The 56,831-nt window shown below is 39.2% G+C and carries 54 protein-coding genes, 5 tRNA genes and 1 riboswitch (1 of these 60 cut by a window edge); of the genes, 25 read left to right on the plus strand and 34 right to left on the minus strand.

Annotation, left to right across the window (positions count from 1 at the left end; genetic code table 11):
- From HMPREF9389_RS08690 to mnmA, 16 genes are all read right to left on the minus strand, one after another.
- Window positions 1–173: the start of a 3-oxoacyl-[acyl-carrier-protein] synthase III C-terminal domain-containing protein gene (locus tag HMPREF9389_RS08690; protein WP_002928525.1), read on the minus strand. The gene continues 772 nt to the left of window position 1, outside the view; only the first 173 of its 945 coding nucleotides appear in the window; its start codon is at window positions 171–173; the stop codon falls past the left edge of the window.
- Window positions 174–273: 100 nt separating this feature from the next.
- Window positions 274–1,533 (minus strand): F390 synthetase-related protein, encoded by a 1,260-nt coding sequence (locus tag HMPREF9389_RS08685; RefSeq protein ID WP_002928527.1) that lies wholly within the window; start codon window positions 1,531–1,533, stop codon window positions 274–276.
- Entirely contained in the window at window positions 1,502–2,329 is an 828-nt protein-coding gene (locus tag HMPREF9389_RS08680; protein WP_002928530.1) for an MBL fold metallo-hydrolase, read from the minus strand. Before HMPREF9389_RS08680 ends, HMPREF9389_RS08685 begins: the two co-directional genes overlap by 32 nt.
- The gene (locus HMPREF9389_RS08675) at window positions 2,304–3,335 is read right to left on the minus strand and encodes an NAD-dependent epimerase/dehydratase family protein (RefSeq protein ID WP_002928537.1); all 1,032 of its coding nucleotides are present in this window, start codon (window positions 3,333–3,335) and stop codon (window positions 2,304–2,306) included. The genes HMPREF9389_RS08680 and HMPREF9389_RS08675 overlap by 26 nt, the downstream gene beginning before the upstream one ends.
- A gap of 200 nt (window positions 3,336–3,535) precedes the next feature.
- Window positions 3,536–4,147, minus strand: coding sequence for a 30S ribosomal protein S4 (gene rpsD / locus HMPREF9389_RS08670; RefSeq protein ID WP_002899562.1), 612 nt, complete (start codon window positions 4,145–4,147; stop codon window positions 3,536–3,538).
- Between the two features lie 262 nt (window positions 4,148–4,409).
- Window positions 4,410–5,132, minus strand: coding sequence for an ABC transporter ATP-binding protein (locus HMPREF9389_RS08665; protein ID WP_002928542.1), 723 nt, complete (start codon window positions 5,130–5,132; stop codon window positions 4,410–4,412).
- Window positions 5,132–6,184, minus strand: coding sequence for an ABC transporter substrate-binding protein (locus HMPREF9389_RS08660; RefSeq protein ID WP_002928545.1), 1,053 nt, complete (start codon window positions 6,182–6,184; stop codon window positions 5,132–5,134). The genes HMPREF9389_RS08665 and HMPREF9389_RS08660 overlap by 1 nt, the downstream gene beginning before the upstream one ends.
- Window positions 6,175–6,927 (minus strand): ABC transporter permease, encoded by a 753-nt coding sequence (locus HMPREF9389_RS08655; protein WP_002928546.1) that lies wholly within the window; start codon window positions 6,925–6,927, stop codon window positions 6,175–6,177. Before HMPREF9389_RS08655 ends, HMPREF9389_RS08660 begins: the two co-directional genes overlap by 10 nt.
- Window positions 6,928–7,043: 116 nt before the next feature.
- Window positions 7,044–7,145, minus strand: a riboswitch (TPP riboswitch).
- Between the two features lie 84 nt (window positions 7,146–7,229).
- A complete protein-coding gene (locus HMPREF9389_RS08650) occupies window positions 7,230–7,853 on the minus strand; it encodes an HAD family hydrolase (protein ID WP_002928547.1) in 624 nt (207 codons plus the stop codon).
- A gap of 96 nt (window positions 7,854–7,949) precedes the next feature.
- Window positions 7,950–8,225: a Veg family protein gene (locus HMPREF9389_RS08645; protein WP_002894239.1), complete on the minus strand. Its 276-nt coding sequence runs from the start codon at window positions 8,223–8,225 to the stop codon at window positions 7,950–7,952.
- 2 nt (window positions 8,226–8,227) lie between these two features.
- Window positions 8,228–9,583 (minus strand): replicative DNA helicase, encoded by a 1,356-nt coding sequence (dnaB, locus tag HMPREF9389_RS08640; protein ID WP_002928548.1) that lies wholly within the window; start codon window positions 9,581–9,583, stop codon window positions 8,228–8,230.
- Between the two features lie 26 nt (window positions 9,584–9,609).
- Complete coding sequence (gene rplI / locus HMPREF9389_RS08635) at window positions 9,610–10,062, minus strand: 50S ribosomal protein L9 (protein WP_002928551.1); 453 nt, start codon at window positions 10,060–10,062, stop codon at window positions 9,610–9,612.
- Window positions 10,059–12,080 (minus strand): DHH family phosphoesterase, encoded by a 2,022-nt coding sequence (locus HMPREF9389_RS08630; protein WP_032906259.1) that lies wholly within the window; start codon window positions 12,078–12,080, stop codon window positions 10,059–10,061. The genes rplI and HMPREF9389_RS08630 overlap by 4 nt, the downstream gene beginning before the upstream one ends.
- A gap of 157 nt (window positions 12,081–12,237) precedes the next feature.
- Window positions 12,238–14,145: a tRNA uridine-5-carboxymethylaminomethyl(34) synthesis enzyme MnmG gene (mnmG, locus tag HMPREF9389_RS08625; protein WP_002928555.1), complete on the minus strand. Its 1,908-nt coding sequence runs from the start codon at window positions 14,143–14,145 to the stop codon at window positions 12,238–12,240.
- A gap of 144 nt (window positions 14,146–14,289) precedes the next feature.
- Window positions 14,290–14,904, minus strand: a complete 615-nt coding sequence (locus HMPREF9389_RS08620) for a MarC family protein (protein ID WP_002894248.1) — start codon at window positions 14,902–14,904, stop codon at window positions 14,290–14,292.
- Window positions 14,905–14,923: 19 nt separating this feature from the next.
- A complete protein-coding gene (gene mnmA / locus HMPREF9389_RS08615; protein WP_002894250.1) occupies window positions 14,924–16,045 on the minus strand; it encodes a tRNA 2-thiouridine(34) synthase MnmA in 1,122 nt (373 codons plus the stop codon).
- Between the two features lie 296 nt (window positions 16,046–16,341).
- On the opposite strand from mnmA, the gene sdaAB reads away from it, so the two are divergent.
- The 3 genes from sdaAB to HMPREF9389_RS08600 are packed head-to-tail and all read left to right on the plus strand — an operon-like array spanning window position 16,342 to window position 18,593.
- A complete protein-coding gene (gene sdaAB / locus HMPREF9389_RS08610) occupies window positions 16,342–17,013 on the plus strand; it encodes an L-serine ammonia-lyase, iron-sulfur-dependent subunit beta (RefSeq protein ID WP_002928563.1) in 672 nt (223 codons plus the stop codon).
- 8 nt (window positions 17,014–17,021) lie between these two features.
- A complete protein-coding gene (sdaAA, locus tag HMPREF9389_RS08605) occupies window positions 17,022–17,894 on the plus strand; it encodes an L-serine ammonia-lyase, iron-sulfur-dependent, subunit alpha (protein ID WP_002928565.1) in 873 nt (290 codons plus the stop codon).
- 51 nt (window positions 17,895–17,945) lie between these two features.
- On the plus strand, window positions 17,946–18,593 hold the full coding sequence (locus HMPREF9389_RS08600; RefSeq protein ID WP_002928574.1) for an HAD family hydrolase: 648 nt from the start codon (window positions 17,946–17,948) through the stop codon (window positions 18,591–18,593).
- Between the two features lie 134 nt (window positions 18,594–18,727).
- On the opposite strand, the gene HMPREF9389_RS08595 is transcribed toward HMPREF9389_RS08600, so the two are convergent.
- From HMPREF9389_RS08595 to yfmF, 8 genes are all read right to left on the minus strand, one after another.
- Window positions 18,728–19,318 carry a LysM peptidoglycan-binding domain-containing protein gene (locus tag HMPREF9389_RS08595; RefSeq protein ID WP_002894257.1) on the minus strand — a complete coding sequence of 197 codons (591 nt, stop codon included), beginning with the start codon at window positions 19,316–19,318 and terminating at the stop codon, window positions 18,728–18,730.
- 211 nt (window positions 19,319–19,529) lie between these two features.
- The gene (locus HMPREF9389_RS08590; protein WP_002928576.1) at window positions 19,530–20,324 is read right to left on the minus strand and encodes an energy-coupling factor transporter transmembrane component T family protein; all 795 of its coding nucleotides are present in this window, start codon (window positions 20,322–20,324) and stop codon (window positions 19,530–19,532) included.
- Complete coding sequence (locus HMPREF9389_RS08585) at window positions 20,317–21,156, minus strand: energy-coupling factor transporter ATPase (RefSeq protein ID WP_002928577.1); 840 nt, start codon at window positions 21,154–21,156, stop codon at window positions 20,317–20,319. Before HMPREF9389_RS08585 ends, HMPREF9389_RS08590 begins: the two co-directional genes overlap by 8 nt.
- Window positions 21,132–21,968: an energy-coupling factor ABC transporter ATP-binding protein gene (locus HMPREF9389_RS08580; RefSeq protein WP_002928578.1), complete on the minus strand. Its 837-nt coding sequence runs from the start codon at window positions 21,966–21,968 to the stop codon at window positions 21,132–21,134. The genes HMPREF9389_RS08585 and HMPREF9389_RS08580 overlap by 25 nt, the downstream gene beginning before the upstream one ends.
- Before the next feature lies 1 nt (window position 21,969).
- On the minus strand, window positions 21,970–22,509 hold the full coding sequence (pgsA, locus tag HMPREF9389_RS08575) for a CDP-diacylglycerol--glycerol-3-phosphate 3-phosphatidyltransferase (protein WP_002899412.1): 540 nt from the start codon (window positions 22,507–22,509) through the stop codon (window positions 21,970–21,972).
- Between the two features lie 16 nt (window positions 22,510–22,525).
- Window positions 22,526–23,380, minus strand: coding sequence for a cytoskeleton protein RodZ (rodZ, locus tag HMPREF9389_RS08570; RefSeq protein WP_002928580.1), 855 nt, complete (start codon window positions 23,378–23,380; stop codon window positions 22,526–22,528).
- Window positions 23,381–23,413: 33 nt separating this feature from the next.
- Window positions 23,414–24,709 (minus strand): EF-P 5-aminopentanol modification-associated protein YfmH, encoded by a 1,296-nt coding sequence (yfmH, locus tag HMPREF9389_RS08565; protein WP_002928581.1) that lies wholly within the window; start codon window positions 24,707–24,709, stop codon window positions 23,414–23,416.
- A complete protein-coding gene (yfmF, locus tag HMPREF9389_RS08560) occupies window positions 24,709–25,956 on the minus strand; it encodes an EF-P 5-aminopentanol modification-associated protein YfmF (RefSeq protein WP_328261977.1) in 1,248 nt (415 codons plus the stop codon). The genes yfmH and yfmF overlap by 1 nt, the downstream gene beginning before the upstream one ends.
- Before the next feature lie 187 nt (window positions 25,957–26,143).
- On the opposite strand from yfmF, the gene yaaA reads away from it, so the two are divergent.
- Window positions 26,144–26,542: a S4 domain-containing protein YaaA gene (yaaA, locus tag HMPREF9389_RS08555; RefSeq protein WP_002928584.1), complete on the plus strand. Its 399-nt coding sequence runs from the start codon at window positions 26,144–26,146 to the stop codon at window positions 26,540–26,542.
- A 2-nt stretch (window positions 26,543–26,544) separates the two neighbouring features.
- Entirely contained in the window at window positions 26,545–27,639 is a 1,095-nt protein-coding gene (gene recF, locus HMPREF9389_RS08550) for a DNA replication/repair protein RecF (RefSeq protein ID WP_002928585.1), read from the plus strand.
- A gap of 180 nt (window positions 27,640–27,819) precedes the next feature.
- On the opposite strand, the gene guaB is transcribed toward recF, so the two are convergent.
- A complete protein-coding gene (gene guaB / locus HMPREF9389_RS08545) occupies window positions 27,820–29,301 on the minus strand; it encodes an IMP dehydrogenase (RefSeq protein ID WP_002928590.1) in 1,482 nt (493 codons plus the stop codon).
- Between the two features lie 204 nt (window positions 29,302–29,505).
- A complete protein-coding gene (trpS, locus tag HMPREF9389_RS08540; protein ID WP_002928591.1) occupies window positions 29,506–30,531 on the minus strand; it encodes a tryptophan--tRNA ligase in 1,026 nt (341 codons plus the stop codon).
- A 290-nt stretch (window positions 30,532–30,821) separates the two neighbouring features.
- Here trpS and HMPREF9389_RS08535 point away from each other — a divergent pair, with 290 nt between their 5' ends.
- Together HMPREF9389_RS08535 and HMPREF9389_RS08530 are read left to right on the plus strand one after the other, a co-directional pair.
- Window positions 30,822–32,444 carry an ATP-binding cassette domain-containing protein gene (locus tag HMPREF9389_RS08535; RefSeq protein ID WP_002928592.1) on the plus strand — a complete coding sequence of 541 codons (1,623 nt, stop codon included), beginning with the start codon at window positions 30,822–30,824 and terminating at the stop codon, window positions 32,442–32,444.
- A gap of 75 nt (window positions 32,445–32,519) precedes the next feature.
- Window positions 32,520–35,105: a YfhO family protein gene (locus HMPREF9389_RS08530; protein ID WP_002928593.1), complete on the plus strand. Its 2,586-nt coding sequence runs from the start codon at window positions 32,520–32,522 to the stop codon at window positions 35,103–35,105.
- Between the two features lie 111 nt (window positions 35,106–35,216).
- Here the strand turns inward: HMPREF9389_RS08530 and HMPREF9389_RS08525 are convergent.
- From HMPREF9389_RS08525 to rlmH, 7 genes are all read right to left on the minus strand, one after another.
- A tRNA-Asn gene (locus tag HMPREF9389_RS08525) sits at window positions 35,217–35,290 on the minus strand.
- Between the two features lie 5 nt (window positions 35,291–35,295).
- Window positions 35,296–35,367: transfer RNA gene (locus tag HMPREF9389_RS08520), tRNA-Glu, on the minus strand.
- A gap of 45 nt (window positions 35,368–35,412) precedes the next feature.
- A complete protein-coding gene (gene comE / locus HMPREF9389_RS08515; protein WP_002928594.1) occupies window positions 35,413–36,177 on the minus strand; it encodes a competence system response regulator transcription factor ComE in 765 nt (254 codons plus the stop codon).
- A gap of 5 nt (window positions 36,178–36,182) precedes the next feature.
- Window positions 36,183–37,517, minus strand: coding sequence for a competence system sensor histidine kinase ComD (gene comD / locus HMPREF9389_RS08510; RefSeq protein WP_002928595.1), 1,335 nt, complete (start codon window positions 37,515–37,517; stop codon window positions 36,183–36,185).
- 27 nt (window positions 37,518–37,544) lie between these two features.
- Window positions 37,545–37,652, minus strand: coding sequence for a hypothetical protein (locus HMPREF9389_RS0111235; RefSeq protein ID WP_002894290.1), 108 nt, complete (start codon window positions 37,650–37,652; stop codon window positions 37,545–37,547).
- 180 nt (window positions 37,653–37,832) lie between these two features.
- Window positions 37,833–37,906, minus strand: a tRNA-Arg gene (locus tag HMPREF9389_RS08505).
- 42 nt (window positions 37,907–37,948) lie between these two features.
- Window positions 37,949–38,428, minus strand: coding sequence for a 23S rRNA (pseudouridine(1915)-N(3))-methyltransferase RlmH (rlmH, locus tag HMPREF9389_RS08500; protein WP_002928597.1), 480 nt, complete (start codon window positions 38,426–38,428; stop codon window positions 37,949–37,951).
- Between the two features lie 203 nt (window positions 38,429–38,631).
- Between rlmH and HMPREF9389_RS08495 the strand changes: the two genes are divergently transcribed.
- From HMPREF9389_RS08495 to HMPREF9389_RS08475, 5 genes are all read left to right on the plus strand, one after another.
- Entirely contained in the window at window positions 38,632–39,804 is a 1,173-nt protein-coding gene (locus tag HMPREF9389_RS08495; protein ID WP_002928599.1) for a S1C family serine protease, read from the plus strand.
- Window positions 39,805–39,867: 63 nt separating this feature from the next.
- Window positions 39,868–40,629 carry a ParB/RepB/Spo0J family partition protein gene (locus HMPREF9389_RS08490; RefSeq protein ID WP_002928601.1) on the plus strand — a complete coding sequence of 254 codons (762 nt, stop codon included), beginning with the start codon at window positions 39,868–39,870 and terminating at the stop codon, window positions 40,627–40,629.
- 213 nt (window positions 40,630–40,842) lie between these two features.
- Window positions 40,843–42,195 carry a chromosomal replication initiator protein DnaA gene (gene dnaA / locus HMPREF9389_RS08485; protein ID WP_002928606.1) on the plus strand — a complete coding sequence of 451 codons (1,353 nt, stop codon included), beginning with the start codon at window positions 40,843–40,845 and terminating at the stop codon, window positions 42,193–42,195.
- Window positions 42,196–42,353: 158 nt separating this feature from the next.
- Window positions 42,354–43,490, plus strand: a complete 1,137-nt coding sequence (gene dnaN, locus HMPREF9389_RS08480) for a DNA polymerase III subunit beta (protein ID WP_002928609.1) — start codon at window positions 42,354–42,356, stop codon at window positions 43,488–43,490.
- 126 nt (window positions 43,491–43,616) lie between these two features.
- Window positions 43,617–43,811, plus strand: a complete 195-nt coding sequence (locus HMPREF9389_RS08475) for a DUF951 domain-containing protein (protein ID WP_002928611.1) — start codon at window positions 43,617–43,619, stop codon at window positions 43,809–43,811.
- A 124-nt stretch (window positions 43,812–43,935) separates the two neighbouring features.
- On the opposite strand, the gene HMPREF9389_RS08470 is transcribed toward HMPREF9389_RS08475, so the two are convergent.
- The gene (locus HMPREF9389_RS08470) at window positions 43,936–44,427 is read right to left on the minus strand and encodes a DUF1307 domain-containing protein (RefSeq protein WP_002928614.1); all 492 of its coding nucleotides are present in this window, start codon (window positions 44,425–44,427) and stop codon (window positions 43,936–43,938) included.
- 165 nt (window positions 44,428–44,592) lie between these two features.
- Here HMPREF9389_RS08470 and ychF point away from each other — a divergent pair, with 165 nt between their 5' ends.
- The 13 genes from ychF to HMPREF9389_RS08410 all read left to right on the plus strand — a co-directional run bounded on the left by ychF (window position 44,593) and on the right by HMPREF9389_RS08410 (window position 56,744).
- Window positions 44,593–45,708 carry a redox-regulated ATPase YchF gene (gene ychF / locus HMPREF9389_RS08465; protein WP_032906267.1) on the plus strand — a complete coding sequence of 372 codons (1,116 nt, stop codon included), beginning with the start codon at window positions 44,593–44,595 and terminating at the stop codon, window positions 45,706–45,708.
- 73 nt (window positions 45,709–45,781) lie between these two features.
- Window positions 45,782–46,351 carry an aminoacyl-tRNA hydrolase gene (gene pth / locus HMPREF9389_RS08460; protein ID WP_002928618.1) on the plus strand — a complete coding sequence of 190 codons (570 nt, stop codon included), beginning with the start codon at window positions 45,782–45,784 and terminating at the stop codon, window positions 46,349–46,351.
- Window positions 46,344–49,847 (plus strand): transcription-repair coupling factor, encoded by a 3,504-nt coding sequence (gene mfd / locus HMPREF9389_RS08455; protein ID WP_002928620.1) that lies wholly within the window; start codon window positions 46,344–46,346, stop codon window positions 49,845–49,847. The genes pth and mfd overlap by 8 nt, the downstream gene beginning before the upstream one ends.
- A gap of 90 nt (window positions 49,848–49,937) precedes the next feature.
- Window positions 49,938–50,204 carry an RNA-binding S4 domain-containing protein gene (locus tag HMPREF9389_RS08450; protein WP_002894302.1) on the plus strand — a complete coding sequence of 89 codons (267 nt, stop codon included), beginning with the start codon at window positions 49,938–49,940 and terminating at the stop codon, window positions 50,202–50,204.
- On the plus strand, window positions 50,197–50,565 hold the full coding sequence (locus HMPREF9389_RS08445) for a septum formation initiator family protein (protein ID WP_002928622.1): 369 nt from the start codon (window positions 50,197–50,199) through the stop codon (window positions 50,563–50,565). The genes HMPREF9389_RS08450 and HMPREF9389_RS08445 overlap by 8 nt, the downstream gene beginning before the upstream one ends.
- 2 nt (window positions 50,566–50,567) lie before the next feature.
- Window positions 50,568–50,696, plus strand: a complete 129-nt coding sequence (locus tag HMPREF9389_RS12300) for an SP_0009 family protein (RefSeq protein WP_002928624.1) — start codon at window positions 50,568–50,570, stop codon at window positions 50,694–50,696.
- Window positions 50,689–51,972 carry a serine hydrolase gene (locus tag HMPREF9389_RS08440; protein ID WP_002928625.1) on the plus strand — a complete coding sequence of 428 codons (1,284 nt, stop codon included), beginning with the start codon at window positions 50,689–50,691 and terminating at the stop codon, window positions 51,970–51,972. Before HMPREF9389_RS12300 ends, HMPREF9389_RS08440 begins: the two co-directional genes overlap by 8 nt.
- The gene (tilS, locus tag HMPREF9389_RS08435; protein WP_002928626.1) at window positions 51,969–53,246 is read left to right on the plus strand and encodes a tRNA lysidine(34) synthetase TilS; all 1,278 of its coding nucleotides are present in this window, start codon (window positions 51,969–51,971) and stop codon (window positions 53,244–53,246) included. Before HMPREF9389_RS08440 ends, tilS begins: the two co-directional genes overlap by 4 nt.
- A 4-nt stretch (window positions 53,247–53,250) precedes the next feature.
- A complete protein-coding gene (hpt, locus tag HMPREF9389_RS08430; protein ID WP_032906688.1) occupies window positions 53,251–53,793 on the plus strand; it encodes a hypoxanthine phosphoribosyltransferase in 543 nt (180 codons plus the stop codon).
- 17 nt (window positions 53,794–53,810) lie between these two features.
- Complete coding sequence (gene ftsH / locus HMPREF9389_RS08425; RefSeq protein WP_002928631.1) at window positions 53,811–55,790, plus strand: ATP-dependent zinc metalloprotease FtsH; 1,980 nt, start codon at window positions 53,811–53,813, stop codon at window positions 55,788–55,790.
- A 105-nt stretch (window positions 55,791–55,895) separates the two neighbouring features.
- A tRNA-Glu gene (locus HMPREF9389_RS08420) sits at window positions 55,896–55,967 on the plus strand.
- 5 nt (window positions 55,968–55,972) lie between these two features.
- A tRNA-Asn gene (locus HMPREF9389_RS08415) sits at window positions 55,973–56,046 on the plus strand.
- A gap of 212 nt (window positions 56,047–56,258) precedes the next feature.
- Window positions 56,259–56,744 carry a sigma-70 family RNA polymerase sigma factor gene (locus HMPREF9389_RS08410; protein ID WP_002928633.1) on the plus strand — a complete coding sequence of 162 codons (486 nt, stop codon included), beginning with the start codon at window positions 56,259–56,261 and terminating at the stop codon, window positions 56,742–56,744.
- Window positions 56,745–56,831: the final 87 nt, after the last annotated feature.

Raw genomic sequence — 56,831 nt, forward strand, 5'->3', positions numbered from 1 at the left:
ATTGTCAAGCCCGCTTGCTGCAGGGCTTTTTCAATCGCCTTAACCGCCATGGAAAGCTGGGTTTCTTCATTTTCCACCACTCGATAACGGGTCTGATCCTTAAAAGTCACGGTATTTCTAGGTAGATGCGTACCATAACCAACAATCTTTATATGATTCTTTACTGCAGTCATATTAAACTCCTTCTTGTCAGACTTGGGGCTGCTCGGCAGTTGGGTAAACTGCCAAAGCGCTTCAGCCTCTGATTCATATATTTTTCCACTTGGGGCATTCTTAAGTCCGATAGATACGTTTCAACTTACGACTTCTGTCCCGCTGATAATCTTCAAAAGAAATAGCCGGCATAAGAAAGCTTTTATCAGTCGCTAAGTTTTGAAACTGCTGGATAATCTCGTCTTCTCGCTGCTGACTACGATGTTCGATAGCAATGGTCAGCGAATGGTCCTGTTTCTGAGCGACTTGGTATTCTCCAATCCCATCAACTAAGAGCAGACAACGGCGGATAAAGTCTGGAAAGACCTCCACCGACTGACCTGCAGCATTTTCAAACACGAAAATATCATCCGAGCGCCCCTCAATCCTATCAATCCGTGTAAAGACCGAACCGCAGGGGCAAGGTTCAGGATTTTCCACCAAGATATCATTCAGCTCATATTGAAAAATTGGCTGAGAAGTCCGCTTGAAATCCGTAATTATTGGATAAAAGCGTCTATCATCCAAGTAGCACTTTTTTACATGGACAATATCTTCATTTAGATGAAGATTCCCGTGGATACAAGTGCAGGCTAGAAAGCCCTCGGTCGCTTGGTAGACCTGATCCACCTTTTTTAGACCAAATCCTTCTTGAATCCTCTGCCGATCTGGCTCTTCTAAAATCTCTGCCACCGATACGACTTTGCTAGGGGCAATTTTCAAATTTCCTGCCTGGACTTGTTTAGCCAGCTCCAAGAGCATTGATGCTGGCGCTACCAAAATCGTTGGCTGGTAAGCATTCAAACGCTCTACATGCTCTTCGGCTCCCTGAAAAGTATCAAAATACTCCAGAGAAATCAAGCCTGAATTGACAGTCTGATAGAGCTGGTTATCTGCCCGAAGAAAAAAGGCTATTTTGTGCCCAAAGAGTTTACCTTTAGGCAGCATCTTGGCCAAGATGGCTGCCGCCCACATGCTGCGCTCCTTTTCAGTGGTGACAAACAAGCCTCGGTGACCAGATGTCCCTGAAGACAAGCCGACAGCAATCTCTCCTATCATGGGACTAAAATCACGTGTCCGCTCGCTCTCCAGGGCAAAGGCTAGCAACTCATCTCGATTCAGTCCCTGAGTATTGAGCTCATTGAAATGCTCCATCATAAAGGCTTTATTCATCTTAAAATCTGCTGGAATACCTGATTTGAAATAAGGCGATTCCTGCTGCAGAAATTCCCGATAGATTGCTAAATCCTTGACTTGATAGCGTTCCAGAGCCTGTCGATCTTTAAATCGATGCCCCCAGCGCATGACGCTAAAGGTTTTTAGAAATGTTCCTAGTTTCATACAAAATCTGTTCCACTCTCTCAGCCGGATCATGACTGACTAGCACCTGATAACCGACAGCAAGCAACTGCCGCAGCAAGGCCACACCAGCCATGTATTCTTCCTTGTTATCCTGGATTAGTGACGGCAAGAAACGCATCTGCTCGGTATAAGGCAACAGATCCACGCCCCAGCACAAATCAGCTCCGATAAACAGATGATAATCTGGCAAAAAGAGACACGCTTGACCAGCGGCATGCCCATCAACTGAGGCCAGATATATACTGCCATCCCCAAACAAATCAACTGTCTTGCGATAGAGGAATTCTGCTTGGACCTGCTGAGGTTCCACCACTTCCAACCGACTCTCAAAATCCTGCGGAAGAAATTCCTTGAAAATCAAATCCTTAAGCTTGGCATGCTGATAAGTTTTGAAAACGGTCTTGGTCAGAATGAAGCGGGCCTTGGGAAAGAAAGCGGCTCCGCCAATGTGATCTGGATGCAAGTGCGACAAGATGACATAAGAAATATCTTCTGGCGCAATTCCTTTTTGCTCAAGCAGCCGATCTACACGCTCCTCTTCTGACATATCAACAGGCGTTCCCAGACCATAAAGCCAGTATTTGAGCTTGGGCTTCAGAATAGCTGGAGAATAGCCAGTGTCATAGAGAATATAGCCTTTCTCACGATGCTTCAAAAGGAAAACACCAGCCGGAAAAATCATTTTTTTCTTGGCAACTCCCTTAAACATCTGTTGCAAGTGACTGCTGCAGCGCCCAGGCTGAAGATACTCAATTTTCTCGATAATGTTGGACATATTTTGCAATCCCTTCACTGATTGTCAACTTGGGTTGATAGCCCAAATCTCTTACTGCTGCTGATATATCCAGCGTTTGGCTGTAACGCATTAAGTAATAGGTGTAAAGAGTCAGAGGTGGCTCTTTTTCAATGTTAAAAAAGCGATAAAAGCTTTCAAATCCTTGTGCCAGAAGACCTAGAAAAGCAGCAGGCAACTTAACATAACGTTTACGAACCTGTAAACCATCCAAAGCTTCATCCAGCATATCCCTGAAACTACGGGATTCTCCGTTGGTAATGTTGTAAACTTGTCCTTGCGCTTCTGGAATCTCTAAAGCCAGACGAACAGCCAAGGCTACATTTTCCACACAGGTCATATCCATCATTTGCTGGCCATTTCTGATAAGTGGAATCGCCAGTTTTTGACTTAAGCGCAGAATCCTAGGAAAGATACTGGTATCTCCAATACCAAAAAGCCCTCTAGGGCGCAAGATAACCGATGGAACTTGAGGGTAGCTTCGAACAATCCGCTCAGCCATGAGCTTGCTTTTTATATAGAAATTCAGCTCATTTTCCTGAGGAGCAGCCTCTTCTTTGATAGCCAATTGGTCACGCGCCGCAGCATAAACACTCGGAGAGGAAATATAGACCAGTCTTTGCACTCCAAAATGTCGGCAGGCTTCCATAACCAGCTTGGTCCCTACTACATTGGTTTGATAAAACTGCTCCCAGGGTCCCCAAATCGTTGAGAGAGCACCAGCATGTACCACTGCATCCACTCCTTCGCAGGCTGCAAAAATCTCCTCTTCTCTAGTAAAATCACCAGCAAAAAACTCTACTAAAGGACCCTCTAACTGCCGACCAGCCTTCAGATTACGGCCAAAAGCCCGCACCTGATAGCCTTGTTCAGCTAGCTCTTCAACAACATACTTTCCTAGAAAGCCAGTCGCTCCTGTCACTAGAACCTTCATTGCTACTCCTTTCATACAATTTTCTGTTTCTGTCTTGTCCCCATTATACACCATTTCAGCAAATCTTCCGTAAAAAAGCTGGAAAAAATCTTTACAGAGTGTCTCAGCTGATTGGATAGGAGCAGAAAAAATAAGATAATTCCCAAAACAGCTGTCTCAATCCATTGACATTTTTTAAGTTGGAAATAGCTCTAATTAATTCATTGAGAGTATTAAAAAAGAAGCCGGGAAACCGGCTTCTGAACAAATACAAATTAAAGCATTTTGTTGTAGAATTCAACGATAAGAGCTTCGTTGATTTCTGGGTTGATTTCATCGCGCTCTGGAAGGCGAGTCAATGAACCTTCTAATTTTTCAGCATCAAATGATACGAATGCTGGACGTCCAAGAGTTGCTTCAACAGCTTCAAGGATTGCTGGAACTTTCAATGATTTCTCACGAACTGAGATCACTTGACCTGGAGTTACGCGGTATGATGGGATATCAACGCGTTTGCCGTCAACAAGGATGTGACCGTGGTTTACGAATTGACGAGCTTGACGACGAGTAGTCGCAAGACCAAGACGGTAAACAACGTTATCCAAGCGACGCTCCAAGAGAAGCATGAAGTTGAAACCAAGGATTCCTTCTTTGATTTTTGAAGCTTGAACGAACAAGTTACGGAATTGTTTTTCACCTACACCGTAAGTGAAACGAAGTTTTTGCTTTTCAGCCAATTGCAAACCATATTCAGACAATTTGCTGCGGTTGTTTGGTCCATGTTGACCAGGTACATAGTTGCGGCGAGCCAATTCTTTCCCTGTACCAGTAAGAGAAAGACCCAAACGACGAGCTTGTTTCCAAGATGGTCCTGTATAACGTGACATAAAAATGTCCTCCCGTAAAATTTTTTTGAGGAAATAGTCACTTAGAAAGCCCTGATTCGTGCAGAACATTTTCGCCCAAACAGCTAAGGCTACTTTTATAGCTGATGTTCTGTTGACGAGCTCCATGCTTTCCTGCTGCTATTTCACACAAGGGCTATTGTACCATGAATAAAGTCAAAAGTAAAGGGACTTATGCAAAAAATCAAGCCAAAAGGCTTGATTAAAGTTATTTCTAGAAAGTAAAGGAATTCAGGCAGTTGCTTCACACTCCCAAAATCTTCAAAATCTCCTGCTTGTATCGTAGCTTCTGCAATTCCTTATCCTCGTTGTCTAACCAGACCAGCTGGAGATCTGCAACAATTTGCCCAGGCCGATTTTTCAGAATATAGATACGGTCACTGAGAGCCAGAGCTTCCTCGATGCTATGAGTGATAAGGAGAGTTGTCAGACCCAGCCTACGATGAATATCCAGATACCAAGCGTGTAGCTCCATCTTGGTCAGCTCATCCAAAGCACTAAAGGCCTCGTCTAGAAGAAATAGCTTGTGACCGAACATATAGGTTCGTAGCAGAGCCACGCGCTGCCGCATCCCCCCGCTCAGTTCATGTGGATACTTGTCTGCCACATCAAAAAGCCCGAACTCCTTCAAAATCTGACTTGCCTGCTCCGTCGCTTCCTTTTTGGATACCTTTCGGATTAAGAGAGGCAAGATGACATTCCCCAGCACCGTCTTGTGCTCCAGCAGCAAGTCCTTCTGTAGCATGTAGCTCACGCGACCCTTGGGATTTTCCTGTCCGTCTAGGACAATCCTACCCGTCTGGACCTCCAAAATCCCCGCAATCAGATTAAAGAGGGTCGTTTTCCCGACTCCACTAGGCCCCAAAATCGCTACAACCTGGCCTGCTTCTACCTCTAGGCTGATGTCTTTCAAAATCTGCTGCTCATCGTAAGCATAGCTTACATTTTCAAGTTTAATTTCTGTCATTATTTTATATAATCGTTGCTGAATCCCTTGTCCCTCAAGTCATTGTCCACGATACCTTTATCCTTGGCCCATTTGTAAAAGGCATTCCAGCGGCTAGCCTCAAACTGACCCCACTTGTCCTTATCCGATGCATATTGCTCGGACAAATATTTTTGGGAATCCAAGACAAAGTCACGCTTGCTTTTCAACTCTGGCGCATGCTTGATTAAAATATCCGCTGCTTCTTCAGGGTGCTCCATAGCATATTGATAGCCCTTCTTGATAGCCTGCAGGACTTTTTTCGCCTCTTCCGGATTCTTCTTCAGGTAGTCATTATTGGCAATGATGACTGGAGAATAGTAGTCAAACTCCTTTACATAGTCCTTCATATAAAAGAAATTTGTATCCATGCCCTGAGTTTGAGCCATGATGCCGTCCCAGCCATGATAAATCCACGCTGCATCAAACAAGCCATTTTCAATCGGCGTAATTGAGTTGGAATCGTTGTTGGGAACTTTTTCCACTTCATCAAACTGACCTCCTTGGCTTTCAACCAAGGTTTTGAGCATGCCCAGCTCCACCGGATCATTCCAGGTGCCATATTTCTTGCCAGCCAGATCCTTAGGACTTGTAATCCCTGCAGATTTTTTGGAAATAATGCCCGAAGTATTATGCTCTACAATAGCCGCGACAGCTGTGATTTCTGCGCCCTTATCCAGTTTTTTAGCCATAGAGTCCTGGAAATAAATACCAAAAGGTGCCTTGCCATTGATAATCAGATCCGAACTGCTATCTTCAGGCGGCAACTTGATATCCACATCCACGCCTGCTTCCTTGAAGTAGCCCTTTTCCTGAGCCACATAAAGGCCGGTATGGTTGGTGTTAGGTGACCAGTCTAGGATAAAATCAATCTTTTTATCCTTCTTAGCTGACTTCGAGCCTGACTGACTGCAGGCCGCTAGACTAAAGATAGATACGGCAGCCAAACCTGCCAGCAGCATTTTGTAACTTTTTTTCATTATTATCCTCTTTTCTTTCTTCGGAAAATAGCAGAGCTGAGCTCCTATTTCCACTTAATGACATATTTTTCACTGACAGCCACCAGCTTCATCCCCAGAAGACTGATAACCGAAACCAATATGATAATGGCAAACATGGTATCGTACTGGAAAAGTTTCTTAGACTGAATCATATAAACACCCAAGCCTTCAAAACCGCCCAGCCATTCGGAAACCACGGTCGTGATAAAGGCATAAGATACACTGACGCGCAAGCCCGCATAGAAATAAGGCAAGCTAGCTGGAATCTTAAAATGCCAGAGAATCTGCCAGCGATTGGCCTGCATAAGCTCAAAGAGAGTCAAGGTGTCTCTGTCACAATGCCGAAAACCATCCAGAATACTGACGATAATCGGAAAAGTCGTCGTCAGAATAATGAGCACAATCTTGGGCAAAATCCCATAACCCAGCCAGAGAACCAGAATTGGCGCCAAAGCAATGGTCGGAATAGTCTGCACCACGACCATCATGGGGTAGATCAGATCATTGAGCCAGCTCATGCTGTCCATGAGTATAGCTAGTATACAAGCCAAGATGACGCCCAAGACTAAACCCAGCAAGGCTACTTTTAAGGTCGCCCAGCTATGACTTGCTAGAAATCCGGCATCTCTGATAAAAGCCTGACCGATTTCCAGAGGTGTCGGCAGGATAAACTTGGGCAAGAGCTTGAGCCAGCCCATGACCTGCCAGATGACAAGTACACCCAGCATCCCTAAGAGACCGATTTGCTGCCGCATCAGCCTTTGTAGTGCTTTCATTGATTAGTTTTCCTCCCTTCCTGCATTTTAGCACTGCAATTCTTCAAGATATCACCATTCGATAAAGATGATAAAAGAAAAGGCCTTTTCCATATATGGAAAAGGCGCACAAATACCACATTTTTCGGTATGTTTCCTACGCTGGCATTACCCAGATCAGGTGCGGTCGAAGCTTACACTTCCTCTCAGACTGTACACAGACTCCCATATATAGGACTATGATAGCGCAATCATCAGCAAATGTCAAGGTTGGAGCTTGGGCTCACTCCTTTTCAACTATAAGCGAAGCGAACTATCATCAATCAGTCAAACTTACCTTTCGTAGCCAGCAAAGTCTCCAAAGCTTTGATATTCTCTGTCTCGCTTGTGGATAAGATGGTTTCAAAGCCCAGTTCAGCTGCCGTATCTAAGTTAGCCTGAATATCATCAATAAAGACGGACTCCACTGGATCCAAACCATACTTTTTCAAGAGCTTTTGGTAAATCTCTGCTTCCGGCTTGACGACCCCGACCTCTGAGGAAAGGATATACCCCGACAGCAGTGGGTAAATGGGCAACAAACCAGCTTTTTCAATATGATAAAAAATCTCACAAGTGGTTGACAAGATATAGATTCGATAGCCCTGGTCAGCCCATAGCCAAATTCTTTCCTGTAAATCACTGTAAACATGCACAACCTCATACCAATGATAAAAGATATTCTTAACGGCAGAATGATAGGAAACGTCCAGCTGAGCCAAGACTTCCTCACAAGCTTCTTTCAAACTCAGCTCTCCCTTGTCCGTCTGATGCCAGACACCCGACCCAAAAATGGCCTGTTTAAGGACCTGCCGCCGCTCTTTCTCAGGTTCAAAATAGGTCAAGATTTTCTCAGAATTCCATTCAATCAGAACATTGCCCAAATCAAAAACCAAATTTTTAATCATGATGACCACCTGTTTTCTTTGCTTATCATCCTCTATATAAGTCGATTTGACTGAAGAATTGCTTCAAATATAAGTAAAAAGGCCCACTGGACCTTTCTATTCATCAAAATAACGGATGAGGTTCTTTTCTGTCAAAATGTCAGAGTAGGTATAAGACTCCACATAAGTATTAGAGATTTCCCCTGGCTGACCGCCTTCATTGGAATATTCCACGATAAACAAAGACGGATAGACTTCAATCAGACGGCCTTGCTTGCTTTTTTGGCGCTTACGACCGTTTTCCAGCGTCATCTCGACGATTTGTCCTTCATGCGCCTTGATATCTTCTTTGATTTTTTTCATTTTTGCCACATCTGTAAATGCATCACTCATCTTTATTCATCCTCTCTTTTGGAAATACTTGAGAATTTATTATACTCTTTCTGGAAAATTAACTCTACTGTACCACGCGCTCCGCTCCGGTTTTTCTCAATAATGACTTCAACCTTGTTGTTGGGAATGCCTTCTTCCTCCTCACCAGCGCGATCATAATAATCATCCCGGTAAAGGAAAGCAACGATATCCGCATCCTGCTCAATGGAACCTGATTCCCGAATATCAGACAGCACTGGTCTCTTATCCTGCCGCTGTTCCACGCCACGCGAGAGCTGACTCAGCGCAATGACCGGCACCTTGAGCTCCTTCGCCAAGATTTTCAACTGCCGGGAAATTTCCGAAACCTCTTGCTGGCGATTTTCACGGCCAGTTCCTGTAATCAGCTGCAGATAGTCAATCAAGACCAGCCCTAGATTGCCCGTTTCCTGAGCCAGTTTTCGAGCCCGCGAGCGAATCTCTGTAATCCGAATCCCTGGTGTATCATCGATATAAATACTAGCGTTAGCCAGATTAGCTGTCGCAATGGTATATTTTTGCCACTCTTCATCTGTCAGTTGCCCCGTACGAATGGAATGAGAATTAATTACCCCTTCTGAAGCCAGCATCCGGTCCACCAAGCTCTCCGCCCCCATTTCCAGAGAGAAAATGGCCACAGTCTTATCCAGCTTAGTTCCGATATTCTGAGCGATATTAAGGGCAAAGGCTGTCTTTCCGACCGCTGGCCGAGCCGCCAGAATGATTAATTCTTCCTCATGCAGACCAGTCGTCATCTTGTCCAGCTCACGGTAGCCAGTCGCAATCCCAGTGATATCTGATGTCTGCAGAGACCGGGCCTCCAGATTGCTAAAGTTAAGATTCAGCACATCACGGATATTTTTAAAGCCACTGCGGTTGGCTGTTTCGCTGACATCAATCAGTGCTTTTTCAGCTCCGGCAATAATTTCCTCTGACAAACGGTCACCATCGTAGGCTTGATTGATAGACTCTGTCAGACGCGAAATCAGCCGCCTTAAAATAGCCTTTTCTGCAACGATTTTAGCATAGTATTCCGCATTGGCAGATGTTGGCACGGAATTGACCACTTCCACCAAGTAGCTGAGACCGCCGATATTCTGCAAGTCACCCTGGCTGTCCAAAATGTTACGAACAGTCGTTGCATCAATGGCATCGCCGCGGTCAGCCAAGTCAATCATAGCCTTGAAAATCAAGCGATTGGCATACTTAAAGAAATCAGCAGGCTCGATATACTCACGAACAAAGACCAGTTTGCTCTCATCAATGAAAATGGCTCCTAAAACGGACTGCTCCGCTAAAATATCCTGAGGCTGAGCTCGGAGTTCATCAATCTCTGCCATCGGTAAATCCTTCCTTCAAATCACTATTATCCTTCTTTAACCCGCAAACGAATCACTCCAGCTATATCCTGATAAATTTTCACTGGAACATCTATCAGACCAATGGAACGAATCGGTGAGTCCACCTTAATATGCCGTTTGTCAATTTTGATGCCAAACTGCTTCTGCAGTTCTTCTGCTATTTTCTTGCTGGTAATAGAGCCAAAGGTGCGGCCGTCCGGACCAACTTTTTCAGTAAATTCAACAAGAGTAGCTTCTTCTGCTAATTTAGCTTTAATAGCTTGAGCTTCTGCCACTAGTTCCGCATGGGCTTTTTCTTCAGACTTTTGCTTGCCGCGCAGTTCACCAATAGCCTGGGCTGTTGCTTCCTTGGCTAAATTTTTCTTAATCAGAAAATTTTGAGCGTAGCCAGTCGGCATTTCCTTGATTTCGCCTTTTTTGCCCTTGCCTTTTACATCTGCTAAAAAAATTACTTTCATCCTTTTTTCTCCTCGTCTATTATTACTTCCTCTTTAATGACTTGGTCCATAATTTCTTGATTCAGCGACTGAAGAACCTCAGAAACTGTTTTACCTTCAATTTGAGCTGCTGCCAGATTGAAATGACCGCCACCGCCCAACTTTTCCATAATTCGCTGAACATTGATCTTGCTGCGACTGCGAGCCGAAATAGACACATAGCCTTTGGTATTCTTGCTCACGACAAAAGTAGCTTCAATTCCTGACATGGAGAGCATGGTATCAGCTGCCTTACTGATAACAACTGTATCATAAGTGTTCTCCTCTGGACCAGCTGCTACAATGACATTTGGCAAAATCTTCTTGCCGTTTAAAATCAGTTCATTAATCGCACGATATTCCTCAAAATTCGTAGCGGAAATATCCTGAATCACAACACTGTCACTGCCCCTAGTTCGTAGATAGCTGGCCACATCAAAGGTCCGACTGGTGACCCGAGATGAAAATCCTTTGGTGTCAAGCATGATACCTGCCATGAGAAGGCTGGCTTGCATCTTACTGAGACGGTTCTTTTTAGAATTCTGGAACTGAATCAGCTCCGTTACCAATTCACTGGCACTGCTAGCCCCACTTTCGATATAGGCAATTACCGCATTTTCAGGAAAATCTTCATCACGACGATGGTGATCGACTACGATAATCTGACTGAATTGATCAAAGAAATCCTTAGACAGAGTCAGAGATATCTTGGAGTGGTCAACCATAATCAAAAGCGAACGATTGGTCACCATATTCACTGCTTCAGAAAGCGGCACCAGATAGTCAGCCCCTTCCTGCTGGAGCTTTGTAATGGATCGTTCAATGTCAGAAGCCATCTGAGACGGATCATAGACCACATAAGCTTTCTCAATGATATTACTAGCAAAGAGCTGCATTCCCAGAGCGGATCCCAAGGCATCCATATCCAAATTTCTATGTCCGACTACAAAGACCTGATCCACACTCTTAATCTTATCAGAGATCGCAGTCATCATAGCCCGAGTTCGGGTGCGCGTGCGCTTAACAGCTGACGCCGTTCCTCCACCAAAGAAGATTGGGTTCATGTTGTCATTATTTTCTTTAACGACAGCCTGGTCCCCACCGCGAACTTCAGCTAAGTTGAGGTTAAGCAGAGCGACACGGCCGATTTCATCATGATTGCCATCACCATAAGAAAAGCCCATACTGAGTGTCAGCGACAGTTCTCGATTTTTAGCTTCCGTCCGAAATTGATCAATGATAGAAAATTTATTTTCCATCAGCTGTTCCAGCACTGTGTAATCCGTAAAAAGATAGAACCGATCCATGCTAACCCGGCGGTAAAACATGTGAAACTGCTCAGAAAATTCTGCTACGAAATTGGCTACAAAGCTATTGATTTGACTGATGTCCGTATCAGAAACGACGTCTTCTAAATCATCATAATTATCCACCGAGATAATCCCGATTACTGGGCGCGTTGTCACCAGACCAACGGTGGCTTCGTATTCATTGGATGCATCAAAAAAATAAAACACACTGGATGCACGGTCCAAGTAAACCGAATATTTCTTGTCTCCAACCGTAGCATAATGACCAGAGTCTGAATAAGCAGCCTTCATGATATTCTTGAGCATATCAGCATCAAAATCACCATCTTCAGTTGTAAAAATCAGTTCTGCATAGGGATTAAACCACTCTACATCACCGTTATCTTCACTGATTTTAATGACACCAACTGGCATCTTATCCAGCAAGGAAGCGAGGCTTCCTTCTGCTTGATGATTGACATAATGAATCTGCTCAATCTCATCTAGCTCTGATACTCTCTGTTGCTGGATAAAAAGCACAATCAAAAGAGCCAGCACAAGCATGAGAGCAGCTAGCATGGCCAAACTATCACCAAAAAGCCTCAGACAGATGGCTAAGATTATAAAGGAAATTAGACCCGCCATCGCCAAGTGAATTGGGGCAAAACGAAATTTTTTCATCATAGACCTCTTATTCCGCCATTTTACCATAAATCCTAGAAAAAAGCGAATTTCTCCCAATAAGTAAAGCATTTAAGAAGGGTAAAGGAAGCGAAAAACAGCCTTTCAAAGTTTACAACGTTGTAAACCTCTTGTAAATTTACACAAAAAGGCTGCTTCCCAAAGGAAACTAAGCCTTTTACAAGAGTTACTTCGCTTGATTTTTAGAAATGCTTCTAGACTTGCCTTCTAAGTAAACCATCAAAATGGAAATATCTGCTGGATTGACACCAGAAATACGACTTGCCTGACCAATCGTTTCTGGATTGATTTTCTTAAACTTCTGTCGTGCTTCTGTCGCAATCGAGTCAATATCATCCCAGTCAATATTTGCTGGAATCCGCTTCTCTTCCATGCGCTTCATCTTTTCAACCTGATCAAGAGCTTTGGAAATATAGCCTTCGTACTTAATCTCTGTCTCAAGCAACTCGATAATCTTTTCATCAAGCTCTTCTGCAGCTGGACCAATGAACTGAACCACATCTTGATAAGACACTTCCGGTCGCCTTATAAATTCTTTGGCAGTTACTGCATCTGTCAGAGGCTTAAAACCAAGTGCTTCTACCTTGGCATTGGTTTCCTTGACAGGCTTTAGCTTGATGGATTCCAAACGCTTCATTTCATTGTCAAATTGATTCTTTTTAATCTCGAAACGAGCCCAGCGCTCATCATCTACCAGACCAATTTCTCGTCCCAGCTCTGTCAAACGCATATCGGCATTGTCATGGCGGAGAATCAAACGGTACTCAGCTCGGCTAGTCAAGAGTCGGTAAGGTTCTACAGTTCCCTTGGTCACCAAATCATCAATCATGACTCCAATGTAACCATCACTGCGCTTCAGAATCAGCTCCGGCTTACCTTGGATTTTCAAGGCCGCATTTATCCCAGCAATAATCCCTTGACCTGCAGCTTCTTCATAACCAGAAGTCCCATTGGTCTGACCTGCTGTAAACAGCCCTGAAATTTTCTTGGTTTCCAAGGTTGCCCGCAACTGGTGGGGCATAATCATATCGTACTCAATGGCATAGCCTGTCCGCATCATCTCAGCATTTTCTAGACCCTTGATAGAGTGAACCAAGTCCTTCTGCACATCTTCTGGCAAACTAGTTGACAACCCCTGCACATAAACTTCTTCTGTATCACGACCCTCAGGTTCTAAGAAAAGCTGGTGGCGTTCTTTGTCCGCAAAACGGACGATCTTATCCTCAATAGACGGGCAATAGCGTGGCCCCACTCCCTTGACTACTCCTGAAAACATAGGAGCCCGATGCAAGTTATTTTGGATAATCTCATGACTTTCCGCATTGGTATAAGTCAACCAGCAAGGAACTTGATCTTTCACATAGTCCTCATCACGAGACGTGTAAGAGAAATGATTGGCTTTTTCATCACCTGGCTGAATTTCAGTCACATCATAATTGATAGATGACGCCTTAACACGTGGAGGAGTTCCAGTTTTAAAACGACCAATTTCAAATCCTAGGTCACGCAGATTATCTGCTAAAGGAATGGCTGCTAAGCTATGGTTTGGACCAGATGAATACTTGAGATCACCAATAATAATTTCTCCCCGCAAGGCTGTTCCAGTCGTAACAATAACAGCTTTAGCTGCATACTCCTGATGGGTCGCTGTTTTAACCCCAATGACCTTACCATCTTCTACCAAGATTTCATTAATCATGGTTTGCCGCAGAGTCAGATTTTCTTGATTTTCAACAGTCTTCCGCATTTCTTTGGAGTAAACTTCCTTATCCGCCTGGGCCCGAAGAGCCCGAACAGCGGGTCCTTTACCAGTATTGAGCATCTTCATTTGGATATAGCTCTTGTCAATATTCTTGGCCATCTCCCCACCCAAAGCATCTACTTCACGAACGACAATCCCTTTAGCAGACCCTCCGATAGAAGGATTGCAGGGCATAAAAGCCAGCATCTCAATATTGATGGTTGCTAAAAGAACCTTGCAACCCATTCGACTAGCAGCCAGCGATGCCTCAACCCCAGCATGCCCTGCTCCAATCACGATAATATCATAACTTTCAGTAAAATTGTGTGACATTTCTTTTTCCTTCGTTTTTTTTCACCAAAAAAGGCCAAGTCTCCAGAAGTGCAGGACAAAAAAGCCTGCAACATCCATGAGCTTTGACCATCATGACTATTGTTAAAGCTATTTTATCAAATCAAATCGTTTTGTCAATGCAAATCACTGTTTGAGCAAGGTCTGCACACTGACGATAATCATCTGTATTCCTATCGAGAATAGTAAAAGTCCCATCATTTTCGTTATAATTTTCATCAAATTTTCTCCCAAGAAGCCTGCAATTTGTTTTGCACTTCTTAACAGGAGATAAGTGATGACACATAGTAGAGCAAAAGCAACTACGGTTATCAGTTGATTCTGCAAACCTCCATTAGCCAGACTTAAAGCAGTTGTAATTGTACCTGGTCCCGCAAAAAGTGGCATTGCAAGAGGAGAAATAGCAATAGACATTGGATCTGAATTTACTGCTTGCTGCTCCATTCCTTTATAGCTGGGTGAATGATTACCATTAATCATATGATAACCGATAACGGCCACTAATATTCCACCAGCAATTCTGAAAGAAACAATTGTAATTCCAAATACTTTAAAAATGAAATCTCCTGAAAAGATAAAAACAGTTACAATAACAAAGGCAATCAAAAGACTCCTAAAAGCAATTTTTCGTGAAATTTTTTGACTATCATCTGCTACTAAAGCCATGTAAGCAGGAAGATTTGAAATTGGGTTCATTATAGCGAAAAATGCCATAAATGCATAAAAAAATTGAGAACTCATTGTTTTTATTTAACTCCAGTTAGACATACTGACAAACCTTGCCATCACGGTAGGCATTGTCAATTAAACCGCCACCTAAACACTCTTCGCCATCGTAAAAGACAACTGCCTGTCCTGGTGTAATGGCGCGCTGTGGCTCCGCAAAGATGACCTCTGCCTTGTCTCCTTTGACATGTACTGTCACCTTAGAATCAGGCTGACGGTAGCGGAACTTAGCTGTACATTCCATAGTAAATTCTTCTGGCATTTCTTTTGTGAAATGAACCTGACTAGCGTCAAGACTGGTTGACATTAAGTTGTCATGGTAAAAGCCTTGACCCACATAAAGGATATTTTGGCTGAGGTCTTTTCCAACCACAAACCAAGGCTCATTATCTCCACCGTGCTGACCACCAATTCCAAGACCACCCCGCTGGCCAATAGTATAATACATCAACCCAGCATGCTGGCCCATATCTCGGCCTTCCAAGGTCATCATGCGACCAGGCTGGGCTGGTAAATATTGACTCAGAAATTCTTTAAAATTCTTCTCACCAATGAAGCAAATACCAGTCGAGTCTTTTTTCTTAGCTGTAGCTAAACCAGCTCTTTCAGCAATTGCTCGAACTTCTGGCTTTTCTAAATGCCCCAGAGGAAACATAGTCTTTTGCAGTTGTTCCTGTGACAGTTGGCTTAGGAAGTAAGTCTGATCCTTATTGTTGTCCTTGCCACGCAACATGTGAACCAAGCCATCTTGGTCTCTCTTTATCTGAGCATAGTGACCCGTTGCAACGTAATCTGCACCCAGTGTCAAGGCATAGTCAAGGAAGGCTTTAAACTTGATTTCCTTGTTACACATGACATCTGGATTTGGAGTCCTACCAGCTCGGTATTCCGCCAAGAAGTATTCAAAAACGCGATTCCAGTACTCTTTCTCAAAGTTGACAGAGTAGTAAGGAATGCCAATCTGATCTGCAACAGCAGCTACATCCTTGTAGTCTTCTGTGGCTGTACAGACACCAAATTCGTCTGTGTCGTCCCAGTTTTTCATGAAGATGCCAATCACATCGTAACCTTGCTCTTTCAAGAGCAAAGCAGTTACTGATGAATCGACACCTCCGCTCATACCAACAACGACACGAATCTTAGAGTTATCACTCATTGTGTTCTCCCATCTTTTCGTTATTTCACGATTGAAGGTCGTGCTGTGCTTTCAACGATTGAAGGTCGCTTGAGCAAGGCCTATTATAGCACGAAAGGACTCGGAAAACAAATCAGAAATTTAACTAAATTTATTAACTGTAAATTATGTTTACAACTTTGTAAACTTATTGATTTGCTCGTTTACTTTCCTATCAAACAAATTTTATAATATCCACTTTTAATTCATTTAAAAAATCAGCAGAAAGCCCTTAACTTTGTTATAATGAAAATAATAATAAGCTGCAAGGAGAAATCATGACTTCACTAAGATTTCAATCTGTTTTTGATATTATCGGACCTGTGATGATTGGCCCATCAAGCAGTCATACGGCAGGCGCCGTCCGTATCGGAAAAATTGTCTCCTCCATTTTTAATGACGAGCCTACGGAAGTAGAATTCCAGCTCTTTAACTCTTTTGCCAAAACTTACCGAGGTCACGGAACTGACTTGGCTCTTGTCGCAGGGATTTTAGGAATGGAGACAGATGACCCTGAGATTCCTAACAGCCTTGAAATTGCTCATAAACGTGGCATCAAGATTGTCTGGACCATTCAAAAGGATAGCAATGCTCCCCACCCCAATACAACAAAGATTACAGTAAAAAATGACCGTAAAACAATCAGTGTGACTGGAGTCTCTATCGGTGGCGGCAACATTCAAGTAACAGAGCTGAATGGCTTTTCTGTATCTCTGAGCATGAATACTCCGACCATTATTATTGTCCACCAGGATGTTCCAGGCATGATTGCCCATGTCACCGAAGCTCTTTCACGCTACAATATCAATATAGCTCAGATGAATGTTACTCGTGAGAAGGCTGGAGAAAAAGCGATTATGATTATTGAAGTTGACAGCCGCAGCTGTGAGGAAGCCATTGACGAAATTCGCAATATTCCTCATCTGCATAATGTGAATTTCTTTAAATAGGAGAAGATATGTTTTATTCCATCAAAGAATTGGTAGAGCAAGCTGACTTGGATTACCAAGGAAATGTTGCTGAATTGATGATTGCTACCGAGTATGAATTAACTGGTCGTGAAAGAGATGAAGTCCTGCGACTGATGGGTCGCAATCTGGAAGTCATGAAAGCCTCTGTCCTTCTTGGACTTGATGAGAGCAAGTCTCGCAGTGGCTTGACTGGCGGAGACGCAGCAAAACTTGACCACTATATCCAGTCAGGAAAGACTTTATCAGATTACACTGTGCTGACTGCTGCAAAAAATGCTATTGCTGTCAATGAGCATAATGCTAAAATGGGTTTAGTTTGTGCAACACCTACTGCCGGCAGCGCTGGCTGTCTGCCAGCTGTTCTTACATCTGCCATTGAAAAATTAGGACTCTCAGAAGAAGAACAGCTAAACTTTCTATTAGCTGCAGGCGCTTTTGGCCTAGTTATTGCCAATAACGCCTCAATTTCGGGTGCTGAAGGTGGCTGTCAAGCTGAGGTTGGCTCCGCTTCTGCTATGAGTGCAGCTGCTTTAGTTCTCGCTGCTGGAGGTTCACCTTTTCAAGCCAGTCAAGCTATTTGTTTTGTCATTAAAAACATGCTGGGCTTGATTTGTGATCCAGTAGCTGGTCTGGTAGAAGTGCCTTGTGTCAAGCGAAATGCTATGGGAGCCAGTTACGCATTTATTGCAGCTGATATGGCTCTTGCGGGAATCGAGTCTAAAATTCCTGTTGACGAAGTCATTGACGCCATGTATCAAGTTGGGTCAAGTCTGCCTACTGCTTTCAGAGAAACAGCTGAAGGTGGCCTAGCTACAACACCTACAGGCCGCAGACTTTCAAAAGAAATCTTTGGAGAATAACCTTGACAAATTTGTCAAGTAGATTTACTAGATAGTAAAAAAGGAGACAAGATGAGTCATTTGAAATATATCTTCTTTGATTTGGATGGAACCTTAGTTGACAGTTCAAAGGGCATCCAAGAATCCTTTGAATACAGCTTCAAACAACTTGGAAAAGAGTGCCCTGAAGAAAGTATTATAAAAAGTTTTATGGGGCCGCCTCTGGAAGTAAGCTTCGCCTCTGTTCTTGAAGAAAGCCAAGTTCCAGAAGCGATTAACTATTACCGCAGCTTCTATAAGGAAAAAGGCATCTGGGGCGTCCGCCTCTATGAGGGGATACCAGAATTGCTGACACAGTTAAAAGAAGCCAGCTATCAGATTTATGTAACAACAAGTAAAAATCAACCCACAGCACAAGATTTATTAGCAAATCTAGCCATCTCTGAGCAATTCGATGATATTTTTGGCTCACTGCCAGATTCATTTCACAAAGCAGATGTTTTGCGCCGAGCTCTGCAAACACTAGATGCAAATCCTGAAGAAACCATAATTATAGGCGATACAAAGTTTGATATAATTGGCGGTAAAGAAGTAGGAATCTCAACTCTAGGAGTCCTTTGGGGGTTTGGCAGCCAAAAAGAGTTACTAGAAAATGGAGCAGATTTCCTGGCTCATTCTCCCAAACACATTTTAAAAATATTAAACGAACACTTTTCATAACTTTACATAGCTGTCAATCTAGATAAGATTGTTATCTTTAAATCTTTATCTATACTACCATTTTCTGCTTATAAATTGTCAATTTTATGTAAACTAAAAAAACCACAGGGATTCTGTGGTTTTTTAGTTTTATCTTAGTAACCCCAAGCTGAAAGTCCTTGAGCACTATAGGCGCTATATGCTGATTGGATTTGATCATCAACAGTAGCTGTTGAACCCCAACCTGGCATTGTTTGGAAAAGACCACTAGCACCTGAAGGGTTGTAAGCATCTACTTGACCATTTGATTCACGGGCAATGATAGCTTCCCAAGTTGATGCAGGAACACCAGTCATTTCTGCCATACGTGATGCTGCATAAGAACCAGTTGCACCAGCGGTATTACCATTGCTAAGTACAAGGCCTCCTGAAGTTGCTGCTGAATTAGCTGTTGCTGCAGGTGCTGCATAATTATTTACGGGAGTTGCAGTTGCTGCTACGCTTGTTTCAGACGTTTTGGCACTATTTCCAAGTTCCAAGATTTGACCAACACGGATGTGATTCGGATCTGCAATCTTGTTTAACTCTACTAATTTCTCAAGAGTTGTATTTTTTTCGTTAGCAATAGCTGATAAAGTATCACCGGCTTCAACTGTATAGGTCTCAGCATTTGCAATACCTGAAACCAAGAAAGCCGCTGCAGCGACTGCACCTGTTAAAGTCCATTTTGCTGTTTTTTTGTTCATTAAAATGTAATTCTCCTTTCGGTGATAATACTATCTTACACATAAAATATTACCAGAAAGTTACATTACCAAGTCAAACGTTACAAGAACATTTAGTTTAGACGTTAAAAACAGACTTTTAGAGCTTTTTTGCCAAATATTTTCTTTGACGAGGCAAAAAATAGACAGGTTTAACTTATACTATTCTCTAAAAAACACTTTAAACAGTAGGTCAGTTTTTCAATATATAAAGCAGAATACCTAATATAAGTAAGCTAATAATAGCCAAGCTGTCATTTCTTTTCCATGCCAAACGGCGAAAACGTGTCCGCCCTTCACCTCCATTATAGCCACGCGCTTCCATGGCAATTGCTAGAGCATCTGCCCTTTTAAAACTAGAAGCAAACAAAGGGATTAGAATGGGAATAATAGATTTGACCTTTTGAACAAGCTTTCCCTCGCCAAAGTCAACACCACGCGCCCTCTGGGCGTTCATAATCCGAGTAGTATCATCCATTAAAGTTGGAACGAAGCGCAGGCTCATAGAGAGCATCAGGCCAATCTCATGTGCTGGCACCTTGAAGACCTTCAGAGGTTTCAGCAAAAACTCAACCGCATCGGACAAGCTTAAGGGCGTCGTTGTCAGAGTCAGAAGAGTAGAAAAGAAAATAATCAGAATAAAGCGACTAAAAATAATACCAGCCTGTGACAGTCCTGCTTCTGTAATTCTGATAAAAGCGAACTGAAAAATTGTAGCGCCTCCCGAGGTCAAAAACAGCTGGAACAAGGTGGTAAAAGCTATTATAAAAACCATGGACTGGATACCCTTTAAAAAGAACTTCAAAGGAACCTTAGACAGCAAAACCAAACTAAAAACGAAAATAAACAGCAGCAGATTGGTCACAAGATTATTGGCCCAGAAAATTAATAGAATAAAAAGAAACATCGCCAGCAACTTGCTCCGCGGATCCAAACGATGAATAATTGAATTTCCGGGAATATAGCGGCCTAAAATCAACTTATCCATGCAAGATCTCCTTGAATTCTTCAATTGTAATAGGATAGTGCGAGAAGGTCATCCCTTTCTCCGCCAATTCGTGAGCAAATTTTGTAATCTTAGGAACACCCAATTGAATACTCTCCATAAAATCAAGATCCTGAAAGACCTGAGCAGGCTGACCGCTCTTGACTACTCTGCCCTTATCTAAAACATAGACTGTATCAACAAAGTTAGCTACATCATCCATTAGGTGAGTTACCAAAACAATTGTCATACCGGCACGATGCAGCTCTTCAAAGAGCCTCATCAGTTCTTTTCGACCGGATGGATCAAGTCCTGCTGTCGGCTCATCCAAAACCAAGATATCAGGCTCCATGGCCAGTATACCTGCTATGGCCACCCTGCGCATCTGGCCACCAGAAAGTTCGAAAGGACTGCGATTGAACAAATCCTCAGAAATTCCGACTAAGTGCAATTTTTCACGCGCCAAAGCTTCGGCTTCTTCCTTAGAAACACCAAAATTCTGAGGACCAAAAGCCACATCTTTCAAAACTGTTTCATCAAAAACTTGACTTTCCGGAAATTGAAAGACTAGACCGACCTTCTTGCGCACCTGTTTAATGTCTTTATTGACGGAATCAGCCGTGATGACTGTACTGCCTACTTCAACACTGCCCTGATTAGGAACCAGCAAGCCATTTAAAAGCTGGAGAATGGTTGACTTACCGCTACCAGTATGACCGATAAGAGCGGTGTAGCTGCCGGATTTTATCTCCAAATCCACTCCAAAAAGCGCTGGTCCCTCAAAAGGGGTGCCAGCTTGATAAGTATAACTTACATTTTTGAGAGTAATGCCCATAGTTGATCCTGCAATTCTTTTTCTGTTAAGTAAGAGTCTGGCAGAGGAAGCCCTGACTGACGCAAAGCCGCCTTTACCTTATTAACAAATGGCTGATCCAATCCTAGCTCTTCCAAATCTTCTCGAGAAAAAAGTTCTCTCGGGGTAGCGGTAGACTCAACCTGACCCTCTTTCATAACCAAAACACGGTCGCTTAAGGCTATTTCATCCAGGTCATGAGTGATAGAAATGACGGTCAGCTGATTACTATCTTTAATTTTTTTCACGGTTTGGATAAGATCCAAACGTCCCTCTGGATCCAGCATGCTGGTTGCTTCATCCAAAATAATAATATCCGGTCTCAGAGCTACGACACCTGCAACAGCTACCCGCTGTTTCTGCCCTCCGGAAAGACGAGCTGGTTCACGCTCCTTAAAATCCTGCATCCCGACAAGCTCTAATGCTTGCTGGACTCGCTCTACCATCAGATCATAGTCTAGCCCTTGATTTTCCAAACCAAAGGCTACATCGTCTTCTACAGTTGCTCCAACAAACTGATTATCTGGATTTTGGAATACCATACCAATCTGTCTGCGTTTTTCCCAGACATTTTCAGCTGTCAGCTTATCGCCTGAGATAATAATATCTCCGCTTTCCGCTTCTAAAAGACCGTCAATCAAACGAACTGTGGTTGATTTTCCGCTGCCATTATGACCGACAATGGACAGCCATTCCCCTTTTTTTACTTGAAAGGAGACATCATTTAAGGTGTAATTCTCAGACTCACTATCGTATTTGTACTTAAGATTTCTTACTTCGATGATATTTTCCATATTATTTAAAGGTATCTTTAAAGAGATAGGCACTTCCCTTGAAGTAGTCATATCCAGAATAAATCGTAAAGATTAAAGCGATATACAGAAGGATTTGTCCTAATAGAGTCCAATGAATCAGGAGAAAAATTATAGCAAACATCTGCGTGAAGGTTTTGATTTTACCTGGCATAGCAGCTGCTAAAACTGTACCGCCTGTTTCCACTAAAAGCAAGCGCAGACCTGTTACTGCCAATTCCCGGCAAATAATAATAGCCACAACCCAGGCAGGAGCCATTTTCATCTCAATCAACATGATAAAAGCAGACATCACTAAAAGCTTATCAGCCATGGGATCAGCAAATTTACCAAAATTTGTTACCACTTCCCACTTTCGTGCCAAATAGCCATCTAGATAATCAGTTATACTTGCAAAAGCAAATATAAAAGCAGCTAAAATATGCATGGTGTAAGAATGACCGAATGTTAAAATCACAACAAATACAGGGATTAAAGCAATTCTAACAAGAGTTAAGGCATTTGGAATATTTTCTTTTTTCATGGTATTCCCTTCGTTTTTATCCTTTCGTAATGTTCAAACTAATGGTTCCACTATCACTAGTCAAAGCCGAAGTATCTAGTTTTTGTCCCTCTATCGTCACAGTTGCTCCTTTAACAGGTGCTAACGTAATAAGATACTTATTGCCTGGCTCAAGAGAAACCGTCTGGCTTGATTTTTCAGGAGATAAGGTGATGCCTTCGGCTAGTTCTGAATCGCTTATGCTTACCAAATTGGTTGTTTGCTCCACAGAAACGGTCACTTTAACAGGCTGACTTGCTCCGCTATACTCAGCAATCAAATTCTCTCCGCTTCCACTAACTGTCAATTTGCTAACTGAGGAAGAAACTGACTTAGAATCAGCCGAAGAAAAGGAACTCTTCTGACTGTTAGTGCTTGTAGAGGAAACCAGACTATAATTGCTGTTAGATGCTTTGAAACTTACCGAATTAGTATGAGCATAGCTCCAGATATAATAAGCTACGAAAGCAGCAATAGCTGAAGCCAACAAGAGAAAATAGAACAAGGGCAGAAAAGAGCTTTTATTTTTATTTTTTCTGCTCCTGAATTCCTCATCTGCTGCTAGTGCCACTTCATCAAAGACAATCATCTCACCAGCTTCGTAAGCCTCCAGAATAATAGACTCATCCAAATCTACAGCCCAAGCATATTTCCGCAAGAAGCTACGGGCATAGAAAGGACTAGGAAGCAAATCATAGTCATTTCGTTCCAGCGCTTCTAGCAAATCCTGCTGGATATCTGTCTTTTTTGACAATTCCTCTAAGCTCAGTCCTTGATTAGTCCGGGCAAGCTTCAACACTTCTCCTATCGTTTTTTTTCTCATACGTACTTTTCCCTTATTTCTATTCTTCACTATTTTAACAAAATTTTAAAAACGATTCTGGAATTATTTTGGAAAAATAGTAAAATCTGTCATATCACACTGATCGATAAAACGATGACCTAGTTTTATCACATCATTTAAGCTGATATCCTGTAAGATTTTTGGCAAATCAAACAGATTCTCACCCGTCAAATGCGGTTCATATTGGGTTGCAATATACTCAAGCGAGTTTAAACCGTGCAGAAAATCACCAAACATCTCACTTTTAATCGTATCCAAATGCTCTTCTGTCACATCCGGATCCTTATCAAAATTCTTGATAGCTGAGCGAAACTGATGAGAAAGTCCAACCGGCTCCTGAGTATCCATCGTCAGCATGACAAAGTGAAAATCTTTTTCTACTTCCACTTCCAGCGTTAAAGAATTATCCATTTTCCCACTTTCATAGAGGGACTGGAAACGCTTGGAAGTCCAGCCAAACATCATGGCAAATAAGAGTTTCAAAGTGATTTTATAGCGATACAACTCCGATTCATCAACAAAGTCTGTCCCTCGAATCCCAACTGCCAGTTTTGGACTAGCTACCTCCATTCGGTAGGTATCCGTTGATACCACTGGGTGAAGGCTAACAGGAATTTTTTCAATAGGTTCCGAACTCCCAGCAAAAACTAGTTTTTCCTGCTGTTCAGCAATCTCTGTAGCTATCTGTTCCAAATCGAAATTACCAATCACAAACAAAGTCATATTAGAAGGATGATAAAAGTTACTGAAATTTTCCTTCAAATTTTCGACGGTAATCTCAGAGATAGACTCTTTCGTTCCTGCAATGTCTTCTGCCAGAGGTGTTTGAGGATAGAGATTGGCCAAGGCTCCAAAAAAGAGACGATAATCTGGATTATCCTGATACATTTCAATTTCTTGGCCGATAATATCCTGTTCCCGCAAAATGGATTGTTTTGTGAAATCAGCCCGATGCACCAGTTCTTGCAAAAGCTGTAGGTTTTCTGAGATATTATCCGTTGCAGAAAATAAATAGCTGGTTCGAGTAAAGCTCGTAAAGGCATTGCTCTCAGCCCCTAGCTTAGTAAATTCCAGCAGCAAATCCTTTCCCTGCGGGCCTTCAAAAAGCTTATGTTCCAAAAAATGAGCTATTCCCGCCGGATACTGAGTGACCTGCTTGGTTTCACGTGAAACAATCTCCGTATCCACTGAACCAAAATTAGTTGAGATAATCCCATAAGTTTCATTAAAATCATTTTTAGGCAGAAGAAAAACACGCAAACCATTTGCCAAGACTGTCTGATAAACAGTTTCTCCCACTGCTGAATAATTGATTTTTTCTAGCACTTCTCCCTGCATTATTTTCCTTCCATAAAGTAAATAGCTTGTAATTTTAAGAGACCAGCTGCTTTGACAATATCATCTTTATGAACCTGTTCCAAAGCTTCCAGCCAAGCTTCAAGAGATAAGAATTTTTTGCCTAAAACAGAAGCCATATAAGCTCTCTCTAATATTGTATTCTGTCGATCCTGAGCTAAGAGGACCGAGTTTTTCAGCATTTTCTTGGTTTGATCCAATTCTTCCTGACTAAACATGCCACGCTTCAAATCACCAATCTGTCGGTTGATTAAAGCAACTGTTCTAGTCCGATTGCTGCGGTCAATACCAGCGTAAATCCGCATCATGCCTGAAAAAATATCAAAGTTGCTGGAAATCGTATAAGCCAGTCCTTCCTTTTCACGAAGATTGACAAATAATTTCGAATGGGCAAAGCCACCTAGCAAAGCATTTAAAACGACCAAAGGCAGGTGCTCACTCTCTCCGTACTGAATAGGGAAGTGATAGCCCAACTCAATAATTGACTGATGCACGTCCTTCTGCTCCAGTCCTTCTCGCAAAACATTGGAATATTCTTGCTGATAAACTAGCTGAAGTTCTTGCTGGCGAGGCGCAAAATTGAAAGATTGAATTTTCTCCCGAACAGCCACTTCATTAAAGTCCCCAATAAAGAAAAAGTCAATCTGATTTTCCTGAAGCATCTGCTGAAAAGCAGCAAAACTGCTTGCAGCGGTCTCTTTCTGGATTAATTCAATCGTCCCAACACGAGGCATCTGCATTTCCTCTTCTTCATAAAAGAGTTTATCTAATTCTCGATGAGCATGATAAAAATGATTCTCAATTTCAGCTTCCAAATCATTCAAGATATTTTTCTTCTCAATTTCAAAAACAGATTCATCAAAAGCGTCCTGACTTACCAATGGAGAAAACAAGCTGGCTTTCAAAAAATCAAGCATGGCATCTGTCAGGACATTTTTACGACTCAAAAATTTATCCCGCACAAAAGAAAGATTGATATCTAAATAATGCACCAATCCTCTCCTTGAAAGACTCGTTGAATAATCAGCGCCATACAAATTGGCCAAACGTTCTCTGAAGGCTTGCGAAGTAGGATAAACAGCATTGACAGTTTCTAGCATACTGGCTGTTAAAACCCGACCAGCTACTGTTTCTTTGGACATAGGCGCTGAAAAACGAACCCTAATTTTATTTGTTTTAAATTTTTCTGATTGAATAAAATGGAGACGAACTCCTTTAGTGATTTCCATGACGCCCCTCATACTGAATAATATAGACTACTATTATATCATGAAATGCCTCTGATTTGTTTGTTCCACCAAGCTTTTTGCTGATTAAAACGTTTTCTGATAACAGGAGAAAATTTCCGATTTTATCCAAAGCACCTCAGCACTTTTTACTAACAAATATGGTATAATGACAGGGTTGAGGTAAAATATGGAATATAAATTATTTGATGACTACATCACGCTACAAGCCCTTTTGAAAGAAACAGGAATTATCCAAAGCGGCGGAGCAATTAAAACATTTCTAAGTGAATATCCAGTTCTTTTTAACGGTGAGCCAGAAAACCGCCGGGGAAAAAAACTCCGTGTCAATGACAGGATTTCCCTTCCCGATCAAGGAATTGAAATTAATCTGACAGCTCCTAGTCAAGAAGAAATTCTGCAACACCAGAAAGAAATCGCAGAAAAAAAACGAGTTGCTGAACTTGTCAAAGCCATGAACAAGGACTTAAAAAAATCTCAGACTTCTAAAAAAGAAAAGCGTAAGAATACAGGGCTACCTAAAAAGCAGAAAACTACTAAAAGCCCTGTTCGTTTCCCTGGTATCTAATCATGTGGCTGCAATCATTAAAAATCAAGCATTTCCGAAATTATCAGGAAGCTGATATTGACTTCCATCCTGGATTAAATGTCTTTCTAGGCCAGAACGCACAAGGTAAAACCAATATTTTAGAAGCTGTTTATTTCCTAGCCTTGACAAGAAGCCACCGCACACGCTCAGATAAGGATCTGATTCATTTTACAGAAAATGAACTCCTTGTCTCTGGTATCTTAGAAAAAAAGACTGGTAAAGTTCCCCTTGACATTAACTTGACACCAAAAGGTCGTATCACAAAAGTCAACCACTTGAAGCAAAGTAAATTATCAGACTACATTGGAACTATGAATGTTGTTCTTTTTGCTCCTGAAGATTTACAGTTGATTAAAGGCTCCCCCAGTCTACGTCGTAAATTTATAGACATTGAACTCGGACAAATCAAGCCAGTCTATCTATCAGATTTATCCAATTACAACCATATCCTCAAACAACGCAATGCCTATCTGAAAGCTAATGACAAAGTTGATGAAACCTTCTTGACTGTCCTTGATGAGCAGCTGGTTGACTATGGCTGTCGTGTCATAAGGCATCGGTTAGATTTTTTGCAAAAATTAGAAAGCTTTGCTCAAGACAAGCACTGGGACATCTCTCAAAATTTGGAAGAATTGACTGTCAAGTATCTGTCATCTATTCCTTTACACCAAATTGACAATTTAGAAGAAACTTACTGCTCTTCCTTATTAAGCAGCCGTAAACGTGACCTATTCAAAAAAAATACAGGAGTTGGTCCCCATCGTGATGATATTGCTTTTTTTATCAACCAGATGGATGCCAACTTTGGTAGTCAAGGTCAGCATCGCAGTCTTGTTTTATCACTGAAACTAGCCGAAATCAAGTTAATAGAAAGCATTACGAAGGAAACGCCTATTTTGTTGCTTGACGATGTAATGAGCGAACTTGACAATAAACGTCAACTAAAATTATTAGAAACTATCTCTCAGGATATTCAAACTTTCATCACTACAACAACTTTAGAACATTTAAAAAATCTTCCACAAGATATTAAAATTTTCACCATTCAGCAAGGACAAATTATATCTCAATCCTAGCATTACATGAGATTTACGTTTTTGTAAATTTCATTTACAAGATCTTGCTTATGTTGTAAACGAATTATATCAAATTGTTGTTAGAATAGCTTTTATAGCCTTTTGAATTGTAAAAATATGTCAATTTAAATCGTAAATTTAAAAAGAGGTTGGGAAAAATTCCCGACCTCGTTTTATTTTTTATTGAACTGAATAGTTAGGGGCTTCATTTGTAATTTGCACATCATGAGGGTGGCTTTCCTTCAATCCAGCACCACTCATTTCAATAAACTGAGCATTATCGTGAAGTTCTTGCAGATTTGCAGCACCAACATAACCCATACCAGATCGGATACCACCCAGCATCTGGAAGACAATATCTGCAGCAGCTCCCTTGTATGCCACACGACCTTCAATTCCTTCTGGAACTAGCTTATTCGCTTCATTGACAGAACCTTGGAAGTAACGGTCACTAGAGCCCTTCTTCATAGCGGCGATAGATCCCATTCCACGGTAAGTCTTAAATTTCCGACCTTGGAAGATTTCTGTCTCACCTGGCGCTTCGTCTGTTCCTGCAAACATTGAACCCAGCATAACAGCATTTCCACCAGCAGCCAAGGCTTTGACAATATCTCCGGAGTACTTGATTCCACCATCAGCAATGATGGTTTTTCCATATTCACGCGCTACAGCAGCTGCATCATAAATAGCCGTTACTTGAGGAACACCAACACCAGCAATGACACGGGTTGTGCAGATAGAACCTGGGCCAATTCCGACCTTAACAACATCCACACCTGCTTCATAGAGAGCGCGTGCACCTTCAGCAGTTGCAATATTTCCAGCAATCAAGGTGCGATCAGGGAAATGAGCACGAATCTCTGCAATCTTACGCAAAACTCCAGCTGAGTGGCCATGTGCAGTATCAATAACAATCGCATCTGCACCCGCTTCAAAGAGAGCTTCCGCACGTTCGAAAGTATCTGAAGTAACACCGACAGCACCAGCTACCAAGAGACGGCCAAACTCATCTTTAGCAGCATTTGGAAACTCAATAACCTTTTCAATATCTTTAATGGTAATCAAACCTGAAAGGCAACCTTTTTCATCAACCAAAGGCAATTTTTCAATCCGGTGCTCCTGCAAAATGCGCTCTGCAGTTCCTAAATCTGTACCAACAGGAGCTGTGACAAGATTCTCACTGGTCATATGACGAGAAATAGGTTGATTGAAGTCAGAAATAAAACGTAAATCACGATTGGTTAGAATACCAACCAACTTACGATTTTCAAGAGTTTCGACAACAGGAACACCACTGATACGGTAACGTCCCATCAATTCATCTGCTTCAGCAATAGTATGCTCAGGTGTTAGGAAAAAAGGATCAATAATAACGCCATTTTCAGAACGTTTAACCTTTCGAACTTCATCAGCCTGTTGCTCGATAGACATATTTTTGTGGATGACTCCAAGACCGCCGGCACGGGCAATAGCGATGGCCATCTGACTCTCTGTAACGGTGTCCATGGCAGCAGTAATGATTGGGATATTTAAAGTCAGATTCTCAGCAAGTTTGGTACTCAAATCAGCATCATTAGGCAGTACATGGCTTTCAGCTGGAATCAGCAGCACATCATCAAAGGTAAAACCTTTTTTCAAAAATTTAGTGTCCCAGTTAGACATCCACAGTTTCCTCTTTTCCTTTTTACTGAACTAATACCCAAAGAAAAATGAAGTTCAGTTTTCTTTGAATAAGAGCTGGTTTTTTTGTTGTTAATATCATACCATTCTATAGGAAATTGTCAATCATTATTACACAAAAAATAAAAACCATCATTTTTGAAACTAAAAACGATAGTTTTTGTGATCTATAATCAATAATGTTCGTTATTTAAAATAATTAATCCCCATCGCAGACTTCACTTCTGAAAGAGTCTGAGCGGCAGTCTGACGAGCCTTATCGCATCCTTCTTGTAGCATCTGATAGACCTGTCCCATGTCTTTAGCAAACTCCACACGACGCTCACGAATCGGACCTAGCTCTCGCTCTAGAATTTCTAACAGATAGCGTTTGGTTTTGACATCTCCCAGACCACCTCTTTGATAATGCTCTTTCATTGCAGCAATATCCGCAGCATCTTCTGGACGGCCAAAAACATCCAAATAATGAAAGACCATATTTCCCTCAATTTTTCCAGGATCTTCCACTCTGATATGATTAGGATCTGTATACATGCTCATGACTTTCTTTTGCAGAATATCCATATCATCTGCCAAATAAATGCCGTTATTGAGAGACTTAGACATCTTAGCATTGCCATCCAATCCAGGCAAACGTCCAGCTGCTTCGTTTTCAGGATAAATCCCTTCCGGTTCTACCAAAACATCTGTCTGATAAGCGTGGTTAAAGGAACGAACAATCTCCCGAGTCTGCTCAATCATAGGCTTTTGATCATGTCCTACTGGTACAAAATTAGCCTTGAAAGCAGTAATATCAGCTGCCTGAGAAATTGGATAAACTAAAAATCCAGTAGGCAAACTTTCCCCAAATCCTTTTTGAGCAATCTCCGTCTTGACAGTAGGATTACGCTCAAGACGAGCCAATGACACCAAATTCATGTAATACATTGACAACTCTGCCAACTCAGGAATCTGACTTTGAATAAAAATAGTCACCTTTTCAGGATCCAATCCAGCCGCTAGATAATCCAAAGCTACATTCCCAATGGACTCAACAATTGTCTGAGGGTCCTTTGCATGATCTGTCAAAGCTTGCTGATCAGCCAAAAATACAAACATCTCATATTTACCCTGATCCTGCAAAAGCACACGGTTCCGTAAACTTCCTACATAATGACCAATATGCAATTTTCCTGTCGGACGATCTCCTGTTAAAATAATTGGTTTAGTCATTTATTACTCCTCAATTTATAATGAGTTCATTATATCATTTTCAATGAAAATGAGAAAGAAGTTTCTAGAAAAAAGCTAAAATTCCAGTTTTTACAGCTTGATTGATATCCCTTTACAATATTTGTAAACTTAATTGACAAACTATTCTATCTATAAAACCTAAAAATATTAGTTCATTCTATTCTCCTTTTTTCTTTCTGCTTTGATTTTTTCTTTTTATCTCAGAATTATTTGAAAAAAGTTCTGTTTTCTAGTAAAATGAAGAAGATTATATATATAGGAGAAAGACATTGCTTACAGTATCAGATGTATCACTGCGTTTCAGTGACCGAAAATTGTTTGATGAAGTCAACATCAAATTTACAGAAGGAAATACTTATGGATTGATTGGAGCTAACGGCGCTGGAAAATCAACCTTTTTAAAAATTTTAGCTGGCGATATTGAGCCAACAACAGGCCACATTTCTCTAGGACCAAATGAACGTCTTTCAGTCCTTCGCCAGAACCACTTTGACTATGAAGAAGAACGGGTTATTGATGTTGTAATCATGGGAAATGAGCATCTCTACAACATCATGAAAGAAAAAGATGCTATTTATATGAAGCCTGATTTTTCTGATGAAGATGGTGTACGTGCGGCCGAGCTTGAGGGAGAGTTTGCTGAACTAGGTGGCTGGGAAGCTGAAAGTGAAGCCTCTCAATTATTGCAAAATCTCAATATTCCGGAAGATCTTCACTACCAAAATATGAGCGAGCTTTCTAACGGAGACAAGGTCAAAGTACTCTTAGCCAAAGCCCTTTTTGGTAAACCTGATGTCTTACTTCTGGACGAACCAACTAACGGTTTAGATATTCAGTCTATTACTTGGTTGGAAGACTTTCTTATCGATTTTGATAATACAGTTATTGTTGTATCCCACGACCGTCACTTTTTGAATAAAGTCTGCACTCATATGGCCGACCTTGACTTTGGAAAAATCAAACTCTATGTCGGAAACTATGATTTCTGGAAAGAATCAAGCGAACTAGCGGCTAAGCTTCTAGCTGACCGAAATGCCAAAGCAGAAGAAAAAATCAAGCAACTTCAAGAATTTGTTGCTCGCTTTTCTGCCAATGCTTCAAAATCAAAACAAGCAACTTCTCGTAAAAAGATGCTTGACAAGATTGAATTAGAAGAAATTGTTCCATCTAGCCGTAAATACCCATTTATCAGCTTTAAAGCAGAACGTGAAATTGGTAATGATCTCTTGACAGTGGAAAACCTTTCTGTCAAGATAGACGGAGAAACTATTCTTGATAATATTAACTTCATTTTACGTCCTGGCGATAAAACAGCTTTGATTGGCCAAAACGATATCCAAACAACAGCTTTGATTCGTGCCTTGATGGGTGATATTGAGTATGAAGGAACTGTCAAGTGGGGTGTCACAACCAGTCAATCTTACCTGCCAAAAGATAATTCTCGTGACTTTGCTAGTGGTGAATCAATCCTTGACTGGCTGCGTCAATTTGCTAGCAAAGAAGAGGATGACAACACTTTCCTTCGAGGATTCCTTGGGCGCATGCTTTTCTCTGGAGATGAGGTTAACAAGTCTGTCAATGTCTTGTCAGGAGGAGAAAAAGTCCGGGTTATGTTATCTAAGTTGATGTTGCTTAAATCCAACGTTTTAGTCTTGGACGATCCAACCAATCACTTAGATTTGGAATCAATCTCCAGCTTAAATGATGGCTTGAAAAATTTCAAAGGATCCATTATTTTTGCCAGTCATGACCATGAATTTATTCAAACCTTGGCTAACCACATCATTGTTCTGTCTAAAAATGGTGTCATTGACCGTATTGACGAAACCTATGATGAATTCTTGGAAAATCAGGAAGTTCAGGCAAAAGTCAAAGAACTTTGGAAAGATTAATCCCTTGTCAATTTACGTTTACAAAGCTTTACAGAGGCATGAAACAACGTTTCTGCCTCTTTCTATATAAGAAATATGAATCACATTAAAGAATCTTTTAAAAAAAATTGGCCTTATTTTTGTGCCTTCTTTCTTCCATTTTTCATCATGTTCTTTGTCTACTTGATGTACGGAATTTACTGGAATAGCGAAACGTCTCCCTTGCTTGGTGACGGCTTTCATCAGTATGTCATTTTTGACACCAACCTAAGAAATATCCTTCATGGCACAGATAGTATTTTCTATACTTTCTCTAGTGGACTTGGGCAGAATTTCTATGCTTTATCCAGTTATTATTTAGGTAGCTTCTTATCTCCCTTGGTTTATTTCTTTGATTTGAAATCAATGCCAGATGCCGTCTATCTATTTACCTTAATCAAGTTTGGATTAATTGGACTCTCTACCTTTATCAGTATCAAAGGAATATTCAAAAAGATTCCAGCTTTACTCATCATCACTCTTTCAACTTCATTTTCTTTAATGAGTTTTTCGGTCAGTCAATTGGAAATTAAAACCTGGTTGGATGTGTTTATCCTTGCACCTTTGATTGTGCTAGGTTTACATAGATTGATAACTGGAAAAGGCAGAGTACTATACTTTACAACACTGTCAATCCTCTTCATCCAAAATTATTATTTTGGTTATATGATGGCGATCTTTTTGGTCTTTTGGTACCTTCTTCAATTATCTTGGGATTTCAAAAATAGAATTAAAAGTTTACTTGACTTTACAGTCGTATCTGCTTTAGCAGGTCTGACTAGCCTAATCATGATCCTGCCAACTTACCTAGACATAAGCACTCATGGTGAAACATTAACAAAAGTTTCTTCTTTGTTGACAGAAAAAAGTTGGTTCTTAGATGTATTTGCTAAAAATTTTATTGGCAGTTTTGATACAACCAAGTATGGTTCCATCCCTATGATTTATGTTGGCACCTTCCCCTTGATTCTGGCTATCTTATTTTTCACCTTAAAATCTGTTAAGTTTCACGTGAAACTTTGCTACTTTTTACTCATTTCAATTTTCATAGCTAGTTTTTATCTTCAATATTTAGACTTACTTTGGCAGGGAATGCATGCACCGAACATGTTTCTTCACCGTTATTCTTGGCTATTTTCTCTGGTAGTTATCTATATGGCTGCTGAGACTTTAAATCGTTGGAAAGACGTGAAATTAATGAATGTTGCCATTAGTTTCATTTTGCTCAGCCTTGGATTCATTCTTACTTTTATTCAGAGAAAACATTATGACTTTTTAGGTCCTGAGAATTATATTCTAACATTAGAATTTCTGCTGGCTTATCTCTTGATTAGTTTTGTCTTAGCAAAATCTTCTATTCAACCAAAAATCATTCTCCCTGTCTTGCTCTTCTTTGTTACTTTTGAACTGTCACTTAATTCCTATTATCAAGTTGGAGGAATTGCTAAAGAATGGGTATTTGCCACTCGTTCATCTTATGCTAGCCACCTTGACGAGATTGACAAGCTTGTTAATTATTCCAAAAAGGAAAATATTGATTTTTTTAGAACTGAAAGATTGAATCCACAAACAGGAAATGACAGTATGAAATTCAACTACAATGGAATTTCCCAGTTCTCATCTGTTCGAAATACTCAGGCAAGTTCTACTTTAGATAAACTTGGTTTTAAATCAGCAGGAACAAATCTGAATCTCCGTTATCAAAATAACAGTATTTTGATGGATAGTATTTTTGGTGTTCGCTACAATCTATCTGAAACAGATCCTCAAAAATTCAGTTTTCTTCCTGAGAAAACTGAAAAAGAAATGTCTCTCTACCAAAATGATGCTGCACTTGGTTTAGCTTTTCTGACCAATGATGTTTACCAGGATGTCAAGTTTACAAATTTGACTTTAGATAATCAGACAGAATTTTTGAATCAATTGACTGGCTTTGATTTTAAATATTATGATAAAGTAGATGCTATAACTACTAATGAAAATGTCAAGCAAATTGGTAACAGAGTGACTGTGAATGTTGACAGAGAACATAATACAAGCTTTGCTAGTGTAATCTATACTGTCAATGTACCTGCTAACAGTCAACTATATGTTAATGTTGCTGGGATTGATTTTAGTAATGATGATCAGACAGATATTGACATTACTGTCAATAACTTTACAGAACGTTATACAACTAATAATGTTTTTCCTTTCTTTAATGCTGGCTATTTCAGTCAAAGTCAAACAGTATCTATTCACTTTACATTCCCAGACAATTCGACAGTTTCTTTTGATACACCAGAATTTTTTGCCGTTAATACTGAGCAATATCAAAATGTCATTCAAAAATTAAAAGAGCAGCCCGTTTCCACAACTACTGATTTAAACACAGTAAAAACAAACTATAGAGCGGAAAAGGATACTTCATTATTCTTTACCATTCCTTATGATAAGGGATGGTCAGCCACTCTTAACGGGAAGCCTGTCACACTAAAACGAGCTCAAAACGGCTTTATGAAATTAGATGTGAAAAAAGGAGAAGGAAATGTTGTCCTCACTTTTATTCCTAATGGACTGAAAGAAGGTGGCATTGCCTTCATATCTGGCATAATCTTATTTGTTTGCTATAATTTTCTACGTAGGAAACGACAGAGAATATAAATATATCAAAAATCAGATCTTTACCAATATAAAAAATAAGGCTCTTCATTAAAATGCTAGTGAAGGCCTTTTCTTGAACAATAAAAAAACACCCACTAGGAGTGTCTCTAGCTCCGGCAGTAGGACTCGAACCTACGACATCATGATTAACAGTCATGCGCTACTACCAACTGAGCTATGCCGGATAATATAGTCCGTACGGGATTCGAACCCGTGTTACCGCCGTGAAAAGGCGGTGTCTTAACCCCTTGACCAACGGACCATATGGTATGCTCTCTTTCAGAACATATTCCATTATATCAGGTTTTTAAGCTTTGTCAACTCTTTTCCATTTATTTTCGAAAATATCTTTCAGATATTTCACTCTTAAACGAGTGACCGGACAGCGATGATTTTCGTAAAAAATAATTTCTCGATTTTTCTTGTCATAATCAACAATGTTGCCAATATTAACCAGATAAGATTTATGTGGTGAAAAAAATCGTTTGGATTGCTGATCCTTTTCTTGAATATCTGTTATCGTTCCATAAAACTCCTTGAGAAAATTTTTACCGACAATCCGAAGTTTATGAGAGCTCCCTGTCGTTTCGATATACAAAATATCGTTATAAGGCATTCGAACATCATTGCCACGATAACTATATTCAAAATAATCTACCATATTGGTATTTTCAATTAGTGTACTCTTAGTGTAAAGAATACTGTCTTTGATTCTATTTTTAAAAGCATCATTGTTGATATCTTTATCGATAAAATCAAGTGCTGATACTTTATATTTAAAAGTCATAGTAGCAAATTCAGATTTTGAGGTTACAAAAACTATAATGGCATAAGGATTATGATGACGGATAAATTGAGCTACTTCCAGCCCTTTTGTTTCCTCCCCCTTAATGTCAATATCCAAAAAATAAAGCTGGTTAACGTCTCCATTTTCAATATATTTTTTGAATTCTTTGATTTTTCCTGTAACCTGAACCTGGATGTCAATTCCAAGTTCCTCAGCAATTTCTGCTAATGTCGTTTCCATCCTGACTTGATGAGATACGGTATCCTCTAAAACTAACACTTTCATAAATTCTATCTCCTAATTGTTAAAATCTGTGTAAAATTGCTTGGCTCAATTTGTGTATCAAGGGTGATAAATTCATACCTATCTAAAATTTCCTTGATGTTATTCAATCCGTAGCCTCTATTTTCTCCTTTAGTTGAAAATTCGGGCTGATAGAGTTCTTCCAAATCCAATCTTCCTTCTTTACGAGAATTTTGAACAACAAAAATGGTTCTATCATCCAGTTGAACCAAAGAAACATGGACAATTTTTTCTAGGCTGTCAATAGCACTCTCAATAGCGTTATTTAATAAAATACTAGCAATTCTGACCAGATCTAACAACTTGATTGGAAGACGTTCCACTTTATCCTTAACTTCAAAAGTCAGCTGAATCTGATGTTCACGCGCTTGAAAGATTGTCTCAGTCATGACACTTCTTAAAGCTGAATCTCCTACATTATTCAAATCAAAAACTGTATATTTATCTGAACGCAGTTTCAAATTTGCATCAACCAAGACCTCTTGATAAATGTGCTCAATTTCCTTGATATCTCCAGTTTGAATAGCTACTTGCATACTTGTCAGCATGCTAGCATAATCATGACGAAATCCTTTGATTTCATAGTATAATCTCACAATTTCATCAGTATATTCTTGAAGTCGAAGCTGTTCAGATTCTTTTTGACGCAAACGCTCTTCTTTCTCGTATTTCTCACGGCTGTCCTTGAATGTCACCAAAGTAGAAAGAAAGGCCAAGAAACAAATAGTAGCAATCATACTGCTAAAACTGTTGAAATGCTTTATATTACTAATCCAGTGAGAGAGATTTAAAATCAGCCAATTCATCGCATATAAACTACTAATCATCAGAATCTGAGATTTAAAGAAACTTCTTTTAAGATAATCTATTCTGAAATCAAAAATATCAATAACCTTTACCATAAAGAACAAGGATATTAAGTTGATACATGTCAGAAACAGGCCCATGTACTGAGCTACAAAATCATCTCCTAAAACAGATGAAATAATAACTGAAAAGAAAGTAGTAGAGCTATCAATTGACAAACATAAAAAGAAGGAAAGTAAGAAAGATTGATATTTTTTAATTTTTTCAACTCTACAAAAATACCAAACTATAAATAGAGGGAGAAAAAATGACAGTGTATATGATGGAATTGTGCTAGAAAATGAAAATATGTGTCCTAAAAAAGCAATTATAAACGGAATTATAATCTCAAGACCAAAGCAAACAGCTACAAAAAAGCGAGTATGCTTAATTTTAGTAATTTTTGATAAAATTACTAAAAATGCAGCTACATTAATAAAAGGATGAACAATTAATCCGATTATTTCAAGTGACATAAATTTCCCCCCTAAACTTTAAAATTCTTATCTTCCAAAAATCCAACCCCATGGATTTGGAACACCTCTTAAATCCCAAAAGGTTTGAACAAGTGAATTGCTATTTGCAGCAATTTGAAAAGAATAGATTTTCATAACTATCTCCTATCTTTTTGTATTGTAAGTCACCTTACATTTATCATTATAGAAAAATAGAAAGAGTTAGTGACAATTTTCCCTGAAATGTCATTTTTTATCCCCAAAATGACATTATACCAAAAAAATAGAAGAAAAAAACACGAAATATTGTAAAATACTTCGCATTTTTTACCTTTCTGATCTCAGCAGGATTCGAACCTGCGACCGTTCGCTTAGAAGGCGAATGCTCTATCCAGCTGAGCTATGAGACCAATACCATCTCATTCTATCAGAAAATAGGGTTGCCGTCAAGATTACTTATGATAAGGACTCCCTTGCTGAATCATAAAAGCTCGATAGATCTGCTCTATTAAAACAAGGCGCATCAGTTGATGAGGTAAGGTTAATTTGCCAAAACTCATAAGAAGATTTGCCCGCTTTTTTACTGCAGGAGATAAACCTAAACTTCCTCCGATAACAAAAGTGATATCAGAAAATCCACGCACTGTAGTATCCATCATGAGCTGACTAAACTTTTCTGACGGAAATTGCTTTCCTTCAATTGCCAAAGCAATAACAAATTCACGCTCATTGATTTTAGCCAGAATTTTATTTCCTTCTTTTTCAAGAATCTGCTGATTTTCTAAATCACTAGCTTTATCAGGTGTTTTTTCATCCGCTAGCTCAATCATTTCCACCTTGCAGAATCGATTGAGACGCTTCATGTATTCAGCAATTCCATCCTTTAAATATTTTTCTTTCAGTTTTCCAACTGTTACAAGTTTTATTTTCATAAGTTTATTCTATCATATTCATCTATACTTCACACTTTATTAACAAGTAAAATTTATCTGGGAATCAGCTAATCTGTGTATTTTCTAATGCCTATCAACAGTTTTTCTAAGTTTTCCACAAGGTGTGGAAAACTTAGAGGATTTAAGTTATAATTAAGTTTGTCTGAATATAATTTCATCAATTGTAATTCAAGGAGGAAAACATGAAAAATTCTTCAAATGCCATCAAAAGGGCTTTATTTCTTTTTGCAGTGTTAATTGTAGGTTTTATCGGCGGAAGTTTAGGAAATTATGTTACTACATTATTAACTTCACGTGTAAAAATGAATGGAAATTCAACAACTAGTGTAACTACTTCATATAAAAACTCTACAGACATTTCAGAAGCTGTGAAAAAGGTTCAAAATGCGGTTGTTTCAGTAATTACTTATGCTGAATCTTCTAGCAGCGTTATCAATGATGAATCTTCCAACGATGAATCACAAATCTCCAGTGAAGGTTCTGGCGTAATTTATAAAAAAGATGGAAAATCAGCCTATCTGGTAACCAACACCCACGTTCTGAACGGATCAACCAATGTAGATATCTTGCTAGCTGATGGAAACAAGGTTCCAGGTGAAGTAGTCGGATCAGATGTTTATTCAGATATCTCTGTCGTTAAAATTAGCTCTGAAAAAGTAACTGATGTCGCTGAATTTGGAGATTCTGGTTCTCTGACAGTTGGTGAAACAGCAATCGCCATCGGAAGCCCTCTTGGAACAGAATACGCTAACTCTGTAACACAAGGAATTATTTCTAGTTTAGGCAGAAACGTTACGTTACAATCTGAAAATGGTGAAAATATTTCAACAACTGCACTGCAAACAGATGCTGCAATTAATCCTGGTAACTCTGGCGGCCCATTGATTAACATCCAAGGACAAGTTATTGGGATTACTTCAAGTAAAATTTCAACAAATGGCCAAACCTCTGTTGAAGGGATGGGATTTGCGATTCCATCTAATGATGTCGTAAATATTATCAATCAACTTGAGAAAAATGGAACAGTCACACGTCCTGCTTTAGGAATTCAAATGATGGATTTATCTAATTTGACAACTTCTGATTTTTCTAAATTAAATCTTCCTGCTTCAGTGAAATCAGGTATTCTTGTTCGCTCTGTTCAACAAGGAATGCCTGCTGATGGCAAGCTTCAAAAAAATGATATCATTACAAAAGTAGATAATACAGATGTGGAATCGACTAGTGACCTTCAGTCTGCTCTCTACAAGCATAGTATTGGAGATGAAGTAGAGATTACTTATTATCGAGATGGTAAATCTCAAACAGTCAAAATCAAACTCACTAAATCAACAAAAGAGCTAAGCTCAAATTAACCTATTTACAAGATTGTCAACACACCTTTACACAATCGTAAAGGTGTGTTATTCTATATACAAATGGAAAACTTTCAATATATTGCACTTAAAGATATTCGAACCAATCCTTATCAGCCTCGTAAAGAGTTCTCGCAAAAAAAGATTGAAGAATTAGCAGCATCAATCAAAGAAAATGGTCTCATTCAGCCAATCATTCTTCGGAAATCTTCACTTTTTGGTTATGAAATTTTAGCAGGAGAACGGAGATTTAGAGCTGCCTCTTTTCTTGGCCTAGAAACAATCCCAGCTGTCGTCAAAGAATTATCTGATGATGAAATGTTGAAACAGGCCATTATCGAAAATCTTCAAAGAGAAGACTTGAATCCTATAGAAGAGGCGGAGTCTTATCAAAATTTGATTGACAAAGGCTTGACACATGATGAAATTGCTAAAATTATGGGAAAATCTAGACCCTATATCAGCAATATTGTCAGACTTTTACAGCTGTCTAAAGAAGTTCGCCAAGCTATCAAGGAAGAAGAGATTTCTCAAGGACATGCTCGCCTGCTGGTTCCCTTAAAAGAAGAGGAACAATTACTATGGTTGGAAAAGATCTGTCGAGAAGATTTATCAGTTCGAGCAGTTGAAAAGCTTCTCCAGCAAAAAAAGAGTCTCAAAAAGAAACCTAATAAAGAACTGTTTGCTAAATCTGAAGAGGAAAAAATTAAAAAAATTCTCGGTCTGGAAGTTTCTATTCAGTTAAAAAGCCAGAGTAAAGGAAAGCTGATTATTCCTTTTGAAAGCGAAGAAGAATATCAAAGAATTATAAACAGTTTTAAATAAAACTGTTATTTTCTTTTTTAAAAATAACAAGATTATCCACTGTTAAATCAATTAGGAAGCCTATTAGAATAAGAAATTTTAGCTTTATTCACATTCTGTGGATAACTTCAGCTAACAATGTGAATTCTTTTCCAGTTCTTGTGGAAAACTTTGAACCTTTATGATAAAATAAGATGCGTATGAATCAGAAAATTATAGAAAAGGAGGGAAGTTATGACCAAAGAACAGGACTTTTGGAATCGTATTTTAGAATTGGCTCATGCTCAGCTAAAACAGACAACTTATGATTTCTTTGTTGCTGAAGCCAAGCTTGTCAAAGTTGAAGAAAAACAAGCTATTATTTTCCTGGATAGTCCAGTAAAACAACTATTTTGGGAGCAAAACTTAGTAGGAGTTATTCTTACTGCAGGATTTGAGATTTTTAATGATCAGATTGCTGGAAAGTATATTTTTGAAGAAGAAACTAACATTGATACACCGAAATCTGCAGTAACCAGTCCTCAAATCAGCACTGTTCAGCCAAGCTTGCCACCTATTGATACTGGCTTAAAGTCAAAATATACCTTTGACAATTTTGTTCAGGGAGACGGAAATATCTGGGCTAAAGCTGCTGCCTTAGCGGTATCTGAGAATCTAGCCACAACCTATAATCCTCTTTTTATCTATGGAGGACCTGGCTTGGGCAAAACCCATTTATTAAATGCTATTGGCAATCAGATTTTAGAAAATATTCCAGATGCGCGTGTCAAGTATATACCAGCTGAAACCTTTATTAATGACTTCCTCGAACATTTAAGATTGGGAGAGATGGATAGCTTTAAAAAAATCTATCGTAGTCTAGATCTTCTGCTGATTGATGACATTCAATCTTTGGGAGGAAAAAAAGTTTCAACTCAGGAAGAATTTTTCAACACTTTCAATGCTCTTCATGGTGAAAATAAACAGATTGTTTTAACCAGCGACCGCAGTCCTGATCATCTGGACAATTTGGAAGAACGCTTGGTAACACGTTTCAAATGGGGATTAACTCAGAATATTACACCGCCAGATTTTGAAACACGGATTGCCATTCTGCGAAACAAAATTGAAGATTTGGATTATATTTTCCCGAATGATACCTTAGAATATCTTGCAGGACAGTTCGATTCCAATGTCCGCGACTTGGAAGGTGCTTTGAATGACATCAGTCTCATCGCTAGAGTTCGTCATCTGAAGGAAATCACTATTGATATCGCTGCAGAAGCTATTCGAGCACGCAAGCAGGATTCAAGCCAGGTAACAGTTATCCCGATTGATAAGATTCAGTCTGAAGTTGGGAAATTCTATGGTGTTAGTGTCAAAGAGATGAAAGGCAGCCGTCGAGTACAAAATATCGTTTTAGCTAGACAGGTAGCTATGTATCTGACTCGTGAGCTGACTGATAACAGTCTGCCTAAAATTGGCCGTGAGTTTGGCGGCAAAGATCATACGACTGTTATCCATGCACATGGAAAAATCAAAACCATGATTGAATCAGACGACAATTTGCGTTTAGAAATTGAAAGCATCAAGAATAAAATAAAATAGCGTGTGGAAAACTACAGATTTTTTTCAAAACTTATCCACACTTTGTGAACAAGTCTCAAAACTTGTTAGAATAAGGACCAAGCTATTTTTCCACAGAATTCACATAAACTACTATTACTATTAATCTTATAATCATAAATAAATAAAAAGGAGATCCTATGATTCATTTTTCTATTAATAAAAATCTCTTCTTACAAGCGTTAAATACTACTAAAAGGGCTATCAGCCATAAAAATGCAATTCCTATTCTTTCTACTGTGAAAATTGATGTTACCAAAGAAGGAATCACTTTAATTGGTTCGAATGGCCAAGTGTCGATTGAAAACTTTATTTCTACTCAAAATGAAAATGCAGGCTTGCTTGTCAACTCAACAGGTTCAATTTTATTAGAAGCGACTTTCTTTATTAATGTTGTTTCTAGCCTGCCAGATATTATTTTGGATTTTAAAGAAATTGAACAAAAACAAATCGTTTTGACTAGCGGCAAATCAGAGATTACCCTGAAAGGAAAAGACGCTGACCAGTATCCACGAATCCAAGAAATTTCTGCCAGCAATCCCTTGGTTCTTGAAACAAAAATTCTCAAAGATGTCATTAACGAAACAGCTTTTGCAGCAAGCGTTCAGGAAAGCCGTCCAATTTTAACTGGTGTTCATTTTGTTTTGACAGATAACTGTTCTTTGAAAACAGTTGCAACAGACTCCCACAGAATGAGTCAAAAGAAAATTACTCTGGAGAAAAACGGAGATAATTTCGACGTAGTTATTCCAAGTCGCTCTTTACGGGAATTTACGGCTGTTTTTACCGATGAAATTGAAACGGTAGAGGTTTTCTTTGCTAACAATCAAATTCTTTTCAGAAGCGAAAATATCAGCTTCTACACCCGCCTATTAGAAGGGAATTATCCAGATACAGATCGTTTGATTCCGACTGAATTTACAAGTGTCCTTACTTTTAATACATCTGATTTGCGTGCAGCTATGGAACGCGCTCGTCTCTTGTCTAATGCCACACAGAATGGAACAGTTAAACTGGAGATTGCAGGCGGTATTGTCAGTGCCCATGTAAATTCACCAGAGGTCGGCCGTGTTAACGAAGAAATTGATACAGAAAGTGTAACTGGCGAAGATTTGACCATTAGCTTTAATCCAACTTATTTGATTGATGCTTTGAAGGCCATTGACAGTGAAAAAGTAACAATTAGCTTTATTTCATCCGTTCGCCCGTTCACCTTGGTACCGAGTGAAGACACAGAAAACTTTATTCAGCTGATTACACCTGTCAGAACTAATTAAGATGAAAAGCGGTGGGCCAAGTTACAGATTTTTAAATCTTGGTCCTAAGCTCTTTTTATTTACAAAGTATGATAGATGCTTAATATTTCTTCCTTGACTATGATAGTTCCTTGAAAGGAGAAAAAAATGTATGAAATTGGTTATTTTGTAGAAATGAAAAAGCCCCATGCCTGCACCATAAAAGCGACTGGTAAAAAGGCGAATCGCTGGGAAATCACCAGGGTTGGTGCAGATATCAAAATCCGTTGCACCAATTGTGAACATCTTGTGATGATGAGTCGTCACGATTTTGAAAGAAAAATGAAGAAAATAATTGATTAGACGAAAACTCATTGTAAATGCTATTGTGGAAAACTGATTTGCATTGCTGAGGATCAGATTTAGATTTTTTCTTATTTTTCAATCAAAAATGGATAGGACTTTCTAGGTCCTATCCATTTTACTTTTATTTAAGATTTTCAAATTTACCGTCTTTAACTTCTTTATAGCCTGCTTTTTCGAGTAATTTAGCAGTTTCTTTGTAACTGATATAATCTGCTTTTTGATTACCAGATGTTTGAAGAAGCTGTTTACTTTGTAGTTCTTCAATATCAGCTTTGCTAAAATCGATTGTCAGTTTTTCAGTTAAATAATCATCTTTGTACTCAATTTTATGAGTTAATCCTTTGATACCTTCAATAGATTTAGCATAGGCTTCTGTTTGCTCTTTAGCAGTGTCTTTTGTCAAGCCAACTGGTTTATAGTAGAATGTATTGTTTGTTTCGTTTTTAAGCATCTCATCACCTTTGTATTCAACAGTGATGCGACTATCTTGTTTAGTATTTTGGTCAATCAACTGGAAATAAGCTTTTTTAGGACTGCTGCAGGCAGCTAAAACAAACAAAGCGGAAACCGCAAGGAAAGAAAGAAAAAGTGTTTTGAAAGTATTCTTTTTCATTAGGGACTCCTTTAATAAGAATATTAGCTATATTATACCATTTTTTTCTTCAATTTATTTTACATTTCTGTAAAGAAAGCTAGAAAAATAACTCAAATCCGCTGTTTAGGATAAAGATTTATGGTATAATGGTTTGGATTGAAAAGATGAATGGAGAAGATAAGAATGGCTTTGACAGCAGGAATCGTTGGTTTACCCAATGTTGGTAAGTCAACTTTATTTAATGCAATTACAAAGGCAGGTGCAGAAGCAGCTAATTACCCTTTTGCGACAATTGATCCAAATGTCGGTCGGGTAGAAGTTCCGGATGCACGTTTGGATAAATTAACAGAACTCATCAAACCACAAAAGAAAGTTCCAACAACCTTCGAATTTACTGACATTGCTGGAATTGTGAAAGGTGCTTCAAAAGGAGAAGGGCTAGGGAATAAATTTTTGGCCAATATCCGTGAAGTAGATGCGATCGTCCATGTAGTACGTGCCTTTGATGATGAAAATGTCATGCGGGAACAGGGCCGCGAGTCTGAATTTGTAGATCCAATGGCAGATATTGAGACCATTAATCTAGAATTGATTTTAGCAGACTTAGAAAGTATTAACAAACGTTATGCGCGTGTAGAGAAGATGGCTCGTACCCAAAAAGATAAGGATTCAGTGGCAGAATTTAATGTTTTACAGAAAATTAAGCCTGTCCTGGAAGATGGTCTGTCAGCTCGTACAATTGAATTCACAGAAGAAGAGCAAAAAATTGTCAAAGGGCTCTTTCTCTTAACGACTAAGCCAGTTCTCTATGTGGCCAATGTCAGTGAAGATGAGGTGGCTGATCCAGATAATATTGACTATGTGAAGCAGATTCGTAAATTTGCAGCTACAGAAAATGCTGAGGTTGTTGTCATTTCAGCGCGTGCAGAGGAAGAAATTTCTGAATTGGACGATGAAGATAAGTCAGAATTTCTGGAAGCTATCGGCTTGACAGAATCAGGTGTGGATAAACTGACCAGAACAGCTTATCATCTGTTGGGACTTGGAACCTACTTTACAGCTGGTGAAAAGGAAGTGCGTGCTTGGACCTTTAAGCGTGGAATGAAAGCTCCGCAAGCAGCTGGCATTATTCACTCAGACTTTGAAAAAGGTTTTATTCGAGCAGTCACTATGTCTTATGATGACCTAGTGCACTATGGCAGCGAAAAAGCAGTTAAAGAGGCTGGACGTTTGCGCGAAGAAGGAAAAGAATATATCGTTCAAGATGGCGATATTATGGAATTTAGATTTAATGTGTAAAGTATTTGTAAAGTCTAAAAATTCTAGGTTGGAACTTTTTTTCCAGCCCTTTTGGCTTTTATAAAGGAGAAAAATGGTAAAGTTAATAGTTGGTTTGGGAAATCCAGGAGAAAAATATATTGAAACTAAACATAATGTTGGTTTTATGTTAGTTGACAAGGTTTGTAAAGATCTTGATTTAAAATTTACAGCTGATAAAATCTTTCAAGCGGATATTGCTTCTACTTTTCTGAATGGTGAAAAAGTCTATTTTGTAAAACCAACTACATTTATGAATGAGAGTGGAAAGGCCGTTCAAGCTTTACTGGCATACTATGGTTTAGATATAGAGGATTTATTGGTCATCTATGATGATTTGGATATGGAAGTTGGTAAGATTCGTTTGCGCAGCAAGGGTTCAGCTGGCGGCCATAACGGCATTAAATCTATAATCAAACACATTGGAAGTCAAGAGTTTAAACGGATAAAGATAGGTATCGGCCGTCCAAGAGAAGGCATGACAGTGGTTCACCATGTTTTAGGAAAATTCGATAAAGATGATTATATAAAGATTCTGAATACTCTTGATAAAGTTGACAATGCTGTAAATTATTATTTACAGTCAGGCAATTTTGAACAAACAATGCAGAGATACAATGGATAATAAAATGAACCTGATTGACTTATTTTGTCAAAACCAGCAAATTTCAGATTGGAAGAAAAATCTCCATAAAAGCAGCAGACAGTTGATAATGGGATTGTCTGCATCAACAAAAGCGATTACTATAGCGGCTGGATTAGAAGAAGCGGATAAAATCCTTGTGCTGACTTCTAGTCAAAATGAAGCAGATCGTTTGGCTAGTGATTTGATTTCTTTGTTGGGAGAAGACAAGGTCTATACTTTTTTAGCAGATGATACTCCTATAGCAGAATTTGTTTTTGCATCACAGGAAAAAATATTTTCGCGATTAGATGCTCTAAACTTTTTAATAGACCATCAAAAGTCTGGAATTCTAGTTACTAATATCGCAGCTAGCAAATTACTCTTGCCTGATCCCATTGATTTTAAAACAACCAACATAAATTTGAAAGTTGGACAAGAATATGACCTAAATAATCTTGTAAAGATGTTGTCAAGATCAGGATACAAGAGGGTATCTCAAGTTTTAAGTCAAGGAGAATATAGTCTAAGAGGAGATATCTTAGACATTTTTGAGCGCTCAGCAGACTCTCCCTATCGACTGGAGTTTTTTGGAGATGAAATTGACGGTATTCGGATTTTCAATCCAGAAAATCAAACTTCAATTGAGAACGTAGAAAGTATTTTGATTAAACCTGCTTCTGATATCCTGCTTTCTGAGAAAGATTATGCTAGAGGACTAGAAAATCTGGAAGTAATTTTAGAAAAAGCTGTTGATCCTGCTTTGAAATCTTACTTAGAAGAGTTACTAATCAGTGCCAAAGAGAGGTTTTATCATGCAGATATTCGTAAATTCCTTTCTTATTTTTATCAGAAAGAATGGACTATTTTAGACTATTTGCCTGTTCATAGCCCTGTGTTTTTTGATGATTTTCAAAAAATTGTGGATCGACATGCTCAATTTGAACTGGAAACAGCTGGTTTATTGACAGATGATTTACAAAATTGTAAAGCTTTATCAAGTCAGAAATATTTTGCAGATAAGTACCAAGATTATCGTCAATATAAACCAGCAACCTTCTTTTCAAGCTTTCAAAAGGGTTTGGGAAATTTGAAATTTGATGCTTTGTATCAATTCAATCAGTACCCAATGCAAGAATTTTTCAGTCAGTTTCCCTTGCTAAAAGAAGAAATTAATCGTTATAAAAAATCTGGCTATACAATAATCTTACAAGCAAATTCTTCAGCAGGTTTACAAAGTTTACATAAAAATTTACAGGAATATGATATTTATTTAGACTATATAAAAGAGACTGAGATTCACAAAAATGCAGTTCAGCTTATTGAAGGAAATCTTGTCCAAGGCTTTAATTTCGTAGATGAGAAAATTGTTCTTATTACAGAGTATGAAATTATTCATAAGAAAATAAAACGAAAAATTCGGCGTCAGAATATCTCTAATGCTGAACGACTGAAAGATTATAATGAGCTAGAAAAAGGGGATTATGTTGTCCATAATATTCATGGGATAGGACGTTATCTGGGGATAGAAACGATTGAAATATCTGGTGTCCACCGTGATTATCTGACGATTCAATATCAAAATTCTGATCGTATTTCGATTCCAGTTGATCAGATTGATCTCTTATCAAAGTATGTTGCCAGCGATGGAAAAACACCTAAGGTAAATAAGCTAAATGATGGTCGTTTCCAGAAGAGTAAGCAAAAAGTTCAGCATCAGGTTCAGGATATTGCGGATGATTTGATTAAACTATATGCTGAACGTAGCCAGCTAAAAGGCTTTGCTTTCTCAGCGGATGATTCCAATCAAGAGGAATTTGATAATGATTTTCCTTATGTTGAAACAGAGGACCAGCTAAGAAGTATTCAGGAAGTGAAGAAGGATATGGAAAGTAGTCGTCCAATGGACCGGCTCTTAGTTGGTGATGTTGGCTTTGGGAAAACAGAAGTAGCTATGCGGGCTGCTTTTAAGGCTGTCAATAATCATAAACAAGTAGCTGTATTAGTGCCAACAACGGTTTTAGCCCAACAGCACTATACTAACTTTAAAGAACGCTTTAATGATTTTGCAGTCAATGTTGAGGTACTCAGCCGTTTCAGGAGTAAGGCAGAACAAAAACAGACTCTAGAGAAGCTACAGAAGGGACAAGTTGACATTATCATTGGAACCCACCGACTCTTATCCAAAGATGTAGAATTTGCGGATTTAGGTTTGATCATCATTGATGAGGAGCAGCGTTTTGGAGTTAAGCACAAGGAAACATTAAAGGAATTGAAAAAGAAAGTTGATGTCCTGACCTTGACAGCAACTCCTATTCCTCGAACTCTTCATATGTCTATGCTGGGGATTCGCGATTTGTCAGTCATTGAGACCCCACCAACTAATCGCTATCCTGTTCAGACCTATGTTTTAGAAAGCAATCCTACAGTGATTCGAGAAGCTATCTTACGTGAAATAGACCGAGGTGGACAGGTTTACTACCTTTACAACAAGGTTGACACAATCGAACAGAAAGTTTCAGAGTTAAGAGAGTTAATCCCAGAAGCTTCTATAGGCTATGTTCATGGCCAAATGAGTGAAATTCGTTTAGAAAATACGTTACTGGATTTCATCAATGGAGAATATGATATTTTGGTGACCACTACCATTATTGAAACTGGGGTTGATATCCCCAATGCCAATACTTTGTTTGTAGAAAATGCTGATCATATGGGGCTGTCAACCTTGTATCAACTTCGTGGACGAGTTGGCCGCAGCAATCGGATTGCCTACGCTTATCTAATGTACAGACCAGATAAAATTCTGACAGAAGTTTCTGAAAAGCGTCTAGAGGCTATTAAAGGATTTACAGAGTTAGGTTCTGGATTTAAGATTGCTATGCGAGATTTGTCTATTCGAGGAGCTGGCAATATTCTAGGAAGTATGCAATCTGGCTTTATTGATTCTGTTGGTTTTGAGATGTACTCACAGCTTCTAGAAGAAGCCATTGCTAAAAAGCAGGGCAGAGAAAACAAGCGTCAAAAAAGCAATGCAGAACTTAATCTGCAGATTGATGCCTATCTACCTAGTGACTATATTTCTGATGAAAGACAGAAGATTGAAATTTACAAGAGAATTCGTGAGATTGACAGCCGTGTAAACTATGAAAATTTACAGGATGAATTGATTGATCGCTTTGGGGAGTATCCTGATGTTGTAGCCTATTTGTTGGAGATTGGACTTGCTAAGTCTTATTTAGATCAGGCATTTGTAAAGTCAGTGGAACGCCAGCAGAATGCAGTAATTATTCATTTTGAGAAGATTTCACAGCAGCTTTATCTGACGCAGGATTATTTTGAAGCACTTTCAATGACGAATTTAAAGGCTCGAATTGGCGAAAAAAATGGCTTGATTGAAGTGATTTTTGATGTGAAGAACAAAAAAGATTATGAGATTTTAGAAGGTCTGGTTAATTTTGGAGAAAAGATGCTGGAAATTAAACAGCGCAAGGCAGAATAAAGGTTACAATTCAGTGAAGTTTGGCTTTTTAAGCTCTATTTTTCTCAAAAAATGGTAGAATAATAAATTAAGAGAAAATGAGGTAATAGGATGAGATTAGATAAATATTTGAAAGTGTCACGGATTATCAAGCGACGTCCAGTGGCTAAAGAAGTAGCTGATAAGGGCCGGATAAAAGTGAATGGTATCTTGGCAAAGAGCTCAACAGATTTGAAAGTGGATGACTTGGTTGAAGTACGTTTTGGTAATAAACTCTTGACTGTAAAAGTTTTAGAGATGAAAGACAGTACTAAAAAGGAAGATGCAGCTAAGATGTATGAAATCGTCAGTGAAACAAGGATAGAAGAAGATGCCTAAAAATATCGTCCAACTCAATAATCGTTTTATTCAAGATGAAAATCAACGCCGCAGATATGTGGATCAGGAACGGCGGAAACGTAATCGTTTTATGGGCTGGGTTCTGATTTTGGTTATCCTCTTGTTTATTCTACCTACCTATAATTTATATCAGAGTTATCAAACCTTACTGCAGCGTCGTGAACAGTATTCTAAACTCCAGGAGAAATATCAGACGCTCAGCGAAGAAAAGGACTACCAATCTGATATAGCAGCAAAGTTAAAAGATGATAGCTATGCGGCTAAGTATGCACGCGCTAAATACTCTTTTTCAAAAGAGGGTGAGTACATTTATACTATCCCAGATTTATTACCACAGTAGTTATGGAAGATTTATTAAAAACAATTGAGCAGTTCTTGGCCTTTTCAGATGAGAAATTGGAAGAACTGTCTGAAAAAAATCAAACTTTGAAACTTCAAGAAAATCAAGAGGAAAGGGGAAAACATGCGTAAGTTTTTGTTACTGATATTTTTGCTGCCAGCTTTATTTAGCAGTATCACAGTTATTAGTACCGAAAAAGATTTCGTATTAGACGAGGAAGAAAAATATCATTTTACAAGCACTACGTATGGACGCTATTATGATAGCATCCCGACAAATCCTAATGTTTATGAAGAAACTCCTACATTTACAGATTCTACTCTGAGTAAGACTGCTGGAAAGCTAGTTCCAGACCAGCCAATCCAGATAACAGGATTTTATGTAAATGAAGAAGGAGTTCCGATTTTCAAGCTGAAAAATGGGCAGTTTGTGATAGCGGATAAAAATACAATTTACGAAGATACTGTCCAGTCAATCGAAGATGTTCATCAAGAAATGTGGTTAAAACTTGGCTTCATTCTTTATGATAAAGCCAATATCAACGGAGCCAAAAAAGTCAATACAACATTAGCTCCATATACAAAAGTAACCATTGTTCAAATTGTCCAGACTGTCAAAGGAACTTATGCCCAGGTTGAAGGACAGGGCTGGGTTTCTATGGAATTTCTGGATGATACTGATAATCGAATGGACAAGGTTCAAGAAATTCTGAGTAGTAAGTACAACAAGGCGGACTACTCTATCTATGTCAAACAGCTGGATACAGGCAAAGAAGCAGGTATCAATCAAGATCAAGAGATGTATTCGGCCAGTGTGACCAAACTGCCTTATCTTTACTATGTGCAGGAACAGCTGAATCAGAAAAAAATTTCCTTAGATCAGAAGTTCAAGTATGTTGGAGCAGTTAATGATTTTGCAGGTGCTTACGAACCAGAAGGAAGTGGCAGCATTGAGAAGTCAGCTGATGACAAGGAATATTCAGTTCATGATTTAATAAATCGAGTGGCCAAAGAATCAGATAATGTCGCCCACAATATCTTAGGCTATTATGCGACCAATCAATCTGATAAAAATTTTCAGCAGACGATCAACAAAATAGCTGGAAAGAAATGGGATGTGGAAGAAAGACAGGCTTCTTCACGTATGGCTGGAAATGTTTTGGAAGCTATCTATGAGCAAAATGGCATGATTATTGATGCCTTGTCTCAGACAAATTATGATAATCAACGGATTTCTAAAAATATTGATGCTAAAGTAGCTCATAAAATTGGCGACGCCTATGATTTCAAGCACGATGCTGCGATTGTCTATGCAGATTCCCCTTTTATCATTGTCATTTTTACTAATAATGCAAACTACGATAACATTTCCCAGATAGCAGACGATGTCTATGGAGTCCTGAAATGATTAAGCAAGAATTTCTTAAAAAAATGCAGGAGAAAAAGTATTTCCAAGGCCATCGAAAAGTTTTGGTTGCTGTATCAGGTGGACTGGATTCTATGACACTGCTGCAGCTGTTGATTGATTCTCAAAAAGAACTGGCTATCGAGCTTGCGATTGCTCATGTCAATCACAAACAGCGGCCAGAGTCAGATCAAGAAGAAAAGGCATTAGTAAAGATTGCGGAACAGCTTGGTGTAAAGATTTTTACATCAAGTTTTTCTGGTAAATTTTCAGAAACTGCTGCTCGGCAGTTTCGTTATGATTTTTTCGGGAAAGTGATGCAGGAGGAGCACTATACAGCTTTGGTAACTGCCCACCACGCAGATGATCAAGCTGAGACTGTTTTTATGCGGCTGCTGCGTGGAGCTAGACTTCGTCATTTGTCCGGTATGAAAGCTGTCCAGTCTTTTGCTTGCGGGGAGCTGATTCGTCCTTTGCTTACTTTTCATAAGTCAGACTTTCCAGAGATTCAGCATTTTGAAGATAGCAGTAATTTTCAAAATGACTATCTCAGAAATCGAATTCGCAATCTTTATCTGCCGAATCTAGAAAAAGAAAATCCACAATTTAAGGATTCTTTGCGGTATCTGGGCAAGGAAATTGAAGATTGGCAGGCCGCTTTGTCTTACTTGACCAGAGATTTAGATATAGAAAATGTTCAAGTCTTTCATCAGCAAATCCCTCAGGTTCAACGTTTTCTATTGCAGAACTATCTTGAAAACTTTCCTGGTCTGAATCTGAGTAAGCAGCAGTTTGAGGAGGTTTTAAACATCCTGCGGACTAAGGCTAATTATCAGCACACTTTGAAAAAAGACTATGAGCTTGTTAAAGATTACCAGCGTTTTGAAATTAGAAAAATCAGTCGTAAGCCCGATTTAAAAATGGATTCAATTTTGTTAGAATTTGAGAATCTGATTGAGTTTGGGCATTATCGATTTTCATTCGGCCTTCCTTTGAATGGTGAAAATATCCAGAAAGTTTTTGTTTCGCGTGAAACTTCGCTAACACTTCGCTTCCGAAAAGAGGGAGACAGTATTTTGCTAAATGGTCATCACAAGAAACTTCGTCGTCTTTTTATTGATAAGAAGGTTTCCTTTGAAGAACGGAATTCATCTGTAGTAGTGGAACAAAATCATCAAATTTTAGCAATCTTAAATATTGCTATCAGTGATTTGAGTAAGGCATTAAAAAGTGATATAATGAGTACTGTACTTTATATTCAGAAAATAGATGGGTAAAATTATGCTAGAACAAGATATCAAAAAAATATTGATTTCCCATGAAGAAATCGTGGATGCTGCAAAAAAACTTGGCCAGCAATTAACCAAAGACTACCAAGGTAAAAATCCAATTTTTGTTGGAATTTTAAAAGGTTCCGTCCCTTTTATGGCTGAGCTGATCAAGCATGTTGATACACATATTGAGCTTGATTTTATGTTGGTTTCCAGCTACCATGGTGGTACTACCAGCTCAGGTGTCATTAATGTTATTAAAGACATTGATCAAGACATTACAGGACGTGATATCCTATTTGTTGAGGATATCATTGATACTGGTAAGACTTTGAAAAGCCTGTGCGATTTGTTTAGAGAAAGAAATGCTGCATCAGTGAAAATTGCTACACTTTTGGATAAGCCAGAAGGGCGTATTGTTGAAATCAATGCAGATTATACATGTTTCACAATCCCAAATGAATTTGTTGTTGGATATGGGCTAGATTACAATGAGAACTATCGTAATACTCCATATATTGGTATTTTGAAAGAAGAAGTTTATACAAAATAAAGGTTTACTATTAATAGATGAAAAATAAGCAAAATAATGGTTTTATAAAAAATCCATTTCTCTATATTCTGATTATTGTTGTCCTAGTGACAGGATTTCAGTATTTCTTTTCAGGAGATACTGGCGGTCGCAGTCAGCAAATCAATTACACAGAATTAGTAAAGGAAATTAAGGAAAATAATGTCACAGAGATGAGCTACCAGCCAAATGGTAGCGTCGTTGAGATTTCAGGTACTTACAAAACACCTCAGGAATCGAAAGAAGATACAGGGATTTTATTTTTCACTCCAACCGTTTCTAAAGTAGAGAGATTTACAAGTATTATTTTACCGTCAGATATTACAATTTCTGATTTACAAAAGTTAGCTTCTGAGCATAACACTGAAATCAGCATAAAGCGCGAAAGTTCAAGCGGAATGTGGATTACAATCCTCACTTCCATCGTTCCTTTTGTGATTGTCATCTTCTTCTTTATGTCCATGATGAATCAAGGTGGCGGCGGTGGTGCCCGCGGTGCCATGAATTTTGGCCGCAATAAGGCGCGTGCTGCTAACAAAGAAGATATTAAGGTTCGTTTTTCGGATGTAGCTGGTGCCGAGGAAGAAAAGCAAGAGCTAGTAGAAGTTGTTGAGTTTCTGAAAGATCGGAAACGTTACACCAAGCTAGGTGCTCGTATTCCTGCCGGTGTCCTTCTAGAAGGACCTCCAGGAACTGGTAAAACCTTGCTTGCTAAGGCAGTTGCTGGAGAAGCAGGAGTTCCTTTCTTCAGTATCTCAGGTTCCGACTTTGTAGAAATGTTTGTTGGGGTCGGAGCAAGCCGTGTCCGTTCTTTGTTTGAGGATGCGAAAAAAGCAGCCCCTGCCATTATCTTTATCGATGAAATCGATGCAGTCGGTCGTCAGCGTGGTGTTGGCCTTGGCGGTGGTAACGATGAGCGTGAGCAAACCCTTAATCAGCTTTTGATTGAAATGGATGGTTTTGAAGGCAATGAAGGAATCATTATCATTGCGGCTACTAACCGTTCGGATGTATTAGATCCAGCCTTGCTGCGTGCTGGCCGTTTTGACAGAAAAGTCTTGGTCGGACGTCCTGATGTTAAAGGTCGGGAAGCTATTCTCCGTGTTCATGCTAAGAATAAACCGCTGGCTAAAAATGTTGATTTAAAACTAGTTGCTCAGCAGACACCAGGTTTTGTTGGTGCTGATTTGGAAAATGTCTTGAATGAAGCTGCTTTGGTTGCTGCCCGTCGTAACAAGAAAGTTATCGATGCTGATGATATTGATGAAGCAGAAGACCGGGTAATCGCAGGACCTTCTAAGAAAGACAAGACTGTTTCTGAGCGTGATCGTCAAATGGTTGCTTATCATGAAGCTGGACATACTATTGTTGGTTTGGTATTGTCAAATGCGCGTGTCGTACATAAGGTAACCATCGTACCTCGTGGCCGTGCTGGCGGCTATATGATTGCTCTGCCTAAGGAAGACCAAATGCTTCTATCTAAAGAAGACATGAAAGAGCAATTAGCTGGTCTTATGGGTGGCCGTGTGGCTGAAGAGATTATCTTTAATGTTCAAACAACAGGTGCTTCTAATGACTTTGAACAGGCAACTCAGATGGCCCGCAGTATGGTAACGGAATATGGAATGAGTGAAAAACTTGGTCCAGTTCAATACGAAGGCAATCATGCTATGTTTGGTGCAGCCAGTCCTCAAAAATCAATATCAGAACAGACTGCATATGAGATTGACGAAGAAGTAAGAGAACTTCTCAATGAAGCTCGTAACAAAGCTGCAGAGATTATCCAGTCCCATCGCGAAACTCATAAATTGATTGCTGAAGCGCTTCTTAAATATGAAACTTTGGATAGCAATCAGATTAAATCATTGTATGAAACTGGCAAAATGCCAGAAGAGTCTGAACTTGAGTTGGATAAGGAAGCACACGCACTTTCTTATGATGAAATTAAAACGAAAATGGAAGAAAAAAGTTCCGAGTAGAAGAAGTTGGAGAAACTCCAACTTTTTTCTCTTTTTCTGAAATAATTATTGACAAAGGAAGAAAAGCTGATATAATGGAATATGTTCTGCAGAAGGACAAGAAATGGTCCGTTGGTCAAGGGGTTAAGACACCGCCTTTTCACGGCGGTAACACGGGTTCGAATCCCGTACGGACTATATAATCCGCCATAGCTCAGTTGGTAGTAGCGCATGACTGTTAATCATGATGTCGTAGGTTCGAGTCCTACTGGCGGAGCTAGGTTTAAAAAATCAAATGTGTAAGCATTTGATTTTTTCTTGCTTTCATACTTCGCACAATCCTCCCAAATGACTAAATATGTGCCTGAAATGACTTAAAAATAGTTATTCGAGTCAGAAGAGTTCCTGAAAGATGCTTTTTAGAAGAAAGAGCCCACCTTGCTTTCTATTTACAGTAGAATTAAGTCAAGTAAATTTTAAGGAGGAACTATGGATTTTAGAGCTACTTATGAGAAGGTGAAATGGATAGTTTGGAAGTGTAAGAAAGATTACTATATTCATTTGTGGGAACATAGTGATTGGGAGCAAGAAGGAATGTTAGTTTTATACGAACTTCTGCTTAAAGAAAAAGGAATTGAAAACGATGAGGAAAAACTCTATCGTTATTTCAAAACAAAATTCAGAAATCATATACATGATAAAATTCGTAAACAAGAAAGCCAAAAGCGCAAATTGGACCGCCAGCCTTATGAAGAAGTGAGTGAGATTGGACATCGACTAAAATCAAAAGAGCTGTTTCTAGATGAGTTAGTTGCCTTTAGAGAAGCGATTGACAATTACAAAAGAACTCTCGATGATGTTGGATTGGATAATTATCAGAGGTTGATGAGCAACGAGCGCTTTAAAGGAAGAAGAGCTATGCTTAAAGATTTAAAAAATCACCTAAAAGATTTTCAAGACAATACGATTTTATAATGAATAAACTTGATGACTCTCAATCTGTTTTATTAGAACAGGTTCGAGCATCAAGTTTTTTATTAAATAAAAAAATAAAAAATATTA

The organism is Streptococcus sanguinis SK355 (assembly GCF_000212855.1).
GTDB lineage: Bacteria > Bacillota > Bacilli > Lactobacillales > Streptococcaceae > Streptococcus > Streptococcus sanguinis_A.

Bases quoted from the DNA above. Each gene is read 5' to 3' on its own strand.
- HMPREF9389_RS08450 (WP_002894302.1), top strand. From the start codon at position 49,938: ATGAGATTAGATAAATATTTGAAAGTGTCACGGATTATCAAGCGACGT.
- HMPREF9389_RS08475 (WP_002928611.1), top strand. From the start codon at position 43,617: ATGTATGAAATTGGTTATTTTGTAGAAATGAAAAAGCCCCATGCCTGC.
- rlmH (WP_002928597.1), bottom strand. From the start codon at position 38,428: ATGAAAATAAAACTTGTAACAGTTGGAAAACTGAAAGAAAAATATTTA.
- HMPREF9389_RS08445 (WP_002928622.1), top strand. From the start codon at position 50,197: ATGCCTAAAAATATCGTCCAACTCAATAATCGTTTTATTCAAGATGAA.
- HMPREF9389_RS08620 (WP_002894248.1), bottom strand. From the start codon at position 14,904: ATGAGTTCTCAATTTTTTTATGCATTTATGGCATTTTTCGCTATAATG.
- dnaA (WP_002928606.1), top strand. From the start codon at position 40,843: ATGACCAAAGAACAGGACTTTTGGAATCGTATTTTAGAATTGGCTCAT.
- HMPREF9389_RS08440 (WP_002928625.1), top strand. From the start codon at position 50,689: ATGCGTAAGTTTTTGTTACTGATATTTTTGCTGCCAGCTTTATTTAGC.
- HMPREF9389_RS08470 (WP_002928614.1), bottom strand. From the start codon at position 44,427: ATGAAAAAGAATACTTTCAAAACACTTTTTCTTTCTTTCCTTGCGGTT.
- mnmG (WP_002928555.1), bottom strand. From the start codon at position 14,145: ATGTCACACAATTTTACTGAAAGTTATGATATTATCGTGATTGGAGCA.
- HMPREF9389_RS08595 (WP_002894257.1), bottom strand. From the start codon at position 19,318: ATGAACAAAAAAACAGCAAAATGGACTTTAACAGGTGCAGTCGCTGCA.
- trpS (WP_002928591.1), bottom strand. From the start codon at position 30,531: ATGACTAAACCAATTATTTTAACAGGAGATCGTCCGACAGGAAAATTG.
- HMPREF9389_RS08665 (WP_002928542.1), bottom strand. From the start codon at position 5,132: ATGACAGAAATTAAACTTGAAAATGTAAGCTATGCTTACGATGAGCAG.
- HMPREF9389_RS12300 (WP_002928624.1), top strand. From the start codon at position 50,568: ATGGAAGATTTATTAAAAACAATTGAGCAGTTCTTGGCCTTTTCAGAT.
- HMPREF9389_RS08630 (WP_032906259.1), bottom strand. From the start codon at position 12,080: ATGGTAAAATGGCGGAATAAGAGGTCTATGATGAAAAAATTTCGTTTT.
- ychF (WP_032906267.1), top strand. From the start codon at position 44,593: ATGGCTTTGACAGCAGGAATCGTTGGTTTACCCAATGTTGGTAAGTCA.
- HMPREF9389_RS08645 (WP_002894239.1), bottom strand. From the start codon at position 8,225: ATGAGTGATGCATTTACAGATGTGGCAAAAATGAAAAAAATCAAAGAA.
- HMPREF9389_RS08655 (WP_002928546.1), bottom strand. From the start codon at position 6,927: ATGAAAGCACTACAAAGGCTGATGCGGCAGCAAATCGGTCTCTTAGGG.
- yaaA (WP_002928584.1), top strand. From the start codon at position 26,144: ATGGAATATAAATTATTTGATGACTACATCACGCTACAAGCCCTTTTG.
- yfmF (WP_328261977.1), bottom strand. From the start codon at position 25,956: ATGGAAATCACTAAAGGAGTTCGTCTCCATTTTATTCAATCAGAAAAA.
- sdaAB (WP_002928563.1), top strand. From the start codon at position 16,342: ATGACTTCACTAAGATTTCAATCTGTTTTTGATATTATCGGACCTGTG.
- HMPREF9389_RS08680 (WP_002928530.1), bottom strand. From the start codon at position 2,329: ATGTCCAACATTATCGAGAAAATTGAGTATCTTCAGCCTGGGCGCTGC.
- HMPREF9389_RS08490 (WP_002928601.1), top strand. From the start codon at position 39,868: ATGGAAAACTTTCAATATATTGCACTTAAAGATATTCGAACCAATCCT.
- HMPREF9389_RS08685 (WP_002928527.1), bottom strand. From the start codon at position 1,533: ATGAAACTAGGAACATTTCTAAAAACCTTTAGCGTCATGCGCTGGGGG.
- hpt (WP_032906688.1), top strand. From the start codon at position 53,251: ATGCTAGAACAAGATATCAAAAAAATATTGATTTCCCATGAAGAAATC.
- HMPREF9389_RS0111235 (WP_002894290.1), bottom strand. From the start codon at position 37,652: ATGAAAATCTATTCTTTTCAAATTGCTGCAAATAGCAATTCACTTGTT.
- mnmA (WP_002894250.1), bottom strand. From the start codon at position 16,045: ATGAGTGATAACTCTAAGATTCGTGTCGTTGTTGGTATGAGCGGAGGT.
- HMPREF9389_RS08580 (WP_002928578.1), bottom strand. From the start codon at position 21,968: ATGGAAAATATCATCGAAGTAAGAAATCTTAAGTACAAATACGATAGT.
- dnaB (WP_002928548.1), bottom strand. From the start codon at position 9,583: ATGGCAGAGATTGATGAACTCCGAGCTCAGCCTCAGGATATTTTAGCG.
- tilS (WP_002928626.1), top strand. From the start codon at position 51,969: ATGATTAAGCAAGAATTTCTTAAAAAAATGCAGGAGAAAAAGTATTTC.
- guaB (WP_002928590.1), bottom strand. From the start codon at position 29,301: ATGTCTAACTGGGACACTAAATTTTTGAAAAAAGGTTTTACCTTTGAT.
- rplI (WP_002928551.1), bottom strand. From the start codon at position 10,062: ATGAAAGTAATTTTTTTAGCAGATGTAAAAGGCAAGGGCAAAAAAGGC.
- ftsH (WP_002928631.1), top strand. From the start codon at position 53,811: ATGAAAAATAAGCAAAATAATGGTTTTATAAAAAATCCATTTCTCTAT.
- dnaN (WP_002928609.1), top strand. From the start codon at position 42,354: ATGATTCATTTTTCTATTAATAAAAATCTCTTCTTACAAGCGTTAAAT.
- HMPREF9389_RS08530 (WP_002928593.1), top strand. From the start codon at position 32,520: ATGAATCACATTAAAGAATCTTTTAAAAAAAATTGGCCTTATTTTTGT.
- recF (WP_002928585.1), top strand. From the start codon at position 26,545: ATGTGGCTGCAATCATTAAAAATCAAGCATTTCCGAAATTATCAGGAA.
- pth (WP_002928618.1), top strand. From the start codon at position 45,782: ATGGTAAAGTTAATAGTTGGTTTGGGAAATCCAGGAGAAAAATATATT.
- mfd (WP_002928620.1), top strand. From the start codon at position 46,344: ATGGATAATAAAATGAACCTGATTGACTTATTTTGTCAAAACCAGCAA.
- pgsA (WP_002899412.1), bottom strand. From the start codon at position 22,509: ATGAAAAAAGAAAATATTCCAAATGCCTTAACTCTTGTTAGAATTGCT.
- HMPREF9389_RS08650 (WP_002928547.1), bottom strand. From the start codon at position 7,853: ATGATTAAAAATTTGGTTTTTGATTTGGGCAATGTTCTGATTGAATGG.
- sdaAA (WP_002928565.1), top strand. From the start codon at position 17,022: ATGTTTTATTCCATCAAAGAATTGGTAGAGCAAGCTGACTTGGATTAC.
- comE (WP_002928594.1), bottom strand. From the start codon at position 36,177: ATGAAAGTGTTAGTTTTAGAGGATACCGTATCTCATCAAGTCAGGATG.
- yfmH (WP_002928581.1), bottom strand. From the start codon at position 24,709: ATGCAGGGAGAAGTGCTAGAAAAAATCAATTATTCAGCAGTGGGAGAA.
- HMPREF9389_RS08590 (WP_002928576.1), bottom strand. From the start codon at position 20,324: ATGGATAAGTTGATTTTAGGCCGCTATATTCCCGGAAATTCAATTATT.
- HMPREF9389_RS08675 (WP_002928537.1), bottom strand. From the start codon at position 3,335: ATGGTGTATAATGGGGACAAGACAGAAACAGAAAATTGTATGAAAGGA.
- rpsD (WP_002899562.1), bottom strand. From the start codon at position 4,147: ATGTCACGTTATACAGGACCATCTTGGAAACAAGCTCGTCGTTTGGGT.
- comD (WP_002928595.1), bottom strand. From the start codon at position 37,517: ATGTCACTTGAAATAATCGGATTAATTGTTCATCCTTTTATTAATGTA.
- HMPREF9389_RS08410 (WP_002928633.1), top strand. From the start codon at position 56,259: ATGGATTTTAGAGCTACTTATGAGAAGGTGAAATGGATAGTTTGGAAG.
- HMPREF9389_RS08495 (WP_002928599.1), top strand. From the start codon at position 38,632: ATGAAAAATTCTTCAAATGCCATCAAAAGGGCTTTATTTCTTTTTGCA.
- HMPREF9389_RS08600 (WP_002928574.1), top strand. From the start codon at position 17,946: ATGAGTCATTTGAAATATATCTTCTTTGATTTGGATGGAACCTTAGTT.
- HMPREF9389_RS08585 (WP_002928577.1), bottom strand. From the start codon at position 21,156: ATGGGCATTACTCTCAAAAATGTAAGTTATACTTATCAAGCTGGCACC.